Annotated in this window: 39 protein-coding genes and 1 pseudogene; 27 read left to right on the top strand and 13 right to left on the bottom strand. The window is 71.0% G+C overall.

The genetic code is table 11. The annotated features are described in order from the left end of the window. The 3 genes from VH969_RS31195 to VH969_RS31205 all read right to left on the bottom strand — a co-directional run. The coding region (locus VH969_RS31195) for an alpha/beta fold hydrolase (protein WP_331980849.1) at positions 1–824 on the bottom strand (824 nt) is incomplete at its 3' end. A 160-nt stretch (positions 825–984) separates the two neighbouring features. Beyond that, positions 985–1,449, bottom strand: coding sequence for an anthrone oxygenase family protein (locus VH969_RS31200; RefSeq protein WP_331980923.1), 465 nt, complete (start codon positions 1,447–1,449; stop codon positions 985–987). A gap of 5 nt (positions 1,450–1,454) precedes the next feature. Continuing rightward, positions 1,455–2,270: a Rossmann-fold NAD(P)-binding domain-containing protein gene (locus VH969_RS31205; RefSeq protein WP_331980851.1), complete on the bottom strand. Its 816-nt coding sequence runs from the start codon at positions 2,268–2,270 to the stop codon at positions 1,455–1,457. Positions 2,271–2,294: 24 nt separating this feature from the next. Here VH969_RS31205 and VH969_RS31210 point away from each other — a divergent pair. After that, positions 2,295–2,396: pseudogene (locus VH969_RS31210) on the top strand (AraC family transcriptional regulator); the annotation flags it as partial. Positions 2,397–2,437: 41 nt separating this feature from the next. On the opposite strand, the gene VH969_RS31215 reads toward VH969_RS31210, so the two are convergent. Then, the gene (locus tag VH969_RS31215) at positions 2,438–3,277 is read right to left on the bottom strand and encodes a hypothetical protein (protein WP_331980853.1); all 840 of its coding nucleotides are present in this window, start codon (positions 3,275–3,277) and stop codon (positions 2,438–2,440) included. Between the two features lie 195 nt (positions 3,278–3,472). Between VH969_RS31215 and VH969_RS31220 the strand changes: the two genes are divergently transcribed. Further along, positions 3,473–4,384 carry an endonuclease/exonuclease/phosphatase family protein gene (locus tag VH969_RS31220; protein ID WP_331980855.1) on the top strand — a complete coding sequence of 304 codons (912 nt, stop codon included), beginning with the start codon at positions 3,473–3,475 and terminating at the stop codon, positions 4,382–4,384. A gap of 117 nt (positions 4,385–4,501) precedes the next feature. Here the strand turns inward: VH969_RS31220 and VH969_RS31225 are convergent, their stop codons facing one another. Next, the gene (locus VH969_RS31225; RefSeq protein WP_331980857.1) at positions 4,502–5,101 is read right to left on the bottom strand and encodes a LysE/ArgO family amino acid transporter; all 600 of its coding nucleotides are present in this window, start codon (positions 5,099–5,101) and stop codon (positions 4,502–4,504) included. Between the two features lie 68 nt (positions 5,102–5,169). On the opposite strand from VH969_RS31225, the gene VH969_RS31230 reads away from it, so the two are divergent. Further along, on the top strand, positions 5,170–6,057 hold the full coding sequence (locus tag VH969_RS31230) for a LysR family transcriptional regulator ArgP (RefSeq protein ID WP_331980925.1): 888 nt from the start codon (positions 5,170–5,172) through the stop codon (positions 6,055–6,057). 83 nt (positions 6,058–6,140) lie between these two features. Beyond that, entirely contained in the window at positions 6,141–6,557 is a 417-nt protein-coding gene (locus VH969_RS31235) for a PGPGW domain-containing protein (protein WP_331980859.1), read from the top strand. Here VH969_RS31235 and VH969_RS31240 read toward each other — a convergent pair. The 3 genes from VH969_RS31240 to VH969_RS31250 form a co-directional block, all read right to left on the bottom strand. Continuing rightward, positions 6,554–6,988, bottom strand: a complete 435-nt coding sequence (locus VH969_RS31240; RefSeq protein WP_331980861.1) for a hypothetical protein — start codon at positions 6,986–6,988, stop codon at positions 6,554–6,556. The two genes, VH969_RS31235 and VH969_RS31240, sit on opposite strands and share 4 nt — an antisense overlap. Positions 6,989–7,106: 118 nt before the next feature. Continuing rightward, entirely contained in the window at positions 7,107–7,967 is an 861-nt protein-coding gene (locus VH969_RS31245) for an NAD(P)-dependent oxidoreductase (RefSeq protein WP_331980863.1), read from the bottom strand. Positions 7,968–8,027: 60 nt separating this feature from the next. Next, on the bottom strand, positions 8,028–9,029 hold the full coding sequence (locus tag VH969_RS31250; RefSeq protein ID WP_331980865.1) for an ABC transporter substrate-binding protein: 1,002 nt from the start codon (positions 9,027–9,029) through the stop codon (positions 8,028–8,030). A gap of 571 nt (positions 9,030–9,600) precedes the next feature. On the opposite strand from VH969_RS31250, the gene VH969_RS31255 reads away from it, so the two are divergent. From VH969_RS31255 to VH969_RS31335, 17 genes are all read left to right on the top strand, one after another. Next, entirely contained in the window at positions 9,601–13,173 is a 3,573-nt protein-coding gene (locus VH969_RS31255; protein WP_331980867.1) for a sensor histidine kinase, read from the top strand. Then, on the top strand, positions 13,170–13,598 hold the full coding sequence (locus VH969_RS31260; protein ID WP_331980869.1) for a roadblock/LC7 domain-containing protein: 429 nt from the start codon (positions 13,170–13,172) through the stop codon (positions 13,596–13,598). Before VH969_RS31255 ends, VH969_RS31260 begins: the two co-directional genes overlap by 4 nt. A 24-nt stretch (positions 13,599–13,622) precedes the next feature. Continuing rightward, complete coding sequence (locus tag VH969_RS31265) at positions 13,623–14,468, top strand: alpha/beta fold hydrolase (protein ID WP_331980871.1); 846 nt, start codon at positions 13,623–13,625, stop codon at positions 14,466–14,468. Positions 14,469–15,373: 905 nt separating this feature from the next. Continuing rightward, positions 15,374–16,762, top strand: a complete 1,389-nt coding sequence (locus VH969_RS31270) for a class I adenylate-forming enzyme family protein (RefSeq protein ID WP_331980873.1) — start codon at positions 15,374–15,376, stop codon at positions 16,760–16,762. 114 nt (positions 16,763–16,876) lie between these two features. Then, positions 16,877–17,140: an acyl carrier protein gene (locus tag VH969_RS31275; protein ID WP_331980875.1), complete on the top strand. Its 264-nt coding sequence runs from the start codon at positions 16,877–16,879 to the stop codon at positions 17,138–17,140. Continuing rightward, positions 17,137–17,379 carry a hypothetical protein gene (locus VH969_RS31280; protein WP_331980877.1) on the top strand — a complete coding sequence of 81 codons (243 nt, stop codon included), beginning with the start codon at positions 17,137–17,139 and terminating at the stop codon, positions 17,377–17,379. The genes VH969_RS31275 and VH969_RS31280 overlap by 4 nt, the downstream gene beginning before the upstream one ends. Then, positions 17,372–18,487, top strand: coding sequence for a beta-ketoacyl synthase N-terminal-like domain-containing protein (locus tag VH969_RS31285; protein WP_331980879.1), 1,116 nt, complete (start codon positions 17,372–17,374; stop codon positions 18,485–18,487). The genes VH969_RS31280 and VH969_RS31285 overlap by 8 nt, the downstream gene beginning before the upstream one ends. After that, a complete protein-coding gene (locus tag VH969_RS31290; RefSeq protein WP_331980881.1) occupies positions 18,484–19,005 on the top strand; it encodes a beta-ketoacyl synthase chain length factor in 522 nt (173 codons plus the stop codon). The genes VH969_RS31285 and VH969_RS31290 overlap by 4 nt, the downstream gene beginning before the upstream one ends. Continuing rightward, positions 19,002–20,642: a class I adenylate-forming enzyme family protein gene (locus VH969_RS31295; RefSeq protein WP_331980883.1), complete on the top strand. Its 1,641-nt coding sequence runs from the start codon at positions 19,002–19,004 to the stop codon at positions 20,640–20,642. The genes VH969_RS31290 and VH969_RS31295 overlap by 4 nt, the downstream gene beginning before the upstream one ends. Next, on the top strand, positions 20,639–21,892 hold the full coding sequence (locus VH969_RS31300) for a beta-ketoacyl-[acyl-carrier-protein] synthase family protein (RefSeq protein ID WP_331980885.1): 1,254 nt from the start codon (positions 20,639–20,641) through the stop codon (positions 21,890–21,892). Before VH969_RS31295 ends, VH969_RS31300 begins: the two co-directional genes overlap by 4 nt. Positions 21,893–21,897: 5 nt before the next feature. Then, the gene (hppD, locus tag VH969_RS31305) at positions 21,898–22,968 is read left to right on the top strand and encodes a 4-hydroxyphenylpyruvate dioxygenase (protein WP_331980887.1); all 1,071 of its coding nucleotides are present in this window, start codon (positions 21,898–21,900) and stop codon (positions 22,966–22,968) included. Beyond that, on the top strand, positions 22,965–23,882 hold the full coding sequence (locus VH969_RS31310) for a phytanoyl-CoA dioxygenase family protein (RefSeq protein ID WP_331980889.1): 918 nt from the start codon (positions 22,965–22,967) through the stop codon (positions 23,880–23,882). The genes hppD and VH969_RS31310 overlap by 4 nt, the downstream gene beginning before the upstream one ends. A gap of 15 nt (positions 23,883–23,897) precedes the next feature. Further along, positions 23,898–24,908 carry a methyltransferase gene (locus VH969_RS31315; RefSeq protein ID WP_331980891.1) on the top strand — a complete coding sequence of 337 codons (1,011 nt, stop codon included), beginning with the start codon at positions 23,898–23,900 and terminating at the stop codon, positions 24,906–24,908. Further along, entirely contained in the window at positions 24,905–26,152 is a 1,248-nt protein-coding gene (locus VH969_RS31320) for a cytochrome P450 (RefSeq protein WP_331980893.1), read from the top strand. The genes VH969_RS31315 and VH969_RS31320 overlap by 4 nt, the downstream gene beginning before the upstream one ends. Then, on the top strand, positions 26,149–27,156 hold the full coding sequence (locus VH969_RS31325) for a thiamine pyrophosphate-dependent dehydrogenase E1 component subunit alpha (protein WP_331980895.1): 1,008 nt from the start codon (positions 26,149–26,151) through the stop codon (positions 27,154–27,156). Before VH969_RS31320 ends, VH969_RS31325 begins: the two co-directional genes overlap by 4 nt. Then, the gene (locus VH969_RS31330) at positions 27,156–28,127 is read left to right on the top strand and encodes an alpha-ketoacid dehydrogenase subunit beta (protein ID WP_331980897.1); all 972 of its coding nucleotides are present in this window, start codon (positions 27,156–27,158) and stop codon (positions 28,125–28,127) included. The genes VH969_RS31325 and VH969_RS31330 overlap by 1 nt, the downstream gene beginning before the upstream one ends. Positions 28,128–28,132: 5 nt before the next feature. Next, complete coding sequence (locus tag VH969_RS31335; protein WP_331980899.1) at positions 28,133–29,464, top strand: MFS transporter; 1,332 nt, start codon at positions 28,133–28,135, stop codon at positions 29,462–29,464. 337 nt (positions 29,465–29,801) lie between these two features. Here the strand turns inward: VH969_RS31335 and VH969_RS31340 are convergent, their stop codons facing one another. Further along, on the bottom strand, positions 29,802–30,737 hold the full coding sequence (locus tag VH969_RS31340; protein WP_331980901.1) for a 3-oxoacyl-[acyl-carrier-protein] synthase III C-terminal domain-containing protein: 936 nt from the start codon (positions 30,735–30,737) through the stop codon (positions 29,802–29,804). A gap of 50 nt (positions 30,738–30,787) precedes the next feature. Between VH969_RS31340 and VH969_RS31345 the strand changes: the two genes are divergently transcribed. Next, a complete protein-coding gene (locus VH969_RS31345) occupies positions 30,788–31,219 on the top strand; it encodes a PaaI family thioesterase (RefSeq protein ID WP_331980903.1) in 432 nt (143 codons plus the stop codon). A 9-nt stretch (positions 31,220–31,228) separates the two neighbouring features. On the opposite strand, the gene VH969_RS31350 is transcribed toward VH969_RS31345, so the two are convergent. The 3 genes from VH969_RS31350 to VH969_RS31360 all read right to left on the bottom strand — a co-directional run bounded on the left by VH969_RS31350 (position 31,229) and on the right by VH969_RS31360 (position 35,897). After that, a complete protein-coding gene (locus VH969_RS31350) occupies positions 31,229–32,506 on the bottom strand; it encodes an MFS transporter (RefSeq protein WP_331980905.1) in 1,278 nt (425 codons plus the stop codon). Between the two features lie 32 nt (positions 32,507–32,538). After that, entirely contained in the window at positions 32,539–34,113 is a 1,575-nt protein-coding gene (locus VH969_RS31355) for a class I adenylate-forming enzyme family protein (RefSeq protein WP_331980907.1), read from the bottom strand. 188 nt (positions 34,114–34,301) lie between these two features. Continuing rightward, positions 34,302–35,897, bottom strand: a complete 1,596-nt coding sequence (locus VH969_RS31360) for a class I adenylate-forming enzyme family protein (protein WP_331980909.1) — start codon at positions 35,895–35,897, stop codon at positions 34,302–34,304. Between the two features lie 181 nt (positions 35,898–36,078). Here VH969_RS31360 and VH969_RS31365 point away from each other — a divergent pair, with 181 nt between their 5' ends. The 3 genes from VH969_RS31365 to VH969_RS31375 are packed head-to-tail and all read left to right on the top strand — an operon-like array spanning position 36,079 to position 38,316. Next, positions 36,079–36,672, top strand: coding sequence for a TIGR03086 family metal-binding protein (locus tag VH969_RS31365; protein WP_331980911.1), 594 nt, complete (start codon positions 36,079–36,081; stop codon positions 36,670–36,672). Positions 36,673–36,681: 9 nt separating this feature from the next. Continuing rightward, complete coding sequence (locus VH969_RS31370) at positions 36,682–37,425, top strand: sulfotransferase domain-containing protein (protein ID WP_331980913.1); 744 nt, start codon at positions 36,682–36,684, stop codon at positions 37,423–37,425. 6 nt (positions 37,426–37,431) lie between these two features. Then, positions 37,432–38,316, top strand: a complete 885-nt coding sequence (locus tag VH969_RS31375) for a hypothetical protein (RefSeq protein WP_331980915.1) — start codon at positions 37,432–37,434, stop codon at positions 38,314–38,316. On the opposite strand, the gene VH969_RS31380 is transcribed toward VH969_RS31375, so the two are convergent. After that, positions 38,317–38,589, bottom strand: a complete 273-nt coding sequence (locus VH969_RS31380) for a phosphopantetheine-binding protein (RefSeq protein WP_331980917.1) — start codon at positions 38,587–38,589, stop codon at positions 38,317–38,319. 391 nt (positions 38,590–38,980) lie between these two features. Here VH969_RS31380 and VH969_RS31385 point away from each other — a divergent pair, with 391 nt between their 5' ends. Both VH969_RS31385 and VH969_RS31390 read left to right on the top strand, forming a co-directional pair. Next, positions 38,981–40,180: a condensation domain-containing protein gene (locus tag VH969_RS31385; protein ID WP_331980919.1), complete on the top strand. Its 1,200-nt coding sequence runs from the start codon at positions 38,981–38,983 to the stop codon at positions 40,178–40,180. A 499-nt stretch (positions 40,181–40,679) separates the two neighbouring features. Continuing rightward, entirely contained in the window at positions 40,680–41,996 is a 1,317-nt protein-coding gene (locus tag VH969_RS31390; protein WP_331980921.1) for an SGNH/GDSL hydrolase family protein, read from the top strand. The last annotated feature ends 27 nt before the right edge of the window (positions 41,997–42,023 follow it).

The raw sequence follows: 42,023 nt of genomic DNA on the forward strand, positions 1-42,023 counted from the left end.
CCGGCGCCCCGGAGCCATTCCAGGGCCGCCGGCGCAGCGGACAGTACCGAGATGTGACCGTCCTGCATGGACAGTCGTAGCTCCGCGGTGGGGCAGTGCGCGGCCAGCCATTCCGCATGCGTGCTCGGAATCGTCCGGTCCAGGCCGCCGTGCAGCAGGAGGACCGGCGCGGTGATCGCGGCCGGGTCGGCACCCCACGGCGAGACGTAGGCGAGGTCGTCGTCGACAAGCGCGCCGCGGCCCCCCTCGAGAGCGGGACCGACGACCGAGCCGAACCAGCCCCACGGCCCCTCGAAGGCGGCCAGGTCGGCCGCGGCGAACTCCATCTCGGGGTTGTCGTCCCGCGCCTCGTAGGCCTCCTTCGCCGCCCGGCCCGCGGCGGCGGCCCGCAGCGAGCCGAGGCTCGAGTCCGACATGCCGGCGAACCAGTCGAGCCCGTCGGCGCCGAACGGCGCGATGCCGGCCGCGCTGACCACGGCGATGACCCGATCGGACAGCAGTGCGCCGCACGCGAGCGCATGGGAGCCGCCGCCGGAGTGGCCGAACACCGCGAACCGCTCGACGTCCAGCGCGTCCGCGATCGCCACCACGTCCTCGGCCACCGACCCGACGGTCCGGCCCGGCCGCGGCGTCGAGCCGCCATAGCCGGGCCGGTCGTGTGACACCCAGCGGATGCCGAGCCGGTCCGAGACCTCGAAAAGCGGCTCCGGCGGGGCGCCGATGTTCGGCGTGCCGTGGTGCCAGAACACGGTGAGCTCGCCGGCCCGGCCCGTGTCGTAGACGTGCAGCGTGCGCCCGTCGGCGAGGCGGAGGTCTGTCTCCATCACCGCGGCAACCTACCGCTCGCGATGCGAGGCGGCGTCCGCGCAGCACGTGGGTCATCGTGTGCCGCGGTTCGGCCACCGCGGCGTGCGCCTCGACGTCTGGAACGCCTCCGGCGCCCGCGACCACAGCCGGTGCGCGCGGAACGTGTGTCCCCGCGCCTCACGCGCGGGCGCGGCTGACCAGGGCCGCGACCAGGCAGCCGAACCCGGCGAGCGACACGACCGTGCGCAGCACGTTCCACCGCACCCAGGACGACTCGAAGCGGGCGCGCAGCTCCGCGTAGCCGTCCCGGCCCGCATCCAGCGCGTCGTTCAGCGGGATGTGCACGGCCCGGGTTACGACGATCGTCGCGAGCAGGCAGGCGAAGCCCGCCACGACCCACCACAGCGTCGCGCCCGCGTTCAGGTGGAGCACCCCGGCGACCGCGGCCAGCAGCGGCGCGCCCAGGAACGCCAGCATGAACCAGCCGTTGATGATCGCGATGTTGATCCCGCGCATGCCTTCGACGAACGTCTTGTCGTCGCCGCGGGCCAGGCCCGGCATGACCGAGATCGAGTACGCGTAGAAGAGCCCGGCGACCAGCCCGGCCGCGATCGTGGCGGCCACCAGCACGGCGATTCCCATGCGGCTCACCGACTCCACGCGTCCGCGGCCGCCTTCGCGTAGTCCGCGAAGTCCCGGGCCGGCCGGCCGAGCACCCGCTCGACGTCGCCGGTCACGAACTCGTTGCGGCCGTCCAGCACCCGCTCGAACAGCTCCGCCAACGGCATCGCCGCCTCCGCGGGCAGGTCGAGCGAAGCCGCGAACATCTCGGGGGAGCCGGGCCGGTAGCGCACCGCCCGCCCGGACACGGCGGCGATCTCGGCCGCGGCGTCGGCGAACGTGAGCAGCCGCGGGCCGGTCAGGTCGTACTCCTCGCCGGCGTGGCCGGGTGCGACGAGCGCTTCGACCACGACGTCCGCGACGTCGTCGAGGTCGACGAACGGCTCGCCGACCTCGCCCGCCGGCACCGTGAAGTCGCCGGCCATGACCAGTGGCAGCAGGAAGCCCTCGCTGAAGTTCTGGGCGAACCACGCGCAGCGCACGACCGTCCAGTCCACACCGGACTCCCGAACGGCCCGCTCGCTCGGCTCGGTCTCCGGCTCGCCGCGGCCGGACAGCAGCACCAGCCGGTGCACGCCCTTCGCCGCGGCCAGCGTGCTGAACGCCCGGATCCGCTCGGCCGCACCGGGCAGCGCGAGGTCTGGCTGGAACGTGAGGTAGGCGGCCTCGACCGGGACGTCCAGGACGGCTCCCCAGGTCGTCTCGTCGTACCAGTCGAACGGCGGCTCGGTGGCGCGCGACACCGCGCGCACCGCGTGTCCCCGGGCGCGCAGCCGGTCGGCGACCCGCCGGCCGGTCTTGCCGGTGCCGCCCACGACCAGGAAGGTCTTGTCAGTCGTCATGGGTACAAGTAAAGCGGCAAGCGGGTGGCCCGCCAGGTGGGCTGCGGCAGCTCGTTCGCCCTCCTGAGCACCGCGTTCGAACGCGAGTACGGTGTGAGCCCGCAGGCCTACCGCACCCGGGAATGACGGTGGCGGGGCCGCCACGGCCCCGCCACCTGGTAAGCGCGTCAGCAGCGGACGAGCAGGCCGGTGAGGGCCGAGCAGGTCTTGCTGGCGCGGTCGTTGGCCGCGTTCGGGTCGGCCGGGGTGCTCTGCTGGCGCTGGACGGTCGTGACGAGCTGGCCGATGGCGAGCAGCTGGGTGCGCGCGGCGAAGGTCACCGTGGCGTTCGCCCCCGACGCCAGCGTCGCGAGGTCGCAGTTGACCGTGCGGGTGGTGCCGACCCGCACGCAGTCGTCGGAGCCGGCGAACACCAGGCCCCTGGCGAGGGTCGCCACGAGCCGCACGCCGGTCGCGGCAGCCGGGCCCGCGTTGCCCACGGTGACCGTGTACTCGATCCGCGAGGTGCGCACCTGGCGCGGCGTGGCGTTGATCGACACCCCGAGGTCGGCCTCCTGCGGCCCGTTGATCGTCAGCGTGGGACCGGCCGCCGACGGGAACTGGAAGTTCTCGCCGTCGAGCTGGTGGCGCAGCGCGACGGTGCCGGGTGCCGCGTCGTCCTTGATCCGCAGCGTCCACGTGACCGTGTGCGAGGCGCCTGGCGCGAGGTCCCCGGCGTACGAGCGGAAGCTGTCCAGGAACACGTCGCAGCTGAACACGCTGCCGTCGCAGGAGACGATGTCGGCGACGTCGACGAGGCCGATCAGGGTCGGCCGCGCCCCGGTGATCGCGAAATCGTTCGGGTTGAACACCTCCTGCGTCACCGTGAACGTCTGGCCCCGGTCGAGGGTGGTGTCGCCGGCGGTCACGGCGCTGGGATCGGGCGGTGCCGCGCCGGCCGCGGCGGGCACGGCGAACAGGACCGCGGCGACCACCACGCCGATGGCGGCAATTCGAGGCAGCCTCATAGATACGACTCCATCTGGATCGCGGAAAGCCGACCCCCGCGCCGGCACAACGGTTCGTTACTCGCTGCCCGCAGGCGGTCCGTTACGAGGTGTTTCCCCCCTGGTATGAAAGATCACCCGGTGGGGGCACGTCCCTACAATGGTCACCAGGCCGGATCGCCGCCGCGTGATCGGAGGTGCGTGATCGGAGGTGCCATGCGTCGCCGGTGGGGACGCCTGCTCGGCCTGGTATGCGTGCTCGTGGTGGGGAGCGTGCTGCCGCTGGCCCAGCCCATGGCGGCCGCCCGGGATCGGGGTGGGCCGCTGATCGGTGCGGCGCGGGGTGACGAGCTGCATGTCATGTCGTTCAACCTGCGGTTCGCCTCGGAGCGCGGGCCGCACACGTGGTCGCAGCGTCGCCCGATCATGGCCGCGCTGCTGCGCCTCGAGCAGCCGACGCTTCTCGGCACCCAGGAGGGCTTCTACGGCCAGCTGCGCGACATCGCCGAGGACCTGCCCGACCGGTACGACTGGATCGGAGAGGGGCGCAAGGGCGGCAGCCGAGACGAGTTCGTGGCGATCTTCTTCGACACGGACCGGCTGGAACCCGTTGCGTACGACCACTTCTGGCTCTCCGACACGCCGGACGTGGTCGGCTCGAACACCTGGGGCAACGACTCGGTCCGCATGGTCACCTGGGTCCGCTTTCACGACAAGCGCACGGGCCGCGAGTTCATCGCCCTCAACACCCACCTCGACGACGAGTCGGCGTACTCCCGCACCCGAGCCGCGGAGCTCATCCGCGACCGCATCGGGGCCTTCCCCGCGGACCTGCCGATCATCGTCACCGGCGACTTCAACGACGCCGCCGAGAACTCCGCGCCGTACGACATCCTCACGACCGGCACCGGCCTGACCGAGTCCTGGCGCGCGGCGCGGCACCGGCTTACCCCGGCGTACGGCTCCTGGCACCACTACGTCCCGCTGCGCGTCAACGGCCGGCGCATCGACTGGGTGCTCACCCGCGGCAAGGTCACCGTCGACGCGGTCGGGCTGAACACCTTCAGCCGCAAGGGAGAGTTCCCCTCCGACCACCTGCCGCTGCAGGTCCGGCTACACCTCGACTGACCGGGCAGCGGCACGGCTCGCCACCGCCGCACCGTGCACCGGCCCGCGGCGACCCGGGCCGCACTACCGCCGCTCACCCACCCGGCGGTGCGTGCACGGCGATCATCTACGCGCTCGCTAACGGGCCAGCAGCGTCACGCCCAGGGTGATCATCGTGGCGGCGACCAGACCGTCCAGCAGCCGCCACGCGGCGGGGCGGGCGAAGAATCGGCCGAGCAGCCGCGCGCCGAAGCCGAGCGCGGCGAACCAGCACAGGCTCGCGAAGGCCGCACCGACGCCGAAGTCCCACCGCAGCGCACCGTGCGTGGCGGCGACCGAGCCGAGCAGCAGCACGGTGTCGAGGTACACGTGCGGGTTGAGCCAGGTCATCGTGAGGCACGTCAGCACCGCGCCGCGGGTGGCCCCCGCGGCGCTGCCGTCGGCGGTCATGGCCGCCGGCCGGAACATCCGCCGGACCGCGAGCAGGCCGTAGCCGACGAGGAAGGCGCCACCGACGAGGCCGACGACGGTCAGCACGACCGGCTGCGCCCGCACGATCGACCCGACGCCGGCCACGCCCAGCGCGATCAGCACCGCGTCGGAGATCGCGCAGATCGCGACCACGGCGGGCACCGCGTGGCGGCGGATGCCCTGGCGCAACACGAACGCGTTCTGCGCGCCGATGGCCACGATGAGGGAGAGGCCGGTGCCGAAACCGGCCGCCATGGCGAGCAGCATGCCACCACGCTAAGCAGCGACAGAGCGCACGTCGAGCTAAGGATTCTTAGGTATCATTAGCGCTCGTGATGCCGGTCGATCAGGTTCGCACGCTCCTCGCGGTCGCCGACGAGGGCACGCTCGACGCGGCCGCGGCCGCGTTGCACGTGACGCCGTCCGCGGTCAGCCAGCGGCTGAAGGCGCTCGAGCAGGGGGTCGGCCGCGTGCTGCTGCTGCGCACGAAACCGGTCCGGCTGACCGAGTCCGGCCAGGTGGTCGTCCGGTTCGCCCGCCAGCTCGCCCGCCTCGAGCTCGACGCCCGCGCGGAGCTCGGCATGGCGGACGGCGACGAGCCCGCGACGCTGCCGATCGCGGTGAACGCGGACTCGCTCGCGACGTGGTTCCTGCCCGCGCTCGGCCGCGTGCCGGAGTCGCTACGGACGTGCTTCGAGCTGCACCGCGAGGACGAGGGCCACACGACCACGCTGCTGCGCGAAGGCGTGGTGATGGCGGCCGTGACGTCGTCGCCGGAGCCGGTGCAGGGCTGCTCGGTCACGCCGCTGGGGCGGATGCGGTACCTGCCGGTGGCGAGCCCGTCCTATGTCGGGCGTCGGCTGCGGGGCCGCTCGCTGCGCCAGGCCGTCGGCACGGTGCCGGTCGTGCTGTTCGACCGCAACGACGACCTGCAGGACTCGTTCGCCCGCCGCCTCACCAGCGGCCGCGACGCCGGCCCGCTGCGGCACTACGTGCCGTCGTCGGAGGGCTTCGCGGACGCGGTCACCGCCGGCATGGGCTGGGGCCTGGTGCCGGCCGCGCAGGCCGGCCCCCGGCTGCGTGCGGGGGAGCTGGTCCTGCTGGACCCGCGGCGGGCGGTGGACGTGCCGCTCTACTGGCAGCAGTGGAAGCTCGACTCGCCCGCGCTGGCCGCCACGGCGGCAGCGGTCGCCGCGGCGGCGGCCGATGCGCTGGACCAGTGACCGCGTGCGCGGCCGGAACCCACGGCACGCCTGCGACGTTGATCGGGCGTGATCGGACCAAACGGGCCACAATGGCTGACAACATGGCAGCAACGCATCAGATGAAGCGCGTGGCGATCTCGGTCGCCGGCGCCCTCGTCCTCCTCGCCGGCCTCGCGCTGCTCGTGCTGCCCGGGCCCGGCCTCCTGCTGGTGCTGGCCGGGTTGCTGATCCTCGCCTCGGAGTACCCCGCGCTCGAGCGCTACGTCGACCCCGTGCGGGACCGGGCGATGAAGGCCGCCGAGCAGAGCGTGTCCTCGCCGCTGCGGATCGCCGGCTCGGTCTGCGCCGGGCTCGGGCTGATCGCCGCCGGGATCGTGTGGGGCCTGGTGTCGTGGCTGCCGTTCAGCGGGTGGAGCGCCGGGTCGAGCCTCATCCTTTCCGGGTTGATCCTGTTCGCGCTGCTGTACTGGAGCTACCGCAAGGTCCGGGCGCGCCGCGAAGCAGCCCGCCGGTCCTAGGCGACTGCGCGCAGCGCCCGGACGGCGTCGTGATCCGAGTCGTGCGCGGCGGCCAGGCTCGCGCGGCAACAGCGCACGATCTGCCGGTTCGCCGCACCGGGCGGCATCCCGTGGCACTTCGGGCAGGTCAGGGTGACGTCACCGGTCAGCTGGTCGATCGCGACGTTGACCGCGCACTCGCATCTGCGGCACCAGCGGTGGCCGGTCACGACGATGACGTGCAGCGGCGAGGAGACGCAGTGGTGCAGCCAGCGCCGGTGCGTGTAGCAGGTGGTGCGTTCGAGGGGGTCCAGTTCGCCACGTTCCTCGGCGGCGTCCTCGGTGGACAGTGCGACCGCGAGCCTGCGGTCGGCGACGTCGGCGTACCGCTCGTGGACGGCCGGGAGCGCCGGCACCGCGGTGATGGTCTGGGTGCTGCGCTGCGTGCTCACGGCCGGCTCCTTCGCGTCTGTCCGTGTCTGGTTCGGATCTGACGCTAGGTCGGCGTGGGTGCCGGGACATCGGGGAGACCCCCGGTCCCGAGAGGGGGTACCCCGGGGTTCGCCCGAGCTATGGCCTGGTGGTGTGGATGACCGCGGCCATGTCCTTGTCGCCGTGCCCGGCGTCCGCGGCGGAGCTGAGCTGCGCGTGGACCGCCGCCATGAGCCGCTCGTCGACGCCCGTGTCGCGCAACGCCTGGAGGATCAGGCCGGCGTCCTTCACCGCGCCGCCGAGGGCGAATGCCGGGGCGAGCTCGCCGCTGATCATGTTGCCGCCCTTGACCTGGGCGTACGCGCTGTCGGTCGGGCCGCCGCCGATCACGTCGAGGAACAGCCGCGGGTCGAGGCCGAGCCGCTCGGCGAGCGCGATGCTCTGCGCGGTCGCGGTGGTGATCGACAGGACCCAGGCGTTGGCGACGAGCTTGAGCCGGTGTCCGTCGCCGGGGCGCTCGCCGACCCACACGGTCCGCGCGCCGACGGCGTCGAGCACCGGAGTGGCCGGCTCGCGCAGGTCCGCCGGGCCGGCGGCGAGGACGGTCAGCTTGCCCTGCTCGGCCGGCTGCCGGGTACCGAGGACGGGCGCGTCCAGGAAGCCGAGGCCGTGCCGCGCGGCCAGGTCGGCGAACCGCTCGGTGGCCTCGATGCCGACCGTGCTCGACTGGATCCACAAGGCGCCGGCGCGGATCCGCGGCAGCGCCTCGTCCAGCACGCCGGCCACCGCGACCTCGTCGAACAGCATCGTCAGCACGACGTCCGCGCCCTCGACGGCGGCCGCCGCGTCCGTGGCGACGGAGGCGCCGTCGCCGGCCAGCGGGGCGGCCCGGTCGGCGGTGCGGTTCCAGACGGTCACGTCGAAGCCGGCGCGCACGAGGTTGCGCGCCATCCCGGCACCCATGATCCCCGTGCCGAGCACGGTCACCTTCGTCGTCATGCCCGCCGTTCTACTCCACTCGCGCGGGCCGGGCACGGCGGCGGCAGGCTCGGCCCGCGGTCAGCTCTTGCCCTGCAGGATCATCGGCCGGATGTCGAAGGCCTTCTTGATGATCCCGTACTCACGCATGAGGTCCGGCACGCGTTGCAGCCGCGTCGGGTCCGCGGTCAGCGGGTAGGCCGGCAGGTGCAGCACGGCGGCGATCTCCGGATCGATGTGGAGCTTGGAGATCAGCGCGCCGTTCAGCGCCTTCTGCCCCTCCGGGGTCGTCGCCGAGCGGTGCACCTTGAGCACGGCACGCTGGAACGCCGCGACCGTGTTCGGGTACGCCTGCGTGGTCTTCTCCAGTGCCGCGTACCCGGACAGGCCGATGCCGTCGAGGCGGCCGACCATCGGCTGGAAGACCGTCCACACGCCGAGCTGCGCCTGGGCGACGGTGAGGTACGGCTCCTCGAGGTACGCCGCGTCGATCTCCCCGCCCTGCAGCTTCGGCAGCATGTCCGCGAACCTCATGACCTGCCAGTCGACGCCGGACGGATCCGCGCGGGCGGCCCTCATGCCGGACTTCACCGCGAGCTCGGCGATGCCGCCCCGCGCCGGCACGCCGATCGTCTTGTCCTCGAGGTCGTCCGGGTTGCGGTACGGCGAGTCCTTGTTGACCACGACCGCGCTGGAGTCCGGCTTGGCCGCGACGGCGTCCGCCACGATCTTGACCTCGGCCTTCCCCGCGGCCTTCTGCTGCGCCCGGACGATCGCCGGATAGTTGGCGAAGGTGAGGTCGACGTCGCCGGCGAGCAGGCGGTCGAGATTCTCACCGCTGCCGGTCAGGGTGACGATCTTGACGTCGAGGCCTTCCTCGGCGAAGTAGCCCTGATCCCGCGCGACGTAGAGCGGGGCCATGCCGATGGAGGGATCGACGCCGATCGTGATGGTCGACTTCTCGACCTGTCCATCGGGCGACTCGGTCGACTGCTGCGACGTGCCGACGAAGATGCCACAGCCGGCGGTGCCGAAGAGCATGGTCACCGCCGCGAGAGCGCCGAGCGTACGTCGCGATTTCACCGGAGAGCGAGATTAGCCGACGGCGACCGGACCGCAACACACAGCTCTCGACTTAGGCCGTTCGGCCCAGCACTGGGCCGAAAAGCGGAATGTCTGGACCAACCGGGCGGCACCTGGCACAATTTGTGTCCAAATAGGACGACCTGCTGCCTGCGGTTCTACTTCGGACGATCGACTTGGGTGCCACGAGCTATAGGCGTGGAGCCGCTCGTGCGGTAGAGTCACTGGCTGTTCTGTGGCCTGCTCCTCAGTGACGACTCGTGATGACACCCGTGCGCATGCCCCGCGCCCGACGGGTGGCGTCTCTCGGTACCAACCAAACGCAACAAATCGGTAACACACAGCGATTGATGTAGGCCGTTCGGCTGAAATTGGTCCAAAAAGACGAAGATCATCCAGGTCTGGACGGGCAAGCAGCCCCAATGGGCCCGCTCGACGCTGACATTTTGGCCGACCTCGACTAACTTCCAGGCTTAACAATGGGTAGCCGAGTGAGTCGGGGTGGTTATCTCATGTGCGAGCGAGGCTTGGTGCGGACAGGCCTCCGGCAGTTCCTCCGGAGCAGTGCCTGATGGCGTCTCGCGACGCTGGGGAGGTCCACAACAAGGCGGGGAGGCGCCGTGCGCCGGGGAAGCGCACGACGCCGGAGCGGTGGCAGCCGCGGAACTGGCGGCTGCGCACGAAGATGTCGGTGGTCGTGGCGGTTCCCGCCATGACCGCGCTGGCCTTCGCCGGCCTGCGGATCGACACCGAGCTGTCGACCGCGGAAGACTTCGACCGGATCGTCAGCCAGGTCGACACGTCCATGCTGATCACCGAGGTCGTGCACCAGCTGCAGGGCGAACGCGGCGCCGTGGCGTCGGCCGTCGCCGACGGCTCGATCGCGAACAACGAGGACACGGCCAACGTCTTCCGGCAGACCGACGCGGCGATCTCGGAGCTGCGGGACAAGATCGGCATCCTGGATCTGGCCGACGCGGAGAGCAAGGGGCGCTACAACTACGCGTTCAACAAGCTCTCCCAGCTGGCGCCGCTACGCAACCTCGCCCGGTCGGGCACCTATCCCGACCTGGCGGTGCTGAGCGCGTACAACGCGGTGATCGACCCGCTGGTCCAGCTCGGCCGTGAGCTCACCACGGCGGGCAACGCCACCGGCCAGGGGCCCTCCCGGCTGAGCGCCGCGGTGCAGACCATCGGCCAGGCCAAGGAACGAGCGTCCCAGTTGGACGCTCTACTCATGGTTTCGGCCGTGCGCAACAGCTTCCGCTCCTCGACCGTGCAGAACGAGGCCGAGGCGGCCGCGGCCGGGTTCGACTCGTCGATCGCCGAGTTCTTCGCCATCGCGACGCCGGACGAGCAGCAGCAGTACAACGACGGCTACAGCGGCACCGAGGTCGACAAGCGGCGGGACTTCGCGCAGGCCGCGCTGTCCGGCTCGGATCCCAACGCGCCGCTCGACTTCGACCTCAAGACACTGCGCGACGCCAGCACGGCGGCGAACAACAAGCTCCGCGGGGTCGAGACGAACCTCATCGCGTCGCTGCGCACGCAGGCGTCCGGCCTGGCGAGCGAGGCCACGGCGACGGCGTGGAAGGTCGCGCTGATCGTCGTCGGGGCGATGCTGGCCGCGCTGGCGCTGATGCTCGCGATGACGCAGTCCCTGGTGAACCCGCTGCGCCGGTTGCGCCGTGGCGCGCTCAAGGTCGCCAACGTGACGCTGCCGAAGACGATCGAACGCATCCTCGACGACGCGAACCCGGTGGAGGCGGCGAAGAACGCGGTCGCGCCGATGCCGGTGGACACGAGCGAGGAGATCGGTCAGGTCGCCCGCTCGTTCGACGTCGTGCACGAGCGCGCGGTTCGGCTGGCGACCGAGCAGGCAGTCCTGCGGGACAACGTCAACGACATGTTCGTCAACCTGTCGCGGCGCACGCAGGCGCTCGTCGAGCGCCAGCTGTCCGAGCTGGACAAGCTCGAGCAGAACGAGCAGGACCCGGACCAGCTCGCGCAGTTCTTCGTGCTCGACCACCTGGCCGCCCGGATGCGGCGCAACAGCGAGAACCTGCTGATCCTCTCCGGCGTCGGCGTGGCGCGGCGGTCGTCCAAGCCGGTGCCGATCACGGAGGTCATCGGGGCCGCACAGTCTGAGATCGAGAACTATGCCCGGGTCGTGGTGACGGCCGGCCCGGATACGCTCGTGCAGGGCCGCGTCGTCAACGACGTGGTGCACCTGATGGCGGAGCTGCTGGACAACGCCACGAAGTTCTCCGCCGCGGACACGAAGGTCACCGTGACCTCGACGCACGTGCGCAGCGGCGAGCTCGCCGTGCAGATCTCCGACAGCGGCCTCGGCCTCTCCGAGGAGGAGCTGGCCGACATCAACAAGCGGCTGGTCAACCCGCCGCCGTTCGACCTCGCGGTGTCGCGGCGGATGGGCCTGTACGTGGTCGCACGGCTGGCGAAACGTCACGACATCAAGGTCCGGCTGCACGGCGAGTTCAACTCCGGGACGTCGGCCGTGGTGGTGCTGCCGAAGTCGATCACCAGCCCGGCGCCGCCGGCGAGCCCTCCGCCACCGCCGGTGGGCTCGAAGGATCCGACGGAGGTGCGCGGCGGGCTGACCACGTCGCTGCCGACCGCACGCACGGGCGCCACGACGGTGGCCGACAACAGCGGCCAGCCGACGACGGTCCACAATGGACCGCACTCGGTCACCCGGATGCAGCCGGTGGCCCGCCCGAACCAGACGGCGCCGACGAGCCCGGTGCCCGGCCCGCACACGTCGCAGACGGCCCCGGTGACGGGTTCGGGCCCGCAGCCGGTGCAGACGGGTCCGGGTACGGGCCCGCAGCGGATTCCGACCGGGCCGAGCAGTGGGCCGTTGCCGGTGCCGACCGGGCCGGGTACGGGCACGGAGCGGATTCCGACCGGGCCGAGCAGTGGGCCGTTGCCGGTGCCGACCGGGCCGGGTACGGGCACGGAGCGGATTCCGACCGGCCCGAGCAGTGGGCCGTTGCCGGTGCAGACGGGTCCGGGCACCGGCCCGCAACGGATCCCGACCGGCCCGCAGCCGGACCAGAACGGGCCCGGCACCGGCAAGCATGCCGCGGTCCAGAACGGCCCGGGTACGGGCAAGCACGCCGCGGTCAAGGGCGGTCCGGGCACCGGGAAGCATCCGTCGGCGCCGAGCGGTCCGGGTACGGGGAAGCCGCCGGCGCAGAACGGGCCGGGTACGGGCAAGAATCCTGCGGTCAAGGGCGGTCGGGGCACCGGGAAGCGTTCCTCGGCGCAGAGTGGTCCGGGCACCGGGCAGCATCCGGCCGTGCGGAACGGCCCGAGTACCCGGCAGCAGCCCGCGGTGCGGAACGGCCCGAGTACCGGGCAGCAGCCCGCGGTGCGGAACGGTCCCGGTACCGGCCAGCAGCCCGCGATCCGGACGGGACCGCCGTCCGGGCCGCAGCCGGTGCAGAGCGGGCCCGGCACGGGCCGGCACCCCGCGGTGCGGAACGGCCCGGCGACCGGCCAGCAGCCCGCGGTCCAGAGCGGGCCGCCGTCGGGGCCGCAGCGGGTGCAGGGCGGGCCGCCGTCCGGGCCGCAGCCGGTGCGGAACGGGCCCGGCACCGGGCAGCATCCCGCCGTTCCGCGGCGCTCGGAGCCCGCGCATGCGGCCTCCGAGGGGCTTGCCCGGTCCCCGTGGTTCCAGCGCACCGTGCCGGCGAACCTGGGCAACCAGGACGGCAACGGGAACGGCGCGGGGAAAGGGAACGGGAACGGCTCGACGGGCAAGGGCAAGAAGAACGGCAAGCGCGTCGACCCCGACGCCCTCTCCTCCTCGGCCCTGAACTGGCGGGCGACCGCGGGCGACGACGGGTGGAGCGCCGTGCGGCGCAAGCTCGGCGACACCGCGCAGCAGTCCAAGGTCAGCGACCAGCTCCCGCGCCGCACGCCCGGCTCACGCCTGGTGCCCGGGTCGGCGGGGGAGCGGCGGCTGGCCGGCGGCACCGACGACGTTCCCGAGACGGAGCCGCCGTCGCAGCCGTGGGCGGACGGCGTCCGCTCCCGGTTGACCGGCTTCAAGCAGGGCCTCGACCGGGCGCGGGGTGAGCACGAGCCACCCGATCACCGACCGGGGGACGGCCGATGACCTCCGATCGCAAGGAGGATCTCAGCTGGTTCCTGGACGACTTCGTGGTGCGGGTCGCGGATGTCGCGCACACCGTCGTCGTGTCCGCGGACGGGATCCTGCTCGCCCGCTCGTCCACCCTGCCGCCGGACAACGCCGAGCAGCTGGCCGCCATCGCCTCCGGCGTCGCGAGCCTGGCCGCGGCCGCGGCGCAGACGTTCGACGCGGGCGACATGGTCCAGACGTGCGTGGAGATGCAGCAGGGCTACCTGTTCACGATGGCCATGGGCCCGGGCGCGAACCTCGCGGTGCTGGCCGCGCCCGACTGCGAGCTCGGCCTCCTCGCCTACGAGATGACCATGCTCGTCGAGCAGATCGGTGAGCGGCTCACGCCGGAGCTGCGGGCCGAGCGCGGGCTCGCGTCGAGGTCGGCCGGCATGGACTGACCGGGGTCGCCATACGATCAACGGATGGCGACGTTCCGGGGTACCGACGGCACCCTTCTCGCGTACCACCGGGCCGGCGCGGGCACGCCGCTGGTCTGCCTGCCCGGCGGCCCCATGCAGGCGTCGGCGTACCTCGGGGACCTCGGTGGCCTGACCGCCCGGCACGAGCTGGTGACGCTCGACCTCCGAGGCACCGGCGAGTCGGCCGTGCCGGCAGACACCACCACCTACCGGGTGGACCGGCAGGTCGGCGACGTCGAGGCGCTGCGCGCGCACCTGGGACTGGCTCGAATGGACCTGCTGGGCCACTCGGCCGGCGGCACGCTCGCGATCCTCTACGCCACGCGGTACCCCGACCGCATCGGCCGCCTGGTGCTCGTCGTGCCGAGCGCACGGGCGGCGGACCTGGAGATCGCCGACGCGGATCGCCGCGCGGTCGCCGAGCTGCGCCGCGGCGAGCCGTGGTTCGCGGACGCGTACGCGGCTTTCGAGCGGATCTGGTCCGGTGCGCCGACCGACGCCGACTGGACGGCGATCACCCCGTTCACCTATGGCCGGTGGGACGAGGCCGCGCGGGCCAACGCCGCCCGCGAGGCGGCCCAGATCAACGACGAGGCGGCCGCCGGGTACTACGCGCCGGGCGCGGTCGACGCGCCGGCCGTGCGGTCCGCGCTCGCGGGCCTGGGCGTACCGGTGCTGCTGGTCTCGGGAGAGTACGACGTCGCGCTCCCGCCGAAGCGGGCGGCGGCGTACGCGGGGTTGTTCGCGCGCGCGGAGCACGCCGTGCAGCCCGGCGGCGGGCACTTCCCCTGGCTGGGCGACCCCGGGTGGTTCGTGCGGACCGTGACGACCTTTCTGGCCAGGCCTTGACCGGTTCACCCTGACGGTCCAATCGCGAGTCACCACCAACGTCCACTGACCGTGTTCACCGTCCGTTCCGGAGCATGCCGCCCGCGCGTGTCCAGGAATTGACCGGAGCATCGCGGTCGACGTGAACCCCGATGTTCCCGATGAACGGAACGTTCCTTCAGTCCGATTTTTCCGACCTATTCATGATCTTGTGAATCCGTGACATGGCGGCATCGTGGCCGGTCGGACGAATCCATGCGCGGTCACGGTGTCCTCTGCTGTCAACAGGCTGGTGCCGGCCGCGTCCGGCCGGGCCTGGCCGCCGGCGGCGCGGGTCGGAGCAATCGCCGAAAATGCCGAGCGACTGATCGATTAATTCGACCCAGGAATGCCGGCGGCGGGTGCCCGAAAATTCCGCGGAATTGATCCAGCAACCGTCACGGGGTGTGATGAGTGGCGGCAGAATGCCGGAAAATGCGTACAGGTGTTCTTCATCCGTTTGGCCGAACGGCGGATACGTCGCCAACTCGCCCGGGCGCCCGTTCGGTGGGGGCCGACCGACGATTGCGCCGGCCGGCTGCGGCGAATTGTCCGATCCGCGCGGTGCCGCTGCTGCCCGGCGCGTCGGCCGTCCTCGCGCGCGCACGCGCGCGGAGGTAGTACCGGCGCAGGTCGCCATAGCCCTTTGTTGCCAAGCGATACGCCCGTACGGCCGTATCCGGCGGGCTGTTGTGGCCTGCGGCGACTGACGTTGAGTCAGCAGTCAATTACGTAAAGCTTTGTTGACTGTTGTGCTTCTCAGGGCGTGGGAATTGACGTACAGTCCTGCGCTGTCAGGTCGAGAGGCATAACAGCCCGCTAACCATCAGCCCCTGAGGGGGCTGATTTGGGCTGCGATTTTTGTGGGGGCCACGGTGCTCGCGGGAATGCAGGCGGAGGTCACTTCCGAGGTCGGACCGGAATGGGTTGACGAGGTCTTACTGGCAGGTCCGGACAAAAACGTCCCGTTGCGCTTGCCGGCTGGGCCGATTGCTCAGTCCACACTGCGCCAACTGGTCGCAGAACGCCGGGATGCGCTGACCGCGGCTGGGCTCGGGCGGGGCGGCTGCGTCGCGTTGCGGCTGCCGCCCTCGCTCACCTACGTGGCCAATCTCCTTGCGGTGTGGCGGATCGGGGCGCAGGCAGTGCTCCTCGATCACCGGCTCACCCAGTACGAGGTGGACCAGGCCGTCGAGCGGCTCGGCGTCCAGATGGTCGTTCAGGTGGACAAGACGCTCAGCAGCCCGCTCAGCGTTTTCGCCGATGTCACCGAAACGGTTATCACCCGCGAAGGGGAGCCCGCGCGGACGCCCCATGCCGTGCTGCAGCTCAGCTCGGGCTCCACCGGGCCGTCGAAGGTCATCGGCCGCACGGCGGCCGACCTGGTCGCGGAGATCGACCGCTACACCAAGATCGACGGCGTGCCCCTGGGCGGCGAGCGGATCATCCTGCTGCCGTCGATGGTGCACGTGCTCGGCCTGGTCGGCGGGCTGCTGTACGGGTTGCACGCGGGCGTCGAGCTGGTCCCGCCGCGGCGCCTGACCGGTGACGCCATCCTCGAGGCGGTGGCCGCCGGGGACACGCCGGCCACCGTCCTCGGCGTCCCCTTCCACATCGGACTACTCGCGTCGGTCGCCGACCCGCCGAAGCTGCCCCAGCTCAAGCGCATGACGACCGGTGGCGAGCTGGTGCCGGCCGCGGTCGCCGCCACGTTCGACGACAAGTACGGCGTGCCGCTGGGCAACATGTGGGGCATGACCGAGGTCGGGGTCATCGCCACGGACCTCTTCGGCGAGCACCGGCCCTCGCTCATGCCGGCACCGGGCCTGGCCGTCCGCGAGGTCGACGGCGAGCTGCAGGTCAGCCGGCCCGAGTCGCCGTACGTCGGGCTGTCCGACCCGACCCGGTGGTCCGACGGGTGGCTGCACACCAAGGACGCCGGTCGCGTCGACCCCGACACCGGGCTGGTCACCGTCCTCGGCCGGCTCGACTCACAGGTCTCGGTCGGCGGACTGAAGGTGGACCTGACCGAGGTCGAGCACGCGCTGACCTCGGTGGCCGGCGTCGTGGGCGCGGTCGTGTTGTACGACAAGGAGATCACGGCCTACGTCCAACTGGACGGCAGCGCGACCGGGCAGGGGGTCGAGGCGGCGCTCGCCGAACGGGTCGCCGGCTACAAGCGCCCGCGCACGATGCACGTGCTGGAGGCACTGCCCCGCACGACGACCGGCAAGCTCGTTCGTGATCAGGCGGTGCTACGCGCCGCCCTGTCGTGACCTGCGGTGATTTCGTTGCCCGCAAAGGAAGTCAGCTTCGCCCGTCACGATCTTCCGTGCCAGGCCGAAGAAACCCGAGCGTGCGTGAGTCGCACACAGAGAGAAGGTAGGCAAATGCAGGCTGCGGAGATCCGGGCGTTCGTCGTCGAGACCTTGGCGGAGATGAACTACGACACCCAGGGCATCGACGACGACACGACGCTCGGCCCGGCTGGCGTGGACCTGGAGTCCTTGGCGCTCGCCGAGCTCGCGGTCCGCGTCGAGGACAAGTTCGGCGTGCGGTTCGCGGAGGAGGAGTCCGAGGAGCTCGCGTTGATGACCGTCGGCGAGTTCACGAAGACGGTCGCCGAGCGCGTCGGCAGCGTGGCGCAGGCGTGACCGGGCTCCCTCTGGAACGCAAGGACGTCGTGGCGATGGTCGCCAGCTTCGGCGACCGGCCGGTGTCCGAGGTCGGCGAGCGGATCGACTCGATCCAGCTCGCCTGGCTCGTGCACCAGGTCGAGCAGCGCTACGGCGTGCAGATAGAGCTCGACGACGCCCAGTTCGGCCGGATGAGCACGATCACGGGTGCTGTCGAGGTGTTACGCGAGAAGGTCATGGTGGTCGAGGATGCGTGACCCTGCCGAAAGAGCGGGGATCACCGGGATGGCCGCGATCAGCGTGCTCGGCAGGGGAGCGCACGCGCAGCTGGCCGGTGGTCTCGCCGGCGCCACCGCGTTCACGCCGGTCCGGCGGTTCGACGTGGACCGTCGCCGGGTGACGGTCGCGGCGACCCTGCCCGACACGGGCTCGCTCGGCGACGAGCTGGCCGGGGTGGTGCGCGAGGCGTGCGAGCAGGCCGGGCTGAGTCCGGCGCAGCGGGCGGCCACACCGCTGTTCCTCGCGGTCCACGGCCACCCGCACGCCGGCCGGGAGTCCGAAGTAGACGGACGGCCGCGCTCAGCGGCGGCATTCGCCGCGGAGCTGGCGGAGCGCACCGGGCTGCGGGCGGCGACCCGGGTCTACACGTGCGCGTGCGTGTCGGCGAGCACCGCGGTCGCCGACGCGGCGGCGCTGATGCGGCTGGGGCGGGCGGACCGGGTGGTCGTCGCCGCCGGGTACCTCGTGGAGCCCGACCAGTTCGCGTTGTTCGACGCCGGCCGCGCGCTGGCCGCGGATGGCGTTGCCCGGCCGTTCAGCGCCGGGCGCGGCGGCCTGCTACTGGGCGACGCCGTCTCCGCCGTGGTGCTGGAGGCAGGCGCCGCCGACCCGCTCGCCGAGGTCATCGGCTGGGGTCGCGCGGGCGACGCCTTCCACACGGTGCGGCCCGACCCCGAGGGCGGCGGCCTGGCGAGGGCGATCGGTGCAGCTCTGGGCCGGGCCGGCATCGCGCCGGACGAGGTCGGCTACGTCAACGCCAACGCGAGCGGCGCGGAGGGCGACGCGGCGGAGGCGGCCGCGCTGCACCGCGCGCTCGGCCCGGCCGCGGCGCGCGTTCCGGTCAGCTCCACCAAGTCCGTGCACGGACACGGCCTCGAAGGATCCGGCCTGCTCGAGCTGATCGTCACCGCGCAGGCCGCGCACGCCGGCAAGCTCCCCGTCAACGCGGGCTACCTCGAGCCCGACCCGGCGTGCGAGCTGGACCTGATCACCGGCGCGCCGCGCGAGGCGACGAGCCCCTACGCGCTGAGCTTGAATGCCGCCTTCGGCGGCGCCAACACGGCGTTGCTGGTGCGGGCGTCATGACCGAGATCGCCGAGTTACCCGTGCTCGCCGGGGTGGAGTGGCCCCGGGACGAGGAACCGCCCGCGGTTCCCGGGTTCGTCGTGTCCGACTTCAGCCCGCTGGTGAGCGAGCTCGCGGACCGCTGCCTCACCGAGCGCCACGGCACCGCCCCCGCACCGGCCGAGATCGGCGGGCGCACCGCGGTCGTCCTGGTGACCGCCAGCGGTGACGCGCAGAGCGCCGCGCACGTCGCGGAGGCGGTCGACACCGGCGCGCGGGTCGGTCCGCTGCTGTTCTTCCAGTCCGTGCCCAACAGCATCGCCGGGCACGTGGCCACCCGGTGGGGGCTTCGTGGCCCGGTGCTGTGCATCAGCCCCACGGGACAGCCGCGGGCCGATGGCATGGCGCAGGCGCGGCTGCTGATCGAGGACGGGGACGCCGACGAGGTGCTGGTGGTCTGCGTCGAGCAAGCGGTCGAACAAGCCGGGAACGCCGCGCAGGGATCGGCGTTCCTGGCGAGCAAAGGAGACTCACGATGAAGGCACACGGCCTACGGGCGGTGCTCGCCGCGGACCCGGACATCGGCGCCGGCAACGTGCTGAGCACCGTGCTCGCCCACGGGGCCGATCCGGCCGGGCCCGGGCTGACGTTCGACACGCCGGTCGACGGCCGGCCCGCGGCCCATCCGATCACGCTGGGCGAGCTGGACACGATGGTCGACGCGCGGGCCGCCTGGCTGCACGCGCGCGGCATCCGGCGGCGCGACCCCGTGGCGGTGTGGGCGACCGCGGCCGCCGACATCGTCCTCACCTACCTCGCGCTGACCCGGATCGGCGCGATCCCCGCGCTGATGAACGGGCGGATGGCGCCGGAGATCGCCGCCGAGTACATCCGCCGGCTGCGGCCGCGGGGCGTGCTCGCCGACAAGGCGCACGCCGAGCTGCTCACCGGCCACGACCTCGACCCGCCCGGGTTCGGCATGCGGACCGAGCTGCTGGGCGAGCCCGCGGAGCTGGGCACCGGAGACCCGGCGGCCGCGCCCCCGCGCTACCGCCACCACCAGGACGACCCCGTCTCGATCACCCACACGTCCGGCACCACCGGCGTGCCGAAGGCCGTGCTGCACAGCCACCGCACACTGTTCGCCGCCACCCGGCACCTGCTGACGATGCCCCAGGCGCAGGGCACCGGCCGCATCCTCAACGCCCTGCCCATCCCGCACACCGCGACGATCCTGATGGTCAACCAGGTGCTCGGAAACCGCGCGGAGATGCTGTGTCTGTCCCAGCAGGACGGTGACACGGTGCTCGCCGCGATCGAGCAGTGGCGGCCCGAGGCTGTGTACGGCTTCGCGGTCACCTGGGCGGGACTCGCCCGCTTCGACCTCGCCGAGCGGCAGCTGGATTCGGTCCGGTTGTGGTTCAACACCGGCGACTGCGCGCACGAGGCACACATCCGCCGGCTGGTCGCGGTCGGCTCCCGCGAGGTCGTCACCCGCGAGGGCCGCAAGCGGGTGCCCGGCTCGCACTTCCTCGACGGGCTCGGCTCGTCGGAGATGGGGCACAACGGCTTCCACGTCACCCACACCGTCGACTCGGACCACTACGGCAGGCGAATCGGGCGGCCGTACAGCTTCACCGAGGCGGCCGTGCTCGACGAGGACGGGGTGGAGGTCCCGATCGGGCAGGTCGGCCGGCTCGGCTTCCGCTCGCCGTCGCTCTCGCCCGGGTACTGGAACGACTCGGTGACGACCAACCGCGCGCGGGTCAACGGCTGGTTCCTCACCGGCGACCTCGTCCACCGGGACGAGGAGGGCAACTACTACCACGTCGACCGCAGCCCCGACGCGGTCGCCAAGGGCGGTTTCTACACGGCACTGTCCGAGGAACGGATCCTCACCGCCATGCCGGACGTCGTCGACTGCACCGTCGTCATCACCGGTGACGACAGGACCGAGGACGGCGGCGTGTACACCGAGGTCCTGCTCGAGCTCGACCCCGGGGCGGACACGGACGCCGACCGCACCGAGGCCGTCCGCGCGGCACTCGGCGAGCCGGTCGGCGCCACGCTCGCCAAGGTCACCGTGATCGGCAAGGACGAGCTCCCGGTGACCGTCACCGGCAAGGTGCGCAAGTTCCTGCTGCGCCACGAGGCGGCCGAGCAGGTGCGGATATGAGTACCAGGGCGGCCATCACGGGGATGGGCATGCTGACGCCGGTCGGCCGCGGCGCCGAGGAGGTCTTCCACGCGCTGTGCGTCGGCAAGTCCGGCCTGTCCGTCCCCGCGGCCGACCACCCGGCCGCCGACTCGGTCGACGTGGGCGGCTTCGTGCCGGACATCGACCCGAGGACCGTCGTGTCCGGTCCCGCCGCGTCCGTCGTGGACAAGACCGTGGTGCTGGCCCTGGTCACCGCAGCCGAGGCGCTCGCCGACGCGGGCATCGAGGTCGGCCGCGACGTCGACCCGCACCGGATCGGCGTGATCGTCGGCGGGGTCGGCGGCATGGCCATGCTGGAGAAGCAGGTCCTGGCCCGCGGCGACCGCGGCCGCGCGGCGGTCAGCCCGTACCTGCTGACCGGCATCCTGCCGAACATGCCCGCCGCGCGGATCGCGATCACGCACGGGATCCGGGGCTACAGCGCGAGCATCGGCACCGCCTGCGCGTCCGGTGCGCAGGCGATCGCCGACGCGCTGCGGCTCATCCGGGCCGGCGACGCGGACGTGGTCGTGTGCGGCGCGAGCGAGGCGCCGCTGTTCCCGACGTTCGCCGACACGTTCGGCAATGCCCGCGCACTCGCCCGCCGGTGGCCCGACCCGACCGCGGCGAGCCGGCCGTTCGACAAGCGCCGCAACGGTTTCGTACTCGCCGAGGGCGCCGCGATGATGGTGCTCGAACGGGTCGAGCACGCCGAGGGCCGGGGCGCCGCGGCATACGCGGACGTCGCCGGCTGGGGCGCCACCACCGACGCCCATCACCCGACCACCCCGCGCCCGGACGGCTCGGGGGCCGCGGAATGCATGCGCCGGGCACTGGCGAGTGCCGGCGTCGAGCCGTCCGCGGTCGGCTACGTCAACGCACACGGCACGTCCACGAAGCTGGGTGACATCGCCGAGACCGCGGCGCTCGCCACGGTCTTCGGCGCGGACGGGCCGCCGGTCAGCTCCACCAAGGCGCTGACCGGGCACATGCTCGGCACGTCCGGAGTGGTCGAGGCGGCCGCGAGCGCGCTCGCGGCCGCCCGTGGCGTGCTGCCCCCGACCTACAACCTCGACGACGTCGACCCGGACTGCCCGGCCAACCACATCCGGACCACCCCCCGCACCGAGAAGCCCGGGTTCGCGCTCTCCAACTCATTCGGCTTCGGCGGCCAGAACGTCAGCCTGGTGCTCGGCGACGCGAGCACCGCGAACAAGCGAAACGGTTAGGACTGATGAACTTACAAGGGATCGATCACATCGAGTTGTACGTAGGCGACGCGCGACAGGCGGCGTTCTACTACTGCACTGCCTTCGGCTTCCAGGTCCACGCACAAGGTGGCCCGGAGACCGGACTCAAGGGACAGCGGTCGCTGCTCGTCGGCCAGGGCGACATCCGCATGGTGCTGACCTCCGCGCTCGGGCCCGACCATCCGGCCGCCGAGTTCGTCAGCAAGCACGGCGACGGCGTCGCGGTGATCGCGATCGAGGTCGACGACGCCACGAGCGCGTACGAGCGGTTCGTGGAGCGCGGCGCCACCCCGGTGTCCTCGCCCGCGCGGTACGCGCTCGGCGACGCGTCCGTGACCACCGCGGAGGTCGGCGGCTTCGGCGACGTCGTGCACCGCCTGGTCCAGCGCGACGGGCCGCGAGCGGAGTTCCTCCCAGGCGTGTTCACGATGTCCGAAGTGGACCCGGCAGTCGAGGGGCGGCTGCTGGGCACCATCGACCACTTCGCGGTGTGCGTGCCGAGCAACACCCTCGAGGCGACCGTGAAGTACTACCACGACGTCTTCGGCTTCGAGGAGATCTTCGAGGAGTACATCCAGGTCGGCGAGCAGGCCATGTTCTCCAAGGTCGTGCAGAGCACCTCGAAGCTCGTCACGCTCACCATGCTCGAGCCGGACCCGACGCGGCAGGCCGGGCAGATCGACGACTTCCTGCGCTGGCACGGCGGCGCGGGCGTGCAGCACGTCGCGTTCACCGCCGACGACATCGTCGGCACCGTGCGCGCGCTCGGCGAGCGGGGCGTGCACTTCGCGAAGACGCCCGCGACCTACTACGCGGCGCTGCACCAGCGGATGAGCGACCTCGTGGTGCCCGTGTCCGACCTGCAGGACGTGGGCGTGCTCGTGGACCGCGACCACTGGGGACACCTGCTGCAGATCTTCACCGAGTCCATGCACGTGCGCCGCACGCTGTTCCTGGAGGTCATCGAGCGACGGGGCGCGCTCACCTTCGGCAGCGGCAACATCAAGGCGCTGTACGAGGCCAAGAACCGTGAGCTGACGGGGGTCGCCCGATGACCGTACAGACCGACTCGACGGAGCGGTTCGCGCTGTCCGAACAGGAGATGGCGCTGCTGCCGTCGGACGAGGACGTGGCGTTCTACGCCGAGCACGGCTGGTACCTGACGAAGAAGCTGTTCGCCGACGACGAGGTCGACGAGCTCGTCGCGGCGAGCGAGCGGTACTACGCCGGGGAGCGGTCACGCCGGCTGCCGGCCCATCCGCCGCGGCTCGCGTACTGGGAGCCGGGCAAGGGCAACGTCCAGCGGCACAACGACTACGTCCACTACGAGAGCGACGCGCTCGCGAAGCTGCTGTGCAAGCCGATCATCGGCGCGGTCGCCGCCCGGCTCGCGCAGGCCGACGAGATCCGGGTGTTCCAGTCGACGCTCATCTACAAGCCACCGGTGGCGGGGGAGCCGTCGAACATCGTGCCCTGGCACTTCGACAAGCACTACTGGTCGTCGTCCTCTTCGGACCGGATGCTGACCGCGTTCATCCCCTTCCACGACTGTGACGAGGAGATGGGCACGATCACGATGGTCGACGGCAGCCACCGGTGGGAGGAGATCGGCGCCGAGGACAGCCAGACGCGCCACTTCGCCGAGCGGGACCGGGGCGAGCTCGAGCAGATGCTCGCGGAGAACGCGGCACACAATGGCGTCGAGGTCGACAAGATCCCGATGATCATCCCCAAGGGCCACATGAGCTTCCACCACTGCCGGACCTACCACGGCAGCGGTCCGAACCGCAGCGACCGCCCGCGGCGTGCGGTGTCGCTGCACCTGCAGGACGGTGCCAACGCCTACCGGGAGTTCCCCCTCTCGGACGGCACCTTCGCCTTCTACAACCACGACTCACTGGTGCGCCAGACCCCGGACGGGCGGCCGGACTACGCCGACCCGGACTACTGCCCGACCCTCTGGCGCTGAGCGGAGACCGCCTCGATGACCAGCACGTTCGCGCGGCGCAAGCTGCTCGGCATCCTGTCGGGCAGCTGGCTCGCGCAGGCCTGCTACGCCGTGGCCAAGCTCGGGCTGCCGGACGCCATGGCCGCGGGCCCGCGTCCGGTGGCCGAGCTGGCGCAGGTGTGCGGTGCCGACCCGAGGACGCTCGACCGGTTGCTGCGCGCGCTGGTCGCCGCCGGCCTGTTCCGCCAGACCGCGCCGCAGACCTACGCGCTGACTTCGGTGACCGAGCTCCTGCGTTCGGACGTGCCGGGGTCGTTGCGGCAGATGGCCGTGCTGGACGGTGAGGAGGTGTACCGGTCCTTCGCGGACATCGTGGACACGGTGCGGACCGGCACGCCGGCGTTCGAGTCGATCTACGGAGAGCCGTTCTACGCCCACCTCGCCGGCCGGCCGGAGCTCGCCGCCACGTTCGTGGAGGCGATGGGCGGGGCGCGGGTCTCGGCCGCGCTGGCGCTGTGCGACCTGACCGACACCGAGCTGCTGGTCGACGTCGGTGGCGGGCGCGGGGACCTGCTGGCCGCGGCCCTCGTTCAGTACCCGGCGCTGCGCGGGATGCTGCTCGAGCTGCCGGAGGCGGTCCGGCGGGCCAAGACCACGGTCACCGAGGCGGGCGTGGAGGACCGGGCGGAGCTCGTCGAAGGCGACTTCTTCGCGGCGGTCCCGGCGGGCGGGGACGCCTACGTGCTCGCCCGCGTGCTGCACAACTGGACCGACGAGCGGGCCGAGCTGATCCTGCGCCGGGTACGCGAGGCGATGCGGCCGGACGGCCGGCTCATCGTGGTGGAGCAGCTGCTGGCGGACGCGGACACCGAGCCCGGGCCCGGCAAGGGAATGGTCGACCTGCTGATGCTCGTGCTCCTCGAGGGGCACGACCGGACGCGGGCCGACTACGTCCGGCTGCTGGAGCGGGCCGGGTTCGCGTTGCGGACCGTGCGGCACGGCACCGGCGCGGACGCCGACTCGATGCTGGAGGCGGTGCCGGCATGACGACCATCCACCCGGGACAGACGACGTCGCTGCGGGCGCTGCTGTCCAAGGAAGGCCGGCGGGACCCGAACCCGCACTACGCGCGGCTGCACCAGCTCGGCCCCGTCTGCCTGCTGCCCGACCCGGTGGACCGTTTCGACGTCGTGGTGCACGGGTACGACGCGGTGCAGCAGGCGCTGCGCGACCCGGCCCTGCACGTGATGACCGACGACTACCCCGACCGCCGCGGCACGCAGCGCTGGCGGGCGCACTCCGCGCTGCGCACGCTCGTCAAGTCGATCTTCTTCACCGACGGGCCGGACCACACCCGGGTGCGCCGGCTCTTCTCCCAGGCGTTCAGCGCGCGGCGGGTGGCCGCGCTCGAGCCCGCCATCGTGCGCATCATCGAACGCCGCCTCGACCGGCTCGCCGAGCTCGGCGCGGGCGGCACGCCGGTCGACCTGCTCGCCGAGTTCGCCCTGCCGGTACCGAGCGACGTGGTCGGCGAGCTGCTCGGTGTGGCGGAGGCCGACCGCGACTGGTTCCCGGAGCGGGTGCGCGCGTTCGGCGCGATCCTCGACCTCGGCGTGGGAGTGTGGCGCTACCAGCAGGCCGCGGACACCGCCGCGGAGGAGCTGACCGCGTACTTCGCCGACCTGGTCGCGAAGCGCCGGGCCGAGCCGCGGGACGACCTCGTCAGCGCGATCGTGCACGGCGGTGCCGCCAACACCGGCGAGCTGTCCGACGACGAGCTCCTCGCGAACCTGCTGACCATGTACAACGGCGGCTTCGTGACCACGACGCACCTGATCGGCAACTCGGTCGTGCTGCTGCTCGAGCGTCCGGACGACCTCGCGCGGGTGCTGGCCGACACCGCCCGCGCGGGGAGCTTCGTCCAGGAGGTGCTGCGGTACGAGCCGCCGACGCACTTCAGCATCCGGTGGGCGGCCGCCGACACCGAGGTCGCCGGCGTGCGGGTGCCGCGCGACAGCCGGGTGCTGGTGCTGCTCGGCGCGGCGAACCGCGACCCGCACCAGTTCCCCGACCCGGACGTGTTCGACCCGACGCGCGACCAGGGGCAGCCGATGTCGTTCGGGCTCGGCGTGCACTACTGCCTCGGCGCGATGCTGTCCAAGATGGAGGGCCAGCTCGCGTTGCCGATGCTGTTCCGCCGGTTCCCGAAGCTGGCGCTGGCCGCCGAGCCCGGCGAGCGGCGCACGCTGATGCTGCGCGGCTACGAGACCCTCCCGGTGGTGCTGTCATGACCGTATCGACGCGAGGCGAGCAGACGTATGAATCTCGGGGAGGCGGGCTGGCGCTCTACCGGACGGTGCGGCTGATCCGGCGGTTCGAGGAGCGGGCCGTCGAGCTGGTGCGCTCCGGCGACATCGTCGGCGGCATCCACCCCTACCTCGGGCAGGAAGGCGTGGCCGCCGGCGTGTGCGCCAACCTGGGCCCGGACGACATCGTCACCGGCACGCATCGTGGGCACGGGCACGTGCTGGCGAAGGGCGCGGACCCGGCGCGGATGATGGCCGAGCTGTGCGGGCGCGCGACCGGGCTGAACCGCGGGCGCGGTGGCTCGATGCACGCGGCGGACTTCGGAGTGGGCGTGTTCGGCGCGAACGCGATCGTCGGCGCGGCCGGCTCGATCGCGACCGGCGCGGCGTGGGCCCGGCGGCGGCTGGGCGTCGACACGGTCGCCGTGAACTTCTTCGGCGACGGCGCGGTCAACGAGGGCATGCTGCTGGAGGCGTTCAACCTGGCCGCGCTGTGGCGCGTCCCGGTGGTGTTCGTGTGCGAGAACAACGGCTGGGCCACCACGATGCGGGTCAGCGACGCGGTGGCGGGCAGCATCACCGCGCGGGCCGAGGCGTTCGGCATTCCTTCGGCCACTGTGGACGGCCAGGACCCGGAGGCGGTGCGCGCCGCCGCGCGCGTCGCGGTCGACCGCGCCCGGGCCGGCGACGGGCCGAGCTTCCTCGAATGCCACACCGAGCGCTTCGACGCCCACCACACGTTCGAGCACCGGGCGCGGCTGGGCTACCGCTCGGCCGAGGAGCTCGAGCGGGCCCGCAGCCGCGACCCGGTCGACATCCAGGGCGCGCGGCTCGCCCGGCTCGACCGCGAGCGCATCGAGCACGAGGTCGAGACGCTGCTCGCGGACGCGGTCGCGTTCGCGCTCGAGAGCCCCTACCCCGACCCCGTGGGCGCGCTCGACGACCTCTACGCGAGCGGGTTGCGCCCGCGGCAGGGGAGTGGTGTCTGATGCCGAGGCTGTCCTACCTCAAGGCGCTCAACCGCGCGCTCGCCGACGAGCTGGCCGCGGACGAGCGGGTGTTCGTGCTCGGCGAGGACGTCCGGGTCGCCGCGTCGAACCTCACCGCCGGCCTGGTGCGGCGGTTCGGGCCGGACCGGGTCATCGACACCCCCCTGTCCGAGCAGGGGTTCACCGGGTTCGCCACCGGCGCAGCGCTCGCCGGCATGCGGCCGGTGCTCGAGTTCCAGATTCCCGCGCTGCTGTTCCTGTCCTTCGAGCAGATCGTCAACCACGCGCACAAGTTCTCGCTCATGACCGGCGGGCAGTGCAGGGTGCCGGTGACCTACGTGCTCACCGGTGCCGGGTCGCGGACCGGCTGGGCGGGCCAGCATTCCGACAACCCGTACAGCCTCGTCGCCCATGTAGGGATCAAGACGGCCGTGCCGGCCACCCCGGCCGACGCCTACGGGCTGCTGGTCTCCGCTATCCGCGACGACGACCCGGTCGTGGTGTTCGCCCCGGCCGGCGCGCTCGGCGTCCGCGAGGACGTGGACTTCGCCACGCTCGCCCCGATCCCGCTCGGCTCCGGTCGCGTGCACCGGGCGGGCACCGACATCACGGTCGTCGCGATAGGACACCTCGTGCACGACGCGCTCGCGGTCGCCGACGAGCTGGCCGACGAGGCATCGGTCGAGGTGTTCGACCCGCGGACGGTGTACCCGTTCGACTGGGACGGCCTGACCGCGTCGGTGCGCAAGACCGGTCGGCTGGTCGTGGTCGACGACTCGAACCGGTTCGCCGGGCTCGGCGCGGAGATCGTGGCGACCGTCGCCGAGCAGGTCCCGCTCGCCGCGCCGCCCGCGCGGGTCAGCAGGCCGGATGGGGCGGTGCTGCCGTTCTCCCTCGAGCTCGATCGCGCGGTGCAGCCCACCCGCGAGCAGCTCGCCGCAGCGATCAACCAAACGCTGAAGAAGGACTGATTCCGGTGACCGAGGTCCGCGAGCCCACGAGTCCCACCGCGCGGCGGCAGCCGGGTGGCCGAGCCGGGCTCGCCTTCCTGCTGGCCGCCTACGCCTTGTTCGCCTTGGGCTCGATGGTGACGATCGTCGCGGTTCCGTGGCTGGTGCTCACCACGACCGGCAGCGCGACCAAGATGGGCGTGGTCGCCGCGGCGACGACGGTGCCGTTCCTGTTCACCAGCGTGTTCGCCACCCCGGCCGCCGACCGGCTCGGCACGCAGCCCACGGTGATCCTCACCAGCTTCGGCGGCGCGCTGTCCATGGCGGTGGTCGCCATAGTGCCGGACATCAACTTCGGCCTGCTGCTCGTCATGGTCGCGGTGAGCGGCGGGTTGAACGGCGTCGGCGGCCGGGCGCAACACGTGCTGCTGCGCCCGATGGGTGAAGCGGCCGGCATGCCGATGATCCGGGTGACCGCCATCTACGACGGGCTCAACAACATCGCCATGCTGACCGGCGCCCCGCTGGGCGGCCTGCTCATCTACTGGTTCGGGGCGCAAGGCGCGATCTGGGCGGACGCGGTGGCGATGGCCGCGTGCGGGCTGATCGTGGCCGCACTGATCCGGCCGCCGAAGGGCTCCCTTCCGGACAGTGGGGCCGCCGCGAACGCGCGATACGGGGCCGCGTTGCTCGAGGGCTTCCGCCATCTGTGGGCCGACCAGCTGCTGTTCGGAATGCTGCTACTGGTCACGTTGGCCAACCTGTTCAGCGTCGCGAACTCCGCGGTGTTCGTTCCGTTGTGGGTGTCCGACGTTTACGGCGCGGCACCCGCCATCGGCATCATTCTCGGCGCGTATTCGGTGGGCGTCGTACTCGGCAACGTCATCTTCACCGCGGTGGCGACCAAGGTGCCGCAGTACCTGACCTTCCTTCTGAGTATCGTGCTGTGCACCGCTCCCCGGCAGCTCATTCTCGGGTTTACCGACGAACTGGTGTACGTCATTGTCATTACGTTCGTCTCCGGTATGACGGCCGCAGCCATCCGCCCGATTCTCGGCGCGATGCTCTACGCACGAGTTCCGGTCGACCTGCAGAACCGGGTATTCGGATTGGTGGCCGCCGTGTGCCGGGCGGGACTCGCGGTCGGCGGGATTCTGGCCGGCTGGCTCGTCGCCGGGCTCGGCCTGCGCGAGGCGATACTCATCTCCGGCACCGTGTGCCTGGTGGTGACTCTCGTACCACTGCTGCGCTACCGGCACGGCGTGCACGGCCGGTTGCTCGAGAACGACACCGACCCCGAACCCGCGAAGGAGGGTGAGCAGTCCGGCAGCGACGAGCCCGCCGCCGAGGCGCACTGACCGTAAACCGGAAAAGCCGCCGAAAACAATCAACAAGCCCGTGCCGCATTTCTGCGGCACGGGCCTACTGGCTTGTTTTGATCAGCGTGCGACTTCGGCGCCACCGAAAGACACGACGGCCTCGGCCCCACCGAAAGAAACGACTGCCTCGGCGCCACCGAAAGCGGCGACCTCAGCTCCACCAAAGCTCACCATGTTGAACCTCCATGGTCGGGGAACAATAACAACTGAAGTATCTAGAGTTGCGTTCTCCGCCGCAAGCTGCATTCGCTCAAACTGATTGCGCCAAATGGCGTGCAAGGATTGATCGGCAGCCCGTTGTGACCGAACCGGAAACTTAGTGCTCGAGAACCATCGCCGAGAAGATCGAGCCGTATCCGGCCGAGACGATGAGGTAGCGGTCGCCTGCGGACAGCAGCCCGCCGTCCACTGCGGCGCGGTAGTTCAGGAACGAGTCGGCGGCGAACGTGTGGCCGAGCCGGGCGACGTTGTCCAGCAACACGACCGAGGTCGGCAGGCCGATCCGCTGGCACACCTTCCGCCAGGAGCGCACGTTTATGTTGTGCGGCAGGATCAGCGCGAGCTCGTCGACGCGCAGCCCGGCCCGCGCCGCGGCGGTGCCGATCACCTCACCCACCAGCGTCGCGTACTCCTTGCCGAAGCGTTCCGCGTAGTCGAGGTTGTCGGGATCCCAGTGATCGAGGTCGCCGCGCTGCAGCGTGGCGTAGCTCAGCACCCGGTCGCGCGCGCCGTCCCCGGAGACCAGGCAGGCCGCCGACGCCTCGCCGAAGATCTGGGCCTCGGGCCGCAGCATCTTGTCGAGCGTGAATACCTGCTCGCCGGCGACGATCAGCGCGAGCGCGTCCGGGTCACCGTCCATTGCCAACAGCCGCCCGGCGATGTCCACCGCGAGCAGGCCGGAGGCGCAACCGTGGTGGCTGACCGCGAACGCGGTCGCTGCCTGGAGATTGAGCAGCTCGCACAGTTCCGGTAACGGGTTGTGCGGATAGGGCAGCGACACCGGCACGGTGCGCGCGTACAGCACGTAGCGGATCCGGCTTTCGTTGACCGGCAACGTCGACAGCCCGCGGGCGGCATTCGCGAGGAGGTCGAGCAGCGTCTCGCCCGGCTTCTGGCGGCGGACCTCCGAGTAGCCGTAGGACCGTCGGAGAGTCTCGACCGTGGAGGCCGGCAACTGCCAGTCGCCGAGGAGTTCCTCGAGCGGTACTCGGCGTTCCGGAAGGTACCCCGCGACCTCTCGTAGGGCGGTCATGACGCGAGAATACGCGATCGGCGGCGTCCTCGGTGGACTACTGTCGGCTCATGACGGGTGAACGTACGGGCGCCTTCTGGGATGCCGTGGAAGGCCGGGCACCGATGCCGACGGCGGCGAAAACCCTGGGCTGGTCGCTGATCCAGGCGAACCCGGAACGTGGGGAGATCGAGGTTTCCTTCGAGGCGACCGAGGATTTCCTCAACCCCGCGGGGACGGTGCAGGGTGGCTTCCTCACGGCCATGCTCGACGACACCATGGGGCCCGCGCTGGCGGCGACGCTCGACGCCGGCTTGTACGGGGCGACACTCGAGCTCAAGGTGAGCTTCCTGCGGCCGGCCAGGCCGGGACGGCTGGTGGGTCACGGCCGGGTCGTGCACAGCGGCACCACCATTGCCTTTCTCGCCGGCGAGCTGCGGGACGAGTCCGGGCGCGTCGTGGCCGTGGGCTCGGCGACCGCGCGGATCCTGCGGAGTGGCTGAGCCGCCGGTCTATGCGTGTTGCTCGCTCTCGGCGGGTTCGGTGGTCCGCTGCTCGTGCACGCCGGGCCGGTAACGCACCAACGGAACCAGGGTTATCAGCAGGCACAGGGAGCCGGAGACGAGGATCGCGGGGTGCAGCCCGATGCCCGCGACCGCGAGCCCGGCGAGCGTGCCGCCGAAGGCGAGGCTGCTGCCGGTGACCGCGTTCACCATGCCGAACACACGGTTCTGCAGCTCGACCGGAACCCGGGCGTAGAGCATCGCGCCGAGGATCGGGCGGATCGCCGCCTGGGTGATACCACACAGGACGGACACGACGAGCACCACGACCAGGCTGCCGGTCAGCCCGAGCGCGAGCTGGCGGGGCGCGACGCACAACACCAGGCTGATACAGAAGGTCAGGTACTGCGGCAGCTTCGGGCCGAAGATGGTGAAGGCGATGTTGCCGACGATCGCACCGCAGGCGAACGCGCTGAGGATGAGGCCGACCGCGGGTGCGGCGCCGAACTGCTCGTCCACCCACAGCGGCACGAACACCGCGTAGTTGGCGACGGTGAACAGGTTGATCACCGAGGTCATCACGAGCATCCCGATCAGCACCCGGTCCTGCCACAGGTGGCTCGCGCCGCGCCGCAGTGCGGTGAGGTACGACTCGTTCGCCGCCGCCTCCCGGTCCGGCATGGTCCCGGCCGGCGGGTGCACGAGCAGTGCCACGAGTAGCGCGGACAACCCGAAGCTCGCCGCGTCGAACCAGATCGCGCCCTGCGGGCCGAGCAGGAAGATCAGCAGACCACCCAGCGGCGCACCGGTCACCATGGCCAGGTTGCCGGCCCCGTCGTAGATGGCGGTGGTCCGGATGATCTGCATGCCGGCGGCGTCGCTGACCGGGCGGAGCAGGACGTGCTGGGCACGGCCGCCCACCCCGGTGAGCGCGCCCTTGATCGCCACCAGCGCCGCCAGCGGGAGGAACCCGATGTGCGGCGTGGCCGCGACGGCGACCATGGCCAGCGCCGCGGCGCCCTCGGCGAGGATCATGGTGCGCCGGATGCCGATCCGGTCCGCCAGCGGGGTGCCGAAGACCCCCGCCAGCAGCGACGGAAACACGGTGGCCGCCGAGATCAGCCCCATCTTCGCCGCGCTGCCGGTGCTGATCAGCACCAGCCACGGCACGGCGACGGTCGTCACGACGGTGCCGAGCATGGACACGATGTGTGCCGACAGCAGCGCGGCGAGCCCGATCCGGTTCGCGGTGCCGCTCGCGCCAGTTGTCTCGCTGAGCGTGCTCAAGCCACTTCTCGATCCACTTCTCGATCCACCGCTCAATCCACTGTGGTTTCGACCAGGACGTGGTCGGCCGCGTACTTCTCGCGCAGCTGCCGGGTGTTCGTCTTGCCGCTGCCGGTCCTCGGCAGGTCGTCGACGAAGTCGAACGACCGCGGTGCCCACACCAGGGTGAGCTTCTCGCTGACCAGGTCGACGAGGTCCTGCTCGGCGACCGTGGCGCCGTCGGCGAGCACCACGTAGGCGTGGGCGGCCTCCCCGAGCACCGGGTGCGGCACGCCTATCACCGCGGCCGCGCGGACTTGCGGGTGAGTGGTCAGCACGTCCTCGATCGCCCGCGGGAAGATGTGATAGCTGCCGTAGGTCGTGATGATGACGTCGCTCGCCCGGCCGGTGAGGTAGATGTAGCCCTCGTCGTCGACGTAGCCGAGGTCGCCGGTGCGCACCCAGCCGTCGACGAGCGTCTCGGCGGTCTGCTCCGGCCGGCCGACATAGCCGGCGAAGTTGAGCTTGCTCGCCACCCACAGCTCGCCGGTCCTGCCTGCCGGCAGCACCGAGCCGTCCTCCCCGCGGATCTGCAGCTGCACGTCGCCGTACGCCGGCCCGCAGGAGCTGATCCGGTCCCGCCGGTCTGCGTCGTCGCCGACGCCGGGAAACGCGGAGATGAACGGAGATTCCGACAGGCCGTAGGTGATTCGCACGACCGGGCCGAATCGGTCGACCGCCTGGCGCAGCCGCACCGGGTTGGTGGCGGCGGTGCCCACGCTCAGCGTTGTCATCGCCGAAAGGTCGTGCTTGTCGATATCGGGGTGATCGAGCAGCTCGTAGAGCAGAAGCGGGGTGATGAACGTGGAGTTGACTTCCTCCCGTTCCAGCAGCTCGAGAAATTCCTTGGCGTCGAAGAATCGCATGACGAGCAGCGTGCTGCCGGCGAACAGGTAGATGAACGCCGATGTCTGCCCGGCGACGAACCACATCGGCGTCAGGCTGAGGTGGCGGTAGCGGGGTTCGCCGTTCGCGACGATCTGCTCGGCGAGGGCGAGCGTCTGCTCGTACAGATTCGCCGTGTGGAGCAACGGCTTCGGTATTCCGGTTGTGCCGCTGGTCTGGAACACCGACTCCGGCGTGCCGGTCGCGGTGTCCGGATCGAACGGTGCGGAGCCGGCCGGCCGCGGCGCGACGATGTCCGGGCCGGCGCCGTCCGGACCGACGCAGAACACCGGGATCCCGAGCCGGTCGGCGATGTCGCGGGCGCGCTTCTCGTGCACGGCCACCTCGTAGAGCAAGGCCTCGGGCCGGACCTGGTCGAGGTAGGCACCGAGCTCCATCGTGGAGCTGGCGTTGGAAACCCACGCCGTGCGGCAGCCGAGCAGGTGCAGTGCGAGCTGGATCATCGGTGCCTGCGGCGGATAACCGAGCATGACCGCCACCGTGGCGCCGCGCCGCAGCCCCGCGTCGGCCAGGTTCGCGGCGATGTCGAGGACCGCGGCACGCAGTTCGGTAAAGGTGAACCGGGTCTCGCCGACCACCAGCGCTTCCCGATCGCCGTACTCCGCGAAAAGTGCCAATGCCCGTAACACGTAGTCCGGTCTGGTCGCCGGCAGGGAATTCATCACACGCTCCAGGTATTCTTCGGTCGCGAGCGTTGCATGTCAACGCGTGCGAGCGGGAGAACCTTACCCGGGAAAACGCCGCAGGACGACGGTTGATGTGAATTCCACTCACCGCATGTGTGGTGTTCGGCTGAACGGGTCAGCAATGCTGGTCCGTCTGGAGAAAATTGCAGGATGGGATTAGGGCGTCAGGTCCGCACGGTGGGCCGCTCATCCGCTTCGAGTGAATCGTCCGCGTGGTCGGTCGCGTACCTGACCCGCAACTCCTTGAGGTTCGTCTTGCCGCTGCCGGTGCGCGGCAACGCGTCGATGAACTCGAACGTGCGGGGCATCCAGGTCCGGCTGAGCCTGCCGGCGACCAGGTCGCCGAGCTCCTTCTCGGTGACCGTCGCGCCTTCGGCGAGCACGACGTAGGCGTGCGCGGCCTCGCCGCGGTCGGAGTCCGGCACGCCGATCACGGCCGCCTCCCGCACGCCGGGGTGCGTCGCCAGGACGTCCTCGATCGGCCGCGGGAAGATGTGGATGCTGCCGGAGCCGGTGATGATCATGTCGCTGGCCCGGCCGGTGAGGTAGATGTAGCCGTCCTCGTCGACGTGGCCGACGTCGCGGGTGCGCAGCCAGCCGTCCACGAGGGTCTCCGCGGTCAGCTCCGGCATCCCCACGTAGCCGGCGAAGTTGAGCTTGGTGGACACCCACAGCTCGCCGTCCTGGCCGGGTGGCAGCACCGTGCCGTCCTCGCCGCGGATCTCCAGCCGCACGTCACCGTACGTGGTGCCGCACGACCGCAGCCGGCCTGGCCGCGCGGGATCGTCGTGGATGTTGGGGAACGCCGAGATGAACGGGGACTCCGACAGCCCGTAGGTGATGCGGATGACCGGCCCGAAGCGCTCGATGCCCTGCCGCAGCCGGGCGGGGGTGATCGCCGCGCTGCCGACGCTGAGCGTGTGCAGGCTCGAGCAGTCGTACTTCCGCGAGTCCGGATGGTCGAGCAGGTCGGAGAACATCAACGGCGAGACGTACGCGGAGTTGATCCGTTCCCGCTCGATGATGCCGAGGAACTCCCGCGCGCCCAGGAAGCGCAGGATGACGAGGGTGGACCCGGTGAACAGGTACAGGAAGGCCGCGGTCTGCCCGGAGACGATCCACAGGGGAGTGACGGTGAGGTGGCGGTAGCGGGGTTCGTCGTTCGCGACGATCTGCTCGGCGAGGGTGAGGGCCTGCTCGTAGAGGTTTGCCGTATGGAGTAACGGCTTCGGCAGTCCGGTCGTACCGCTGGTCTGGAACACCGACTCCGGGGTGCCGGCCGCGGTGTCCGGGTCGAACGGTGCGGAGCCGGCGGGCCGGACGGCGAGCACGTCCGGCCCGGCGCCGTTCGGCCCGAGGCAGAACGCCGGTACGCCAAGGCTTTCGGTGTGCTTGCGGCCGCGCTGGCCGTGGGTCCGCGCGTCGTAGACGAAGGCCTCGGGCCGCACCTTGGCGAGGTAGGCCTCCTGCTCGACCGGCGTGCCGCTGTTGGAGACCCACGCCGTCCGGCAACCGAGCAGGTGTAACGCCAGCTGCAGCATCGGCGCCTCGATCGGATGGCCGACGAGCACCGCGACCGTGGCCCCGGGTCTCAGCCCGTGCTCGGCGAAGCTGGCAGCCATGTCCAATACGCCGGCGCGCAGTTCGGCGAAGGTGAGCCGGCGGTCTCCGGCGACGATTGCCACTCGTTCGGCGTAACCGGCGAACAGTTCCAGCGCCTTGCGCACATAGTTCGGCCGCACGTTCGGCTCGGCTGCCATCTCGTTCTCCACACAGGTCGCTACCACGAGTTACCAGGAATCGCCGAAATCGTTGCGGCGTCGGTGGACTTTACCTTTTCCGTCCCATTAGTGGTGGGTTTCGCGAACAACCAAGGGACCAAATTCGTATACGCCGAACGGAGTACTTTCGCGAGGATGCCGCCCGGGTACTGTCTGCCGCATGGATCTGCGCGGGCTCGACACGCGGGCGTCGGAGGCGACCTGCCGCATCGTGGCCAGCGTGACGGACGACCAGTTGCGGCGGCCGACACCGTGCGCGGAATGGGACCTCGCCGCGTTGCTGCGGCACATGACCGCGAACAACCACGGCTTCGCCGACGCCGCCGAAGGGAAGCCGGGGGATCCACGGGTGTGGGCCGGACCGCCGCTCGGCGCGGACTGGCAGGCCGCGTACCAGGAATCGGCGCGACGGGTGGCGAAGGCGTTCGCCGACGACGCGGTGCTCGACCGGTCCGTCGAGGTGCCCGGCTACGGGACGATGCCGGGATCCCGGGCCATCGGCATGCACTTCATCGACTACCTGGTGCACGGCTGGGATGTCGCGCGGGCGATCGGCCAGGAGCCGGCACTGGACGAACAGTCCTGCCGTACCGTGTTGACGATGGGGCAGAGGTGGCCGGACATCCCGCGGATCTGGGGCGGTCCCGGCGCGCCGTGGGGGAACCGGGTGCCGGTCGCCGACGACGCGCCGGTGGCGGACCGGATGCTGGGCTTTCTCGGTCGGTCGCCGAACTGGCCCGGCCGGAACCTGTAGGAGGGGCACGTGCTGCGTGCGTTTTACGCAAGGCATCGAGCGGCGTCGATGTGGTCCAAGGCGATCGCGCAGGACGTCGCGGCGACGCTCGGCATGCGGTTCCAGATCTACTTCGTCCATGACCAGTGGGCGCAGCACGGCTCGCTCGGGGGAGCGGTCGAAGCGCTGCGGCCGGACTTCCTGATGCTGACCAACGCGCGGCAGCCGGACGTCGACACGTTGCCGGAGTCGCGTGGCGTGCACCTGTTCCGGGATCCGCGGGACATGGTGGTCTCCGCCTACTTCAGCCATCGCAACTCCCATCCGATCGATGTGGACGGAGTGCGGTGGACGGAGCTGATCCGCCATCGCATCAACCTGCGCAAGCTCGACAAGGACGCCGGGATGATGGCCGAGGTCGAGTTCAGCGGCTATTTCCTCGACCACATGCTGTCCTGGGACCTGGACGCGCCGAACGTCCTGCCCGTCCGGATGGAGGACCTGGTCACCGACTCGGCCACCCAGTGGCGGCGCATGCTCGCGCACTGGGACGTGCTCGACCAGCTGCCCGAGGGCTTCCTCGAGAAGGTGCTGGACAAGCACAGCTTCGGCCAGATGACCGGTGGGGCACGGAAGGTCGGCGAGGAGGACGAGAAGAGCCACTACCGCAAGGGAGTGGCCGGCGACTGGCGCAACCACCTCACCGAGGACCATCTCGAGCTCTTCCGCAAGCGCTACGGCGATCTCGTGGAACGCCTGGGATACGAGTGGTAGCAGCGGATGCGTGGGATGTTCGCCACCGGACCGCTGACGGTCGGTGACCCGGCCGGCGACGGCGGCCGCCTGCGAGTGCGCGATGTGGCGGGCCGCACCTTCGACGAGCGGACCGGCCAGCCGTTGAACCCGTCGCTGCGCGGTTACGTCGCCGACATGGCGGCGCCGTACGGGATCGCGGTGCGCGAGGAGCTCATCGAGCAGGGCGCCGGGCGCTCCTACGGGGAGATGTGCGTGCCGCTGCTCGCCGAGCTCGTGTCCGAGGACCGGCCGGCCGACCTGCTGGTGCTCGCCACCGCGATCCCCGACGTGCACCTCGGCCGGGCCACCGCGACGTATCTGAGCTGGCAGTGCGCCGGTGCGCCGCTGGCGTTCGCGGTCTGTGACCAGGGGTTGCTGGCCGCGTTCACCGCGCTGCACCTGATCGAGGCGTACGCGCGCACCGGTGAGTGCCGGCGCGCGGTGCTGCTCGTCGCCGAACAACCGACCTTGTTCCACGAACTTCCCGCGCCCGCACCGGTTCCGGACCGCGCCGCCGCGGTCGGCGTGGTGCTGGACACGGCGGGCTCACGGGGTGCGTTGTCGGTCCGCCGGCACACGAGGGTCGCGGAGCGCGACGTGGCCGGCGTGCTGGCCGCCGAGGTTGCCGGGCTCGCCGGTGACGGGCCGGAACCGGCCGTGCTTCTCGGTGCCCGTCTGGCCGGAATGGTCACGGTCCGCAGCGGTGGCGACGTGCGGGTGTGCCCCCCGAACCAGCCGTTCACCGGTGCGTGGCTCGAGCTTTCGCGCGGATTTTCCGGCTGGCACGAAAGCGGCGCGCGAGTGTTACTCGCCGAGTACGAACCGGGGCTCGGGCACCTGTTTTCCGCCGCTATTCGGTGCGGCGGATAGTCACCCGGACTGCGGCAGCTCCTGCCGCTGGTTGCGCAGTTCCTGGACGGCTCGCCAAACCGCACCGGCGGTGGCGAAAGTGTCGCTGGAGAAATACTCGTCGGAGAACGTCACGCCGTATTCCGTCTCCAGTGCCATGATCAGGCTGATCAGCTGGACCGAGTCGAGCCCGGCCGCGGCGAGATCGGTATCCGCTTCGAGGGTCGCCTCTTCGGGGAACTCTGGCAGGTTCTCGCGCAGCAGGGCGGCATACCGGTCGTCCCAGTCACTCATCGTGCAAGCTTCTCCATATTCTGCATGCTGTCGCGCGCTGAAAAATTGCACGACAAGTAATCGCGCGTCGCGAAGAGCAAACGAGACAATAAGGATCGGCGGTGGTGGCCGTCAACGACTATTGCGGCAACACCGGCACAGTGTGACGTGGATCACATTCGAGCAAACCGAGCGGTTCTCGTGACGAATGCGTACCGCACGTGATCGATTGCTCCGCGTCATATTCGTGGAGTCGTGATCGCGGGCGGGCGAAAAGGTCGGAACCCGATCGCGCTGCTGCTACGGTGAGCCGGCTGGTGAGGGAGGCCCCATGACTTTGATCGACAGATCCAGGCTGACCTTTGGTCAGCTTTCCCTGTGGCGCTCGATTGAACATTTCTCGACGGAGCAAATGAGTGGGGTCAACCTGCGCCAGGTCTGGCCGCTGCCGGACGGGGTCTCGGTCGCCGACGTGCGGGGCGCGCTCGAGGCGCTGGAGGAGCGGCACGAGTCGATGCGTACCCGCTACCGGCTCGACCTCGGCGACGACCTCGCACAGCTCGTCTGGGCGCCGGAGCCGGTCGCGCTCGACGTGCAGGAGGGTGGCCCGGACGCAACGGCGTTCGCCAGGCAGGCGAGCAACGAGCTCGGCGACGAGCTGTTCGACCTGGCCGTCGACAAGCCATGGCGGGCGAGGCTCATCACCTCCGCCGGCCGGCCGGCATGCCTTGTGGTGTCGGTACATCACATCACCGCTGACGGCTGGTCGATGCTGCAGCTGGGCACCGAGTTCGGTGACCTGCTCGCCGGGAAGGACCTCGGCAACCCGGCGCCGACGTGCCGGGAGCTCGCCGAGGAGCAGCACTCCGCCGCGTGGGCGGACCGCCGGCAGGCCGCCGTCGACTACTGGCGGCGGGTGGTGGCCGAGGCGCCGGAACCGCCGGACGAACTGGCCGCGGCCGCCCGGACGCGGTGGGCGACACTGCGTTCGGTGGGCTCGCTGCGCGACGCGTTGCGGCTCGCCGAGCAGGTCCGGGTGCCGTTGCCCAGCGTGGTGTTCGCGGCGTACGCGGCGGCGCTGTCCGAGCGGACCGGTCTCGACGCCCACCTCGTCGGCCTGTTCGCCGGAAACCGCCTTGAGTCCAAATGGCGCAGCCTGGTCACCTCTATGAACCAGCTGGCGCCGATGGTGGCCCGCCGTGTCGACGGCGAGGATCTGCTCGCCGCGGCCCGCCGGATGCATTGGGAGGGGCTGCGGTCGCTGCGCCACGGAATCTTCGACGTGGACGAGGTCGCGGCGGCCGTGCGCGAATACGGAAAGAACGGCGTCGGCGGCGGGTTCCGCTATTTCTACAATTTCCGGGACATGGCGCAGGCGGCCATTCCGGCGGTGACCGGCGGTGACTCCGCGGAAAGCGACTGGCGGGTCGAGACGTCGGTGTCGGAACGCAACAACCAGAGCCCGTTCTATTTGCGCGCGCATGCCGGCGAGGAGCTCATGCTGTCCCTGCAGGAGACGTCCTCGGTCGAGGACTACGAGCCGATGCGACGCTTCGTGACCGCCATGGCCGAGCAGCTGCGCGACGCCGCCCGGGTCGCGGAAGCAGGGTAACGGTCGGGTCGGCGCCCACGCGTACTCTCGCGCCCTCAGGCGGAATCGGCGTGCGCGGAGCGTGCGCGCCGGGCTCGATCGGTACGCGCGGTGACCGGCGCGACGGAGAGCGACGACCGTCCGGTGTGACGCCGAACGCCTGCCGGGTGGCGGCCGTTCGGAGTATTTGCTCCCATGGCCGGGCGCCCGTTCACTAAATCGCCCCCACTACTCCGCGCAACCATTCATCGGAAGCACATTTTCGTTACGTTCACCCGTAGCGGGGACCAACGCTCTTTGTGTTGCCGGACAGGAGATTCGTAGCACCGCGCGACCGCGGGAACGCGCTGCGTCGCCGTGTGGTACGGATGGCCATAAATGGTTGGGCTGGTCATACGAACAATGCCGGCGGGTTTGCTGGCACGATTGACCTGGAAACGGGGGCGTACTACGTTCCCGGCCACCAAACTTCGTGGCCGGGACCCGTCTGTTCCCGGTCGTTTTCTGGAGGTTCCACCGAATGACCATTCCCAGAGGGTGGCGGTCGCGCTCGCTGATCGCCACGGGACTGCTCGGCGCAGTCGTCTCCACCGTGCTGGTGGCCAGCTCGGGTGAAGCGGCCGAGCAAGGCGATAGGCCCAGGGCGCAAAGCTCCGCGGAGTGGACGGGTACCTGGGCCGCGGCCGTCACCCGGGGCAACGCCGCCGGTTTGAGCCTCACCGGCTTCAACAACCAGAGCCTGCGCATGCTCGTGCACACCTCCGTCGGTGGTGCCAAGATCCGGATCCGCCTGAGCAACATCGGCGGCGAGAAGGGGGTCGACGTCGGCCGCGCCACGGTCGCCAAGCCGAACACCGCCACGCCGCAACTGTCCGACGTGGAGGCGGGAAGCGTCCGTGAGCTGCGCTTCAACGGCTCACCGACCGCCACCATCCACCAGGGTGCGGAGCTGCTCAGCGACCCGATCGACATGCGCCTGCACGACGAGCAGGACATCGTGGTCAGCGTGTACTTCCCAAGCGCTACCGGCCTGACGACGTGGCACCAGACCGCGATGCAGAACAGCTTCCTCGGCGCCGGTGACGTGGCCGCCGCGGCCGGCAGCGAGGGCTACACCACCACGCTGAACAACAAGTTCTTCCTGTCCGGTGTGGACGTGCTGCGCGAGGACTCGGCCGGCACGGTCGGCGTGCTCGCCGACTCGCTCGCCGACGGCCACGGCACCACGTTCAACGCCAACCTGCGCTGGCCCGACCAGCTCGCCGACCGGCTGTCCAAGGTCAAGTACGGCGACGTCCCGGGCGTGCTGAACTTCGGCCTCGGCGGCTCGCGGCTGAACCACGAGGGCCCGGAACCGGGCGACGGTCAGTTCCCGGGCAACTTCGCGCTCGGCCCCAACGCGCTGGCCCGGATGAACGGGGACGTGTTCTCCGAAACCGGGCTGCGCACGGTCATCCTCGACCTCGGCATCAACGACATCTGGATGAACGGCGAGCCGGCCGACAAGATCATCGACTCGCTGCGCCAGATCAACCAGCAGGCCCGTGAGCGCGGCATCAAGGTGATCATCGCCACGCTCGGCCCGTTCAACGGCCTGACCGTCGTGGGCTCGGTGTGGTCGCCGGAGAAGGAGGCCACCCGCAACGCGGTCAACGCCTACATCCGTGGGCACAGTGGCGAGTTCGACGCCCTGCTCGACGTCGACAAGATCCTCCGGGACCCGGCGGATCCGTCGAAGGTCAGGGCGGAGTTCGACCCCGGTGACCACATCCACCCGAACGACGCCGGTTCCAAGGCGATCGCCGACGCGGTCCCGCTGAGCCTCCTCGTTCGCTGAGCTGTTCGGGTCCCGGCCGCCGCTTCC

It is taken from the genome of Actinophytocola sp. (genome assembly GCF_036555685.1).
Classification (GTDB): domain Bacteria; phylum Actinomycetota; class Actinomycetes; order Mycobacteriales; family Pseudonocardiaceae; genus Actinophytocola.

Coding starts and splice junctions, on each gene's coding strand:
- VH969_RS31200 (WP_331980923.1), bottom strand. CDS start 1,449: ATGGGAATCGCCGTGCTGGTGGCCGCCACGATCGCGGCCGGGCTGGTC.
- VH969_RS31205 (WP_331980851.1), bottom strand. CDS start 2,270: ATGACGACTGACAAGACCTTCCTGGTCGTGGGCGGCACCGGCAAGACC.
- VH969_RS31215 (WP_331980853.1), bottom strand. CDS start 3,277: ATGAGGCTGCCTCGAATTGCCGCCATCGGCGTGGTGGTCGCCGCGGTC.
- VH969_RS31220 (WP_331980855.1), top strand. CDS start 3,473: ATGCGTCGCCGGTGGGGACGCCTGCTCGGCCTGGTATGCGTGCTCGTG.
- VH969_RS31225 (WP_331980857.1), bottom strand. CDS start 5,101: ATGCTGCTCGCCATGGCGGCCGGTTTCGGCACCGGCCTCTCCCTCATC.
- VH969_RS31230 (WP_331980925.1), top strand. CDS start 5,170: ATGCCGGTCGATCAGGTTCGCACGCTCCTCGCGGTCGCCGACGAGGGC.
- VH969_RS31235 (WP_331980859.1), top strand. CDS start 6,141: ATGGCAGCAACGCATCAGATGAAGCGCGTGGCGATCTCGGTCGCCGGC.
- VH969_RS31245 (WP_331980863.1), bottom strand. CDS start 7,967: ATGACGACGAAGGTGACCGTGCTCGGCACGGGGATCATGGGTGCCGGG.
- VH969_RS31255 (WP_331980867.1), top strand. CDS start 9,601: ATGGCGTCTCGCGACGCTGGGGAGGTCCACAACAAGGCGGGGAGGCGC.
- VH969_RS31260 (WP_331980869.1), top strand. CDS start 13,170: ATGACCTCCGATCGCAAGGAGGATCTCAGCTGGTTCCTGGACGACTTC.
- VH969_RS31265 (WP_331980871.1), top strand. CDS start 13,623: ATGGCGACGTTCCGGGGTACCGACGGCACCCTTCTCGCGTACCACCGG.
- VH969_RS31270 (WP_331980873.1), top strand. CDS start 15,374: ATGCAGGCGGAGGTCACTTCCGAGGTCGGACCGGAATGGGTTGACGAG.
- VH969_RS31275 (WP_331980875.1), top strand. CDS start 16,877: ATGCAGGCTGCGGAGATCCGGGCGTTCGTCGTCGAGACCTTGGCGGAG.
- VH969_RS31285 (WP_331980879.1), top strand. CDS start 17,372: ATGCGTGACCCTGCCGAAAGAGCGGGGATCACCGGGATGGCCGCGATC.
- VH969_RS31290 (WP_331980881.1), top strand. CDS start 18,484: ATGACCGAGATCGCCGAGTTACCCGTGCTCGCCGGGGTGGAGTGGCCC.
- VH969_RS31295 (WP_331980883.1), top strand. CDS start 19,002: ATGAAGGCACACGGCCTACGGGCGGTGCTCGCCGCGGACCCGGACATC.
- VH969_RS31300 (WP_331980885.1), top strand. CDS start 20,639: ATGAGTACCAGGGCGGCCATCACGGGGATGGGCATGCTGACGCCGGTC.
- hppD (WP_331980887.1), top strand. CDS start 21,898: ATGAACTTACAAGGGATCGATCACATCGAGTTGTACGTAGGCGACGCG.
- VH969_RS31310 (WP_331980889.1), top strand. CDS start 22,965: ATGACCGTACAGACCGACTCGACGGAGCGGTTCGCGCTGTCCGAACAG.
- VH969_RS31315 (WP_331980891.1), top strand. CDS start 23,898: ATGACCAGCACGTTCGCGCGGCGCAAGCTGCTCGGCATCCTGTCGGGC.
- VH969_RS31320 (WP_331980893.1), top strand. CDS start 24,905: ATGACGACCATCCACCCGGGACAGACGACGTCGCTGCGGGCGCTGCTG.
- VH969_RS31325 (WP_331980895.1), top strand. CDS start 26,149: ATGACCGTATCGACGCGAGGCGAGCAGACGTATGAATCTCGGGGAGGC.
- VH969_RS31330 (WP_331980897.1), top strand. CDS start 27,156: ATGCCGAGGCTGTCCTACCTCAAGGCGCTCAACCGCGCGCTCGCCGAC.
- VH969_RS31340 (WP_331980901.1), bottom strand. CDS start 30,737: ATGACCGCCCTACGAGAGGTCGCGGGGTACCTTCCGGAACGCCGAGTA.
- VH969_RS31345 (WP_331980903.1), top strand. CDS start 30,788: ATGACGGGTGAACGTACGGGCGCCTTCTGGGATGCCGTGGAAGGCCGG.
- VH969_RS31355 (WP_331980907.1), bottom strand. CDS start 34,113: ATGAATTCCCTGCCGGCGACCAGACCGGACTACGTGTTACGGGCATTG.
- VH969_RS31360 (WP_331980909.1), bottom strand. CDS start 35,897: ATGGCAGCCGAGCCGAACGTGCGGCCGAACTATGTGCGCAAGGCGCTG.
- VH969_RS31365 (WP_331980911.1), top strand. CDS start 36,079: ATGGATCTGCGCGGGCTCGACACGCGGGCGTCGGAGGCGACCTGCCGC.
- VH969_RS31375 (WP_331980915.1), top strand. CDS start 37,432: ATGCGTGGGATGTTCGCCACCGGACCGCTGACGGTCGGTGACCCGGCC.
- VH969_RS31380 (WP_331980917.1), bottom strand. CDS start 38,589: ATGAGTGACTGGGACGACCGGTATGCCGCCCTGCTGCGCGAGAACCTG.
- VH969_RS31385 (WP_331980919.1), top strand. CDS start 38,981: ATGAGTGGGGTCAACCTGCGCCAGGTCTGGCCGCTGCCGGACGGGGTC.
- VH969_RS31390 (WP_331980921.1), top strand. CDS start 40,680: ATGACCATTCCCAGAGGGTGGCGGTCGCGCTCGCTGATCGCCACGGGA.